Genomic DNA, 50,072 nt, shown 5'->3' with positions numbered 1-50,072 from the left:
GAGCTGTCGGCCGCCACCGCGCCCGCGCCGGCCGAGGCCCGCGACCTGTCCGAGCTGCCCGATTGGTCCGACGTCCAGCCCTGGTTCGAGGCAGGCGACTGGTCCTCCGCCGAGGCCTGGGCGGCGATCCGGCCCGGCTCCGCCGAGGGCGGCGACGCCGCGCAGGAGGTTTCGGCCGCGATGCCGGCCGAGCCTGCGCCGGCCGAGCGATTCGTTTCGGTGCCGGTGGACATCTCGCATCTACGCTCGCTGCCGCCTGCGCCGGTCTACGTCCTCGACCGCCTCGTGCGCTTCGATCGCCCGCTCCGCCCCGAGCACGGGCAGGACAACGCGAGCCAGCACGACGTCGTCCAGGACGACGCCGGCCAGGACGGCCTCGGCCACGGCGGCGACGCGGTGATCGCCGCCGCGGTGCCGGCGCTCTCGGTGCGCCCGGCGCTGTCGCTGGTGTTCGGGCCCGGAACCCCCCTCCCCTCTCCGGCCGCGATCCACGAGGTCCGCCGCGCCCCGGTGCTGTCGGCGATGGCCGCCCGCGCCGCGATCCGTCCCGCGCGGCCGACGGAGCCGGCCCTGCTGCCGGCAATCGTCGACCTCGAAGCCGTCCAGCCGGAATACGAGGCCGCGTTCCAGGCCGCCGCGCCGGCCTTCGGCGCCGAATCCTTCGCGCCGAGTTTGGCGATGCCGGCCGCCGCGCCGCCCGTGGTCCTGCCGATCGTGCCGCGCCCCGTGCTGCTGCGCGGCAAGGCCGCCCCGGCCCCGGCTCCGGCCCCGGCTCCGGTCGAGGTCGCGCCGGTGCCCGAGCCGACCTTCGAGGCGCCTTCGGAGCCGGTCTTCGAGCAAGCCTTGGAGCAAGCCTTGGAGCACGCCTCGGAGCAAGCCTTCGAGCCGGTGGTCGAGGCCCCGGCCGCGCCGGTCGCAGCGATGCCGGTCGTCGGCCGCCCACACCTGATCGCCGCCGGCCGTCACCTCGCCATCGCCTCGGTGGAGAACGCCGACTACGAGCTGCCCGCCCTCGACCTGCTCGCCATGCCCGTGCCCGGCGAAAGCCCGGAGGTCGACGCCGACGTGCTGGAGCAGAACGCGCTCAACCTGCAGCAGACGGTCCAGGATTTCGGCGTGCGCGGCGACATCCTCGCGGTGCGCCCCGGCCCGGTCGTGACCCTCTACGAGCTGGAGCCGGCCCCCGGCACCAAGTCCTCCCGCGTCATCGGCCTGTCGGACGACATCGCCCGCTCGATGTCGGCGGTCTCGGCCCGCGTCGCCGTGGTGCCCGGCCGCAACGTGATCGGCATCGAGCTGCCGAACGAGATCCGCGAGACGGTGTTCCTGCGCGAGCTGCTCTCGGCGCCGGACTTCTTCGCCAGCAAGCACAAGCTCGCGCTTTGCCTCGGCAAGAACATCGGCGGCGAGCCGATCATCGCCGACCTCGCCCGCATGCCGCACCTGCTGGTGGCCGGCACCACCGGCTCGGGCAAGTCGGTGGCGATCAACACCATGATCCTCTCGCTGCTCTACCGGATGAAGCCGGAAGAGTGCCGCCTGATCATGGTCGACCCGAAGATGCTGGAGCTGTCCGTCTACGACGGCATCCCGCACCTGCTCTCCCCCGTCGTCATCGACCCGAAGAAGGCGGTCATCGCCCTCAAGTGGGCCGTGCGCGAGATGGAGGAGCGCTACAAGAAGATGTCCAAGATCGCGGTCCGCAACATCGACGGCTACAACGCCCGGATGGCGGAGGCGCGCGCCAAGGGCGAGACCATCACGCGCACGATCCAGACCGGCTTCAACCGCGAGACCGGCGAGGCGGTGTTCGAGGACGAGGCGATGGACCTCTCGGCCCTGCCCTACATCGTGATCGTGGTCGACGAGATGGCCGACCTGATGATGGTGGCCGGCAAGGACATCGAGGGCGCGATCCAGCGCCTCGCCCAGATGGCGCGGGCGGCCGGCATCCACCTGATCATGGCGACGCAGCGTCCGTCGGTGGACGTGATCACCGGCACGATCAAGGCGAACTTCCCGACGCGGATCAGCTTCCAGGTGACGAGCAAGATCGACTCGCGCACGATCCTCGGCGAGATGGGCGCCGAGCAGCTCTTGGGCCAGGGCGACATGCTGTTCATGGCCGGCGGCGGCCGCACGACGCGCGTGCACGGGCCGTTCTGCTCGGACTCGGAAGTCGAGAGCGTGGTCGCCCACCTCAAGCGCCAGGGTCGGCCCGCCTACCTCGAGGCGGTCACCGCCGACGACGGGTCGGAGGACGCGCCCAAGGGCAAGGGCAGGGGCAAGGCCGAGGCGGTCGAGACCGAGGTCGAGGAGGCCGACCTTCCGGTGTTCGACGTCGGCGCCTTCGTGGCGGCGTCGGGCGGCGAGGCCGGCGACCTCTACGAGCAGGCGATCCAGGTGGTGCTGCGGGACCGCAAGGCCTCGACCAGCTACATCCAGCGCCGCCTGCAGATCGGCTACAACCGCGCCGCCTCGATCATGGAGCGGATGGAGATCGAGGGCATCGTCGGCCAGGCCAACCACGCGGGAAAACGCGAGATCCTGGTCGAGGGCGCCCCCCACGCCGCCAGCATGTACGACGACGAGTAGCCGGCACGCGGCGTCGGCCCGAAACCGGGCCGGCGTCGCATCTTCGCCACAGGGTGCCGCTCTAACGGCGCCCGACGACGCACCCGGATACCCGGCGCCCCGAGCGGGCGTCCCGGCGCGACGGGCGTTTCGCGCGCCACGACGCCCTCGCGCGGCGACGTTTGCACGCCGGACGCCGACCATCGCTTGCGGGACGCCGCACCCGCCCAGGAGACGCCTGTCCATGCTCGGCCGCCGCACCCGACTTGCCGGATCGCTCTTCGCGCTCGCGGCCTGGATCGCCCCGGTCGCGCCGGCCGACGCGCAGGTCAGCAGCTTCCTCGACGGCCTGTTCGGCCGCAAGGAACAGCCGGCCCCGGCGCCAGAGCCGGAGGCGGCGCCGGCTCCCTCGCCGACGCCGGCCGCGCCCGCGAAGAAGACGGTCGCCAAGCCTGCGGCCAAGGATTCGACGAAGGACGCGACGAAGGAATCATCGAAGGACGCCAAGGCCCGCTCGGCCGAGAAGCCCGGTGCCGCCAAGCCGGTCGCGGGCAAGCCCTCCGCGGCGGACGCGAAGGTCGCCGCCGTCGGCGCGCCCGCCCCTGCCCCGGCCGGCGCCTCGGACGAGTCGCCGGACGCCGCCACCGTGCTGTCCCAGGCCAACGCCTACTTCAACGGCATGGGCACGCTCACCGGCTCGTTCATCCAGATCGCCGCGGACGGGCGGCGCATCGGCGGCAAGCTCACCATCGCGAAACCCGGCCGCCTGCGCTTCGACTACGATCCGCCCTCGCCGCTGGAGGTCGTGGCCGACGGCACCTCGGTGGCGGTGCGCGACCGCAAGCTCGCGACCCAGGATCTGTACTTCATCGCCCAGACGCCGCTGAAATTCCTGGTCCGCGAGAAGATCGACCTCGCCCGCGACCTCACCGTCACCGACGTGTCGAACGATCCCGGCGGCGTCCGCATCAGCCTGGAGGACCGCGCGACGCTGGGCGGCACCTCGAAGATCCAGCTGTTCTTCGACCCCGACGTGAAGGTGCTGAGCCAGTGGCGGATCACCGATCCGCAGGGCTACCTCACCACCGTGCAGCTCTCGAACCTGCAGCGGGGCAAGGCCGTCGACGGCAACCAGTTCTTCATCAATTACGGCCGCCCCGAGGACAAGGCGATGCAGGAGCGGATCAAGCAGTCGCAGACCCCGTGAGGTTTGGCGCGGCGAGGATTCCTTAACGCTCTCCGCATCGATCCGGGGACAGGCGCCTTGAAGCGCGGCGATTGCCGCCCAGCGCCGCCGCGGTGAACCCGCCGTCAACGCGCGCCGCCCGATCGTGCCCCTCGTTCGATTCGATCGGGGGTACGACATGGAAATCGCCAGGCTTCTCCACACCTTCGCAGGGCCCGTCGCCGCGTTCCTCGCGGTGGTGCCGGGCTTGCGCCGACCGGCCGGCCCGCCGCCGCCGGTGCTGGCCGGGCCGACGGTGACGAACGTCGACTTCCCCGCCGGCCGGCCGCCGGCCGCCGGCTACTGGCCCGAGCGGTCCTGCATCCTCTCCGGCCGCCCGGAGCAGACCGCGACCTACGTCTACGAGAGCCCCGACAAGCTGTTCGCCGCCGGCATCTGGACCTGCCGCCCGGGCAAGTTCCGCATCGACTTCGGCCGGGACGAGTTCATCCACCTGCTCGAAGGCGTCGTGATCGTCACCGACGCCGAGGGCACCGCGAAGACCTACCGGGCCGGCGACGCCTTCGTCACGCCGAAAGGTTTTTCCGGCACCTGGGACGTGATCGAGCCGGTGAAGAAGCACTTCACCTATTACGGCGCCGTCGACTGAAGCGCCTTACGCGGCCCGGGGATTCCAGCCAGGGCGGTCGCTGGAAGCCGCGTTCGCGGCTTCAGGGCGCGAAGAGCGCCCCGCGGAGCGGAAGCCCAAGCCCGCGGATGCGGGCGCCGGCGATTGAGGCCGCAATGAAAAACGGGGCAAGCGCTGTCAGGCGATTGCCCTGGGACGCCAGCGATCGAGCTCGCTGTCGATCGCGCCCTCGGTGCCGCGCATGAACTCGGCCGCCGACAGGCCCGGCGCCAGGGGGGCGAGGTAGCTCACCGTCACGGTGCCGGCCCGCGTCGAGGACCCGGTCGGCCAGTACAGCCCGGAGTTGACCGCCACCGGCAGCACCGGCAGGCCGAGCCGCCCGTACAGCAGCTCGACGCCGCGCTTGAACTGCAGCTTCTCCGCGATGGTGCCGCGGGTGCCCTCGGGGAAGATCAGCACCGAACGCCCGTCGGCCACGGCGGCGCGGCTCTCGTCGATCATCGTGCGCAGGGCCTGCGTGCCGTTGGCGCGGTCGATGATGATCATCGGCGAGCGGCGCAGGAACCAGCCGACCACGGGGATGGCGACCAGCTCGCGCTTGGCGATGATCGCCACGTCGGGCACCAGGATCAGGAAGGCCAGCGTCTCCCAGGCCGACTGGTGGTTGGCGACGATCAGGCAGGGCTCGTTCGGGATGCGCTCGCGCCCCTCCTCGACGTAGCGCAGGCCGCAGATCGTGCGGAGCCCGAACAGGATGCCGCGCGCCCACAGGCGCGTCGCCGCGCGGATCGGCCGGACCGGCGAGCCGGAAGCGGCCAGCACTGCGAGCGGCGCCAGGAACAGAGCGGTCCAGGCGGCCCAGTAGGCGTTGAACAGGACGGAGCGGATGCGCGGCAAGGGCGATGTCTCTGGCGTGTCGTCTAGCGGGGGGCGAGCGGTGGTCCGTGCGCGGACATACTCCGTCGTCCTGGGCTGAGCACGCCATTTCCGCGAGGGCCCCGGTCGCGGCGTCGATCGCACGGCCGAATCGCGCTATCCAGCCGCGTCCCCCCGAGAACCGCGAGCGTTTCCGTTGCGCCTCACCGTCACGTCCTGGAACATCAATTCGGTGCGCCTGCGCATCGACCTCGTGCTGCGCTTCCTCGCCGAGGCGAAGCCCGATGTGCTCTGCCTGCAGGAGACCAAGTGCCCGGACGACGCCTTCCCGCTGAAGGCCTTGCGCGGCTCCGGCTACGAGAACGTCGTCTTCGCCGGGCAGAAGGGCTACAACGGCGTCGCGATCCTCTCGCGGTTCCCGCTGATCACCCGCGACGTGATGAGCTTCTGCGAGCGCCAGGACGCGCGCCACATCTCGGCGGTGCTCGGCCCCGAGGCGGGCGCGGCCGCGGGCATCGCGTTGCACGATTTCTACGTGCCGGCCGGCGGCGACGTGCCCGACACCGCCCTCAACCCGAAATTCGCGCACAAGCTCGACTTTCTGCGCGACCTGCGCGCCTGGGGCGGGCGCCGGACGAAGGGGCCCGCGATCCTCGTCGGCGACCTCAACGTCGCGCCGCTTGAGCACGACGTCTGGTCGCACAAGCAACTCCTCGACGTGGTGAGCCACACGCCGGTCGAGACCGAGGCGCTCGAACTCCTGCGCAACGAGGTCGGCTGGGTCGACACCGCGCGGCTGCTGGCCCCGCCGCCCGAGAAGATCTTCACGTGGTGGAGCTACCGCTCGCCCGACTGGGCGGCCGCCGACAAGGGCCGGCGCCTCGACCACGCCTGGGTCTCGCCGGACCTTGCCGACACCGTGCGCAAGGTCGAGGTCGCGCGGGGCGTCCGCGGCTGGGAGCGCCCGTCCGACCACGCGCCCGTGACGCTGACGCTGGAGCTCTGACCGGAACGCGGACGGGCTCGGCGCATTGCACCCTCACACGCTCGTGAAGAAGGTTCGCCGACCCCATGCGAAAGATCCTGCTCGCCTTCCTGCTGCCGAAGGTCGTCTCGTATCTCCGCCGCCGCTACGGCGGCGGGCAGACCCCGCACCGCCGCTCGTTCTGAGCCCCCGCACCCAGCCACGGGGGCATGCCCCCTGTGGTCCGGTTTCAGCCTGACGCCTGCGACGCGCCCGCCCTCACCCGGCGGGCGTTCCTGCGTCCGTAGCCCGCGTAGAGGGCGAGGCCGAGCGCGAGCCAGATTGCGAGGCGGATCCAGGTCTCGCCCGGCAGGCCCGCCATCAGCAGCAGGCACGACAGGATGCCGAGGCCGGCCACCAGCGTGACCGCCGGGACCCGGAACGGGCGCGGCCGGTCCGGCTCGGTCCGCCGCAGGATCAGGACCGCGGTGCAGACCAGCACGAAGGCGAACAGCGTGCCGATGCTGACGAGTTCGCCCAGCTCCTCGATCGGCACGAGGGCGGCGACCAGCGCGGTGAGCCCGCCGATCGTCGCCTGGCTCAACATCGGCGTGCGCGTCGTCGGGCTCACCCGTGCGAACAGGCGCGGCAGCAGGCCGTCGCGGGCCATGGCGTAGAACACCCGCGCCTGCCCGTAGAGCGCGGTCAGCGTCGCGGTGGTCAGCCCGACCAGCGCGCCGAGCTTGATCGCGACGCTGAAGCTGCCGAGCCCGATCGCGTCGATCGCCCTGGCGATCGGGTCGGCGACGTTCAGCGACCGGTACGGCACGAGGCCGGTGAGCACCGCGGCGACGGCCACGTAGAGCACGGTGCTCACCGCCAGCGACCCGAGCAGCCCGATCGGCGCGTCGCGCTGCGGATCACGGGTCTCGCCGGCGGCGGTCGAGACCGTCTCGAAGCCGATGAAGGCGAAGAACACCACGCCGGCCCCGCGCAGGATGCCGCTCCAGCCGAATTCCCCGAAGGTTCCGGTGTTCTCCGGGATGAACGGGTGCCACAGTTCCGGCTTCAGGTGCGCGGCGCCGACGCCGACGAAGCCGAGGATGATCGCGACCTTGAGGGCCACCATCGCAGCGTTGACCCACGAGGCCTCGCGGCTGCCCCGCATCAGCAGCGCCGTCAGCGCGAGGACGATTCCCGCCGCCGGCAGGTTGACGAGGCCGCCTCCCCCGGGCGCTGCGGCGAGGACCGCGGGCAGGCGCAGGCCCGCATCCGCCAGCAGGCTCTGCGCGTAGCCCGACCAGCCGACCGCGACGGTGGCCGCGGCGAAGGCGAATTCCAGGACGAGGTCCCAGCCGATGATCCAGGCGCAGAGCTCGCCGAGCGTCGCGTAGGTGTAGGCGTAGGTCGAGCCCGGCACCGGGATCATCGCGGCGAGTTCCGCGTAGCACAGCCCGACGAAGGCGCAGGCGATGCCGCCGGCCACGAACGACAGCGCCAGCGCCGGCCCGGCATATTGCGCGGCGGCCGTGCCCGTGAGGACGAAGATCCCCGCCCCGATCGTCGCGCCCAGGCCGATGCAGACCAGCCCGAACGCCGACAGGTCGCGGGCCAGCGCCGGGCCGTCTTCGTCGTCATGCGCGGCGACGAGCGCGGCGACGGATTTCTTCGTGGCGAAGAGGCCGGTGCTCATGGGATGGCGTGGTCCGAACCCGCGGGCGATGCGCGAGGCTGCTGCAAGAGCCGCGCCAGCGATAGCCGCGTCGGGCAATGAATCTTCGCGCGCTCCGCGATCAGGCTCCGGCCGGCTGCGGAGGCGAGCGCGGGTCCCTTCTCCCAGGGGGAGAAGGACAGGATGAGGGGCGTGCCCTGTCCTGAGAGGTCACGCCCCTCACCCCGACCCTCTCCCCATGGGAGAGGGGGTCGCGCGGTGCTTCGAACGATCCATCCGGTGCTGTCATGCCGCGATGGACGTCAGTTCGAAGGCAGCGCGACGCACGACCGCCCCCCTCAGCGCCGCTCGTACAGCAGCCGCGCGCGGATCGTGCCCGGGATCGCGCGGATCTCGGCGAGCAGGGTCTCGGCGTCGGCGTTGGTCGCGTCGGTCTCCAGCACCACGTAACCGACCTCGCCGTCGGTCTGGTAGAACTGGCCGGCGATGTTGATGCCGGCGCTGGAGAACACCGCGTTCAGGCGGTTGAGCATGCCGGGCAGGTTCTGCTGCACGTGGATGAAGCGGGCGCCGGTCGGCCGCGGCGGCAGCTGCACCTGCGGGAAGTTCACCGCGCCGATCGTCGAGCCGATGTCGGAATAGTCCACGAGCTTGCGCGCGACCTCTGCGCCGATGCGCTCCTGCGCCTCCTCGGTGGAGCCGCCGACATGCGGGGTCAGGATCACGTTCTCCAGGCCCTGGAGCGGCGAGACGAAGCGCTCCTGGTTCGAGCCGGGCTCGACCGGGAACACATCGACGGCGGCGCCCGCCAGGTGCCCGTCGCGGAGCGCGCGAGCGAGCGCGTCGAGGTCGACGACGGTGCCACGGGCGTTGTTGATCAGGTAGGCGCCCGGCTTCATCGCGCGGATCTCGGCCTCGCCGATCATGTTGGCGGTGGCGTCGGTCTCGGGCACGTGCAGCGAGACCACGTCGCTCTGGGCGAGCAGGTCGGCAAGCGAGGCGGTCGGCTCGGTGTTGCCGTGGCGAAGCTTGTCGGTGTGGTCGTAGAAGACCACCCGCATGCCCATGGCCTCGGCCAGCGTCGAGAGCTGCGTGCCGATGTTGCCGTAGCCGACGATGCCCAGCGTCTTGCCACGCACCTCGACGGAGCCCGTCGCCGACTTGTCCCACTGGCCCGCATGCGCCCCGACCGAGCGCGGCACGATTCGGCGCAGCAGCATCACGATCTCGCCGATGACGAGCTCGGCCACCGAGCGGGTGTTCGAGAACGGCGCGTTGAACACCGGCACGCCGCGGCGGCGGGCGGCGTCGAGGTCGACCTGGTTGGTGCCGACCGAGAAGCAGCCCACCGCGAGCAGCCGGTCGGCCGCGTCGAGGGCGGCCCCATCGAGCTGGGTGCGCGAGCGGATGCCGAGGATGTGGATGCCCTTCAGGGCCGCGTGCAGGGCGTCGCGGTCGAGCGCCTTCGGCAGGCGGACCAGGTTGGTGTAGCCCGCCGCCTGCATCAGGCCGACGGCGCTGTCGTTGATGCCTTCGAGCAGCAGCACCCGGATCTTGTCCTTCGGCAGGGACAGCCGTTCCGGCAGGACCAGCGTCTCGGGGGGCAGTTCGTGGTTCATGGTGCGATCGGTCATGTGGCGAGAGGCGCGTCGCGCCGCGATCCGGCAGCGTTAGGAGCCGCAATGCCGCGAAGCAACGACGCGTGGGGATGGCTGGGATGCATCCGCGCGCCGTTATATCCGGCCTGGGCCTGCGGCTCCGGGCGCGAAGAGCGCCCCGCGGAGCGAAAGCCTAGGCCCGCGGAGGCGGGCGCCGGCGACTGAGGCCGAAGGAGAACAAGGCAAGCGCTTTCGAGCGGTCGACCGCGTGCCCGCGCCGGGCTGGCGTCGGCGAGGGTTTCGTGTATGGTCCGCGCGGCCTCGGCCCGGCGACGGGCGGGGCCGAAACCGCTTGGGCCAACGACCCTGCTGGACGACATCCCGGCATCGGCCAAGATCCGAGCACGACCCGAGCCTGCCGACGCGCAGCCCTCCCGTTTCGGAGGGGCGACCGCACGGCACCTCCGAACACCTCACCTGAAAGGCACTGCGATGTCGATCTCGGCAGAGCGCAAGACCGCGCTCATCAAGGAATACGCGACCGTCGCCAAGGACACCGGCTCGCCGGAGGTCCAGGTGGCGATCCTCACCGAGCGGATCACCAACCTGACCGCCCACTTCAAGACCCACGGCAAGGACAACCATTCCCGCCGCGGCCTCCTGAAGATGGTCTCGCAGCGCCGCTCGCTGCTCGACTACGTGAAGCGCCGGGACGAGGCCCGCTACCGCGGCCTCATCGAGCGCCTCGGCATCCGCCGCTAAGCACTGCACGCGGTTCCGAGCCCGGCTCGGGACCGTTTTTTATGGAAAGCATTTTTTCGAGCGAGGTGGACACCGGCTCGCGCGAAGAAAATGCGACGACACACCGAGATGGGGTGTCTTTCGCGATCCGAGGATCGCGGAGGACGCTCCCGTACCTCGGGTGGCCGGAACGGGTCCGGCCCTCCGAGCAACGGGCGACTTCGAGGCGCGAACACCAGGGACAGGATCGCAGGGCACTCCGCCGCCGGAGTGTCCCGCCGTCTTGCCCCTGGCCGCGCCGGGTTCGCCCGCCGCACGATGGCAAGGAAAACAGAATGTTTGACGTACAACGTGAAGAGCTGATGTGGGGCGATCGCCGCCTCGTGCTGGAGACCGGCAAGGTCGCGCGTCAGGCCGACGGCTCGGTGATGGCCACCTACGGCGACACCTCGGTGCTCGCCACCGTCGTCTCCTCCAAGGAGCCGAAGGTTGGGATCGACTTCCTGCCTCTCACCGTGAACTATCAGGAGCGCGCCTACGCCGCCGGCCGCATCCCCGGCGGCTACTTCAAGCGCGAGGGCCGCCCGTCCGAGAAGGAGACCCTGGTCTCCCGTCTGATCGACCGCCCGATCCGCCCGCTCTTCATCGACGGCTGGCGCAACGACACCCAGGTCGTCGTGACCGTGCTCACCCACGACCTCGAGAACGATCCCGACATCCTGGCGATGGTCGCGGCCTCCGCGGCGCTGACCCTGTCGGGCGTGCCGTTCATGGGCCCGATCGGCGCCGCCCGCGTCGGCTACGCCAACGGCCAGTACGTGCTGAACCCGCCGGTCCCGGAGATGGACGGCGCGGTGCTCGACCTCGTCGTCGCCGGCACCACCGACGCGGTGCTGATGGTCGAGTCCGAGGCGAAGGAGCTCTCCGAGGAGATCATGCTCGGCGCCGTGATGTTCGGCCACAAGCACTTCCAGCCGGTGATCGAGGCGATCGTCCGCCTGGCCGAGAAGGCCGCCAAGGAGCCGCGCGCCTTCTCCCCGCCGGAGAACGCCGACGTCGAGGCCGCCGTGCTCGGCGTCTGCGAGTCGGAGCTGCGCGACGCCTACAAGATCACCGTCAAGCAGGAGCGCTACAAGGCCGTCGACGCCGTGAAGGCGAAGGTGGTCGCCGCGCTCTGCCCGGCTGAAGGCGAGCAGAAGTTCGCCCCCGAGAAGGTCAAGGCCGCCTTCAAGGAGGCGCAGTCGAAGGTGGTCCGCTGGAACATCCTCGACACCGGCTCGCGCATCGACGGCCGCGACGTGAAGACCGTCCGCCCGATCGAGAGCCAGGTCGGCGTGCTGCCGCGCGCCCACGGCTCGTCGCTGTTCACCCGCGGCGAGACGCAGGCGCTGGTCGTCGCGACGCTCGGCACCGGCGAGGACGAGCAGTACATCGACGCGCTGCAGGGGACCTACAAGGAGACCTTCCTGCTGCACTACAACTTCCCCCCCTACTCGGTGGGCGAGACCGGCCGCATGGGTTCGCCCGGCCGCCGCGAGATCGGCCACGGCAAGCTCGCCTGGCGCGCGATCCACCCGGTGCTGCCGCCGGCCCACGAGTTCCCGTACACGATCCGCGTCGTGTCCGAGATCACCGAGTCGAACGGCTCGTCCTCGATGGCCTCGGTCTGCGGCGGCTCGCTGTCGCTGATGGATGCGGGCGTGCCCCTGCGCCGTCCCGTCGCCGGCATCGCCATGGGCCTCATCCTCGAGGGCGAGCGCTACGCGGTGCTCTCCGACATCCTCGGCGACGAGGACCACCTCGGCGACATGGACTTCAAGGTGGCCGGCACGGACGAGGGCATCACCTCGCTTCAGATGGACATCAAGATCGCCGGCATCACCGAGGAGATCATGCGGGTCGCCCTCGACCAGGCCCGCGACGGCCGCGCCCACATCCTCGTGGAGATGGCCAAGGCGCTGACCGCCGCCCGCCCCGAGCTCGGCGAGTACGCGCCGCGCATCGAGACCATGCAGATCCCCACCGACAAGATCCGGGAAGTGATCGGCACCGGCGGCAAGGTGATCCGCGAGATCGTCGAGAAGACCGGCGCCAAGATCAACATCGACGATTCCGGCACGGTGAAGATCGCGTCGGCCGACGGCAAGGCGATCAAGGCGGCCTACAACTGGATCCGCTCGATCGTGGCGGAAGCCGAGCCGGGCATGATCTACGAGGGCACCGTCGTGAAGACGATGGAGTTCGGCGCCTTCGTGAACTTCTTCGGCGCCAAGGACGGCCTCGTCCACATCTCGGAGCTCGCCGCCCAGCGGGTCGCCAAGGTGACTGACGTCGTCTCCGAGGGCCAGAAGGTCAAGGTCAAGTTCCTCGGCCAGGACGACCGCGGCAAGATCCGCCTCTCGATGAAGGTCGTCGATCAGGAGACCGGCGAGGACCTCACCGAGAAGCTCAAGGCCGAGCGCGCCGAGCGCGGCGAGCCCGAGCGCGAGGAGCGGGCCCCGCGCGAGCGGAGCGAGCGCAGCAGCCGCGGCGAGCGTCGCAACGCCAACGACTGATCGTTCGGACCTGAGGTCCTGACGGCGAAGACGGCGCGGTCCCCTAGGGGGCCGCGCCTTTTTCGTGTGCGGTTCCGGTGGGGCGGCAAACGACACGGCGTGAGGAACGGCGGCGTTCGCACGGCGTTCGATCCGCGAACCCCAACAGGAGTGCAGTCGATTCCATGGCCAACGACATGATCCACGACATCTTCAGCGGCGAGCCGAACCTCAGCACCACGGAGCGCGCGGTCTCGGTGGCGCTCGGCCTCGGCATCGCGGCGGCCGCCGCGCAGCCGCGCCCGAACAAGTGGCTGAGCCTCGCCGCCCTCGTCGTCGGCGTCGGCCTGGCGCTGCGCGGCGCCACCGGCCATTGCGCGATGAAGGCGGTCTCCGACCGGCTCTGAGCCTCGACGAAGCGAGACGAAAAAAGGGGGCGCCTCGCGGCGCCCCCTTTTTGGTCGGTCGTCTAAATGAAATGGACCTCAGAGCGTCGTGGTGCGGCCGCGGCTGGCGACGAAGCCGTAGATCGCGAGCACGACGATCGCGCCGACGACCGCGCCGATGAAGCCTGCGCCCTGGTTCGGGCCGTACCAGCCGAGCGCCTGACCGAGGAAGGTCGCGACGAAGGCGCCGACGATGCCGAGGATGGTGGTCAGAATGAAGCCCGCGGGCTCGTTCGAACCGGGCATGATGAACTTGGCGACGACGCCGGCGAGAAAACCGATGATGATGGTCCAGAGAATACCCATGACGAACCCCTTGGCGACGTGACGCCTGACGATGTGACGCCGCTTATCCGATGACGCGACGCTAGAACGGACGTGAAACGCACGGTCGGCTTCGTGGGTTGCGACGGATTGGCCGCGATCGGACCTTTTTCCATGCCTTCTCTGGCTCGATCGCCGGCGCGGCGCCCCTTTACCTGGCTGGCGCCGGGCGGCAGAAGCGGTCCGAACCGCAGCTGAGGACAGGGCATGACGATCGAACGCTTCGAGCCGGGCGCACGGATGGCGCAGGGCGTCGCCTACGGCGACACGGTGTACCTCGCGGGCCAGGTCGCGGCCGACACGGTCGGCACCGGCGTCACCGCGCAGACGCAGCAGATTCTGGGACAGATCGACCGGTTGCTGTCGGATGCCGGCAGCGACAAGGAGCGCATCCTGATGGCGACGATCTACCTGGCCGACATCGGCACCTTCGCCGAGATGAACGCCGCCTGGGACGCCTGGGTGTCGAAGGAAAACCCGCCCGGCCGCGCGACCGTCGAGGCCAAGCTCGCCGGACCGGAATACCTCGTCGAGATCGTCGTCGTCGCCGCCCGCTCGGGCAAGTGAAGGGCGCCGCGATGCGGATGGTCCGGTGCGCCCGCGCGATCCTGCTCGCGGGACTGATGCTCGCGGGCGGGCCGGCGCTGGCGGTCGGCCCCGAGCGGGTCGTCAACATCTACAACTGGTCGGACTACGTCGACCCGAAGGTGCTCGAGGCCTTCACCCGCGAGACCGGGATCAAGGTCGTCTACGACACCTACGACAACAACGAGATCCTCGAGACGAAGCTGCTCGCCGGCAAGTCGGGCTACGACGTGGTCGTGCCCTCGGGGCCGTTCCTGCAGCGGCTGATCAAGGCCGGCGCGTTCCTGCCCCTCGACAAGGCCAAGCTCAAGAACCTCGGAAACGCCTGGCCGGAGATCGCCGGGCGGCTCGCCACCTACGATCCCGGCAACGCCTACGCCGTCGACTACATGTGGGGCACCACCGGGCTCGGGCTCAACCTCGGGCTGGTGCGCGAGCGCCTGGGCACGAACGCCGCCCTCAACAGCTGGAACCTCGTCCTCAACCCGGCCTCGGCGAACAAGCTGAAGGATTGCGGGATCATGATGCTCGACAGCCCCGAGGACCTGATCCCGAGCATGCTGCCGACCTTCGGCCTGAAGAGCGATTCGAAGCGCTGGGACGACATCACCCAGGTCACCGACGCGCTGTTCAAGGTGCGCGGCACGGTGCGGAAGTTCCACTCGTCGGAGTACATCCAGTCGCTCGCCAACGGCGACCTCTGCGTCGCGGTCGGCTATTCCGGCGACGTGCTGCAGGCGAAGAAGCGGGCCGACGAGGCCAAGAACGGCGTCGAGATCGCCTACTTCATCCCGAAGGAAGGCACGCTGATGTGGTTCGACGCCTTCGCGATTCCGAAGGACGCCGCCCACCCTGCCGAGGCGCTGAGCTTCATCGACTACATGCTGCGGCCAGAGGTGGCGGCGGCCAACACCAACTTCGTCTCCTACGCCAGCGGCAACCTGCCCGCGAAGGCGTTCGTGAAGCCCGAGATCCTGTCCAATCCCGGCATCTACCCCGACGAGGCGACGATGCAGCGCCTCTCGGTCAACACCGCCTGGGACGACCGCACCCAGCGTTTCGTCACGCGAGCCTGGACGCGGGTGCGCACGGGCAAATGATGCGTGCGCCGGGCATGAAAAAGCCCGGCGCGACGGCCGGGCTTCGCTTCTGGTCCGAGGACGCGATCAGTCCTTGAGGTCGGCCGGCACCTTGCCGCCGTTCTCTTCGAGCTTCTTGATCACCTGCTTGTGCAGCCAGACGTTCATGGTCGCCGAATCGTCCTTGTCGCCGGTGTAGTGCAGCTCGTCGGCGAGCTGCTTGCGGGCGGTCAGGCTCGAATCGAGATCGAGGAGCTTCATCAGGTCCACGATCGAAGTGCGCCAGTTCAGCGTCTGGGAGTTCTTCTCGGCCATGCCGTTGAGCACGGCTTCGACGTCGACCTGGCCGCCCGAGGTGGAGGCCGACGGCGACGCGTCGGCCGTGGTGGAGGTCGAGGCCGGGCTGCTGGAGCCGCCGGCATCCGTGGTCGAGGGCGCGGCCGAGGACGAGGCCCCCCCGAACGGATGCAGGATCTTGCTGACGATGCTGCCGAGTAGGCTCATGAGATGGATTCCCTCGATCGATGCCGCGGAAGACGTGCCGCAGTCGCGGGACAACGGGGGCGGGACCGGCCTGTTCCGGTTGTGTTGCGTCCTCAGCGAAAGAACGGCAGGCTGACACCGAGCAGCACAAGGCCGACGAGCAGGCAGATCCCGCTCCAGCGTTCCAGCATCGGTGCACGTTCGGCGTCGCGCGTCGACAATGCGGCGAGGCCGACGCCACAGGTCAGGCAGGTGAAGCACAGCATCGCGACGAGCATCGCCAAGTTGGATTTGTTACGTCGGCAAAGCAGTTAGATTACCCGAATCCGGATCGCAACGGCTTGCAGATCCATAAATATCGGCCTCACTTGATTTTGATGAGTACGCGTAGCGACTCTTGCACCTGACGGTTGAATTGACGGTTCAAGCGTCATGACGTTCCGACGTATGGTCGTGACCATGTGGTTACATCGATCATCTTGGGACGGCGGACGCCGCAAGGCCTGCGCATGAGACATGCGATTTGACCTTTCGCCGGCCTGTGGCATGGGAGCGGCGAACGCCGAACCCGTCGGTCCCCGAGCCCGGACCCTGAGAGCCCATGCGCTACCTCCCCCTCCGCCGTACGATCCTCGCCGCGGCCCTGTTCGCCCTCGGCGCGGGCGCCGCCCCGGCGCAGACCGCGCCGGTCTCCGTCCGCATCGGCGTGATCCCGGTGATCGGTGCGGCGCCGATCTTCGTCGCCAACGGCGAGGGTTGGCTCGAGGCCGCCGGGCTCAAGCCCGGCTTCACCACCTTCGAGTCCGGCCCGAACATGATCCAGGCGCTGGCGTCGGGCACCATCGACGTCTACGTCGCCGGCATCGCGCCGCTCGCCGTGGCGCGCACCAAGAACATCGACGTGCGCGTGGTCGCCGCGACCGCGGTCGAGGAGATGGTGTTCGTCGCCGGCCCCAAGCTCGCACCCTACTTCGCGGCCACCGCCGACAAGGCGGAGGCGTTCCGCCGCTACCGCGAGAAGGAGGGCCGCGCCGCCCGCCTCGCGACCCAGCCGCCGGGCTCGGTGCCGAACACGACGCTGCAGCACTGGCTCTGGCAGGTGGCCAAGACCGACAAGGCGAACGCCGACGTCGTCGCCATGGGCATCGACGCGACGCAGCAGGCGCTGCTCGCCGGCGCGGTGGACGGCGCCTCGATCCGCGAGCCGGCGCTGACGATCGTCCAACAGCGCAACCCGGCGATCACGCTGATCGCCACCGGTGCCGAGATGTTCCCCGATCAGCCCGGCACCGTCGTCGCCGTCTCCGGCGCCTTCGCCGACCGCAACCCGGCCGCCGTGCAAGGGCTTGTGGATGCGCTGGTGAAGGCGACCGACCTGCTCAAGACCGATCCGGCGCGCGCCGCGCCGCCGGTCGAGAAGGCGCTCGGCAAGGGCATCACCGACCTCGCCACCATCCGGAAGGCGCTCTCCTCGCCGGCGGCGAAGTTCACCGCCGACCCGCGCGTGATCATCGAGGCCACGAAGAAGATGCAGGCCTACCAAGTGAGCATCGGCACCCTCGACAAGGACGTGCCGATGGACGGCCTGTTCGTGCCGGGCTTCTACGAGAAGGCGGTCGCGCGCTGACCTTCCTCCGCTCGATCCTGCTGTCGGCCGCGGGGCTCGCCGCCTTCCTGCTCGTCTGGGAGGCCGCGCCGCGGCTCGGGCTGATCAATCCGGCCTTCCTGCCGCCGCCGACCACGATCCCGGCCGCGTTCCTGCGCGAGATCGAGCTCGGCGTCTGGTTCGAGGCGGTGGCGTCGAGCCTCAGCCACTACCTCGTGGGGCTCGCGGTCGGCGCCGGCGCCGGGATCGCCCTGGGGCTCGTCGGCGGCATGTCGCGGACCTTCGAGTCGGCGACCGCCTGGGTGGTGCGCCTGCTCCGGCCGATCCCCGGCCTCGCCTGGGTGCCCTTCGCCATCATTTGGTTCGGGGTCGAGCCCTCGGCCGCCGTGTTCATCATCGCCGTCGGCGTGTTCTGGATCGTGTTCTTCGCGACGCAGGGCGCCGTCCGCGGCGTCGACCGCGACCTGATCGAGGTGGCGCAGGCTTTCGGCTTCCGCTCGGCCCCCGCTCGGCTGACCAAGATCCTGCTGCCCGCGGCGACGCCGGGCATCCTCGTCGGCCTGCGCACGGCCCTGGGCCAGGCCTGGATGGCGGTGGTCGCGGCCGAGATCTTCGGCGTGCCCGGCGTCGGGCAGCGGATGATGCAGGCCTCGAGCCTGCTCTCGACCGACATCGTGGTGGTTTACATGCTGACCATGGCCGGGCTCTACGGGCTGTTCGATTCCGCCTTCGTCGCCCTGCAGGGCTGGCTCCTGCGTTGGCGGGCCTAAGCGCATGACAGCCGACACCGCCCCGCACGCCCCGATCGTCGCCTTCCGCGGCCTCGGCCTCGCCTACGAGCGCGCGGGCACGCGCAACGTCATCCTGTCGAACCTCGACCTCACGGTCGCGCGCGGCGAGTTCCTGGTGATCGTCGGCGAATCCGGCGTCGGCAAGTCGACGCTGCTGCGGGTGCTGATCGGGCTCGCCGCGCCGAGTTCCGGCACCGTCGACCTTGCGACGCGCCCCGGGTGCCGCACGCCGATGGCCCTGGTGTTCCAGGATGCGCGCCTGCTGCCGTGGCGGCGCGTCATCGACAACGTGGCGTTCGGCCTCGAGAACAGCGGCCTGTCGCGTGCCGAGCGTCGCGCCAAGGCCGGCGAGATGCTGGCCCTTGTCGGGCTCGGCGACCTCGCTCAGCGCTGGCCGCACCAGCTCTCGGGCGGGCAGCGCCAGCGCGTCGCCATCGCCCGCGCACTCGCGGTCGACCCCGACGTTCTGCTGATGGACGAGCCGTTCTCGGCGCTCGACAGCTTCACCCGCGAAGGCCTGCAGGACGAGGTGCAGCGCATCCAGGCCGCCACCGGCAAGACGGTGCTGTTCGTGACCCACGACATCGACGAGGCGGTGACCCTGGCCGACCGGGTGGTTGTGCTCGCCGGCAAGCCCGGCCGCGTGGCGGCGGAGGTGCGCATCGACCTGCCGCGTCCGCGGCGGCGGCGCGACGGCGCGCTGCTGGAGGCGGCCCGGCGCCTGCGCGGCGAGCTGTCCCGCGACTCGGCGGAACTCTGACGGAAGCGTCAGAACCAACCTCGGTGAGCCCGGCTCAGCGAGGTTCGACCCCCGCGACGGCGAGGCGGTGGTCGTCCGCCGCGCCTCATGGGTTATGAACCATGAGATTTGGTATCAGTTGTCCGAATAGGCCCGCATCATCTCGACGATGCGGGCTCGTACCTCCGGGTCCCCGACCCGCAGGAACGCCGCCAGCATCGCATCGCATTCGGCAGTATTGGGAGTCAGTGCGTCCGAGACCGGTGGCTCGTGCCGGTAGAAGTCCGAGACCGGGATCGCGAGCACGGTAGCGATCTTGCCCAGGATCTGCTGGCTGGCCGCCGAACGCGAGCCATCCTGCATCAGACGCGAGGTTGCCGGGTCCGTCATCGGTTCGTGCCGTCCAGTCTACCTGCCTGCGGTCGGCCCGGCACGTGTATGCGAGCAAACCGGTTGGTCAAATCGGTATTCACGCAAATCGTTGCATGCGCAACGACTAGTTTCAACCATGCGTAGAAAATACGATCGGTGATCCGAGGCACCTCGACGTCCCACGCGGCGCGACGCCATCACGCCAGCGTCGCCGACACCGCCAACCAGACCAAGGCGGCCGCTCCGAGGATGCGCCGCCAGGGGTTCACCCCGCGCAGAACTTCGTCGGCGGCCCACCACCCGAGCGCCGCGCCCGCCCCGATCCGCAACCAGAAGTCCGGCCGACCTTGCGGAACGAGGACCCAGCGCACAATCGAGAACCCGAAAAACAACCAGAGCGGGAGATTGGGCCATTGTCCAATCACGAACGCGCCGGTTCGCCGGTCGCGGAACGTCCAGTCCACGGCGCGGCGCAGGGCCGACACGGCCCGCTCAGACCTTGTCAGTGCCCTCGGCCTGACGGAGCGGCGCGCAGATCTGCGGGCTGACCTTGTCGAGGTGTACGCAGGCGTTGTCGCGGTACCAGGCGCGCAGGCCGGGCTGGGTCGGCGCGACGTACATCGCGACGAGAACGAAGCCGCCGGCGAGCACGATGAGGGTGAGGAGAAGGTTGCGCATTACGGGGGCTCCGATCGGACGGGCCGCCGGGCGACGGGTCGTCCAGACAAAAGGCCCGTTCGCCGGAAAGGGCGCGGGCCGGGCGGTCGCCAGGTTAGCCCGACGACGGGTCCTGTTCCGCCCGCACAACGGTCCGGGCGCGCGCGAGTTCCGATCCGCGGCTGCGCCGAGGGCATGGTTACCGCCGGCGCGGGCTTCGCGTGCGGTCTTAACGAAGCGTGAAGCGCGTTTCCGGGAAATCCGGGAGGGCCGGTTAAGAAAGCCTGAAACGATTCGCTCGAATGCGCCGGACGACGGATGGTGGGGCGACCGGGCGACGTCCGGCCCCTTCCCGAGACACCATCAGGCGACGGCCATGACCGAGACGTTCGACGACATCAAGTTCCTGATGACCCTCGCCTTCGTGGTCTTCGGCGGCTTCGGGCTCGACGCGCTCCTGCGCTGAACGCGCGGCGCGGGGTCGATCAGCGCGCCGCGGCCCCGTAGGCGCTGCGCAGGGCGAGCAGGGCGTCGGAGGGACCGATGGCGCTCATCGGTCGCGCGGTCGGACCAAGGCGGATCTCCGGCGCGGGGCGGGCCTCGGCGACGACCTTCACCTTCGGCGCATCCGGTACCTGTCCGGATCGCAGGAAGCGGGCGAGTTCGGCGGCCTTGGCGCGCTGCTCGGCGTGGAGCAGCCGCAGGGCCACCACGATCCCGATCGCCCCGGCGCCTTCGAAACAGGCGGCGATCACGTAGCCGGGCGCCATGGTCGTCACTCCTTGGAGAGTTGCCGGGGCGCATGCGGAGGGCGCCGCTCCGCGACGGGTTCTCGGCGGTCATGGTTACCGCCATGTTAACCGCCGGCGGTGTCGCTCCCGGTTCCGGATTTCGTGATGGCAGCGGGCAATGGTCGCCCTCGAGGCCGGCGAGTGGATCGCATCGATCGCCGCTGCGTCCGTCCGGTTTGAAACCAGTCGGAGCCCCCGTCACGGTGACACCTTGAGATTCGCATGACTGAGCCGACGCTCCCCTGACGCCGTCTCCGAGCGCGACCTCGGCCAAGCCGTTCATGACGCTGGTCGTCGCCTCCGTGCCGGAAGCGGGCGGATGCCGCTACACCGCCGTCGCCCGGCACTCGAGCGTGGCCGACCGCGAGGCGCACGAGGCGATGGGGTTCCACCAGGGCTGGGGCATCTGCGCCGACCAACTCGTGGTGCTCGCCGAAACCCTCTGACGGCTCGCATCGAGACCGAAAACGAAAAAGGGCCGCCCTCGCGGACGGCCCTCCTTTCGACCGGCGAACCGATCGTACGCCGATCACATGCGGTGACGGCGGTGATGCATCATGCGGTGGCGGCGCTGGTGGCGCATCATCGGCCGGCCCATCGGCCGCATGCCGGGGCGCATCGCCGGATCCATGTCGGGCGTGCCGCCCGGCGCACCCATCGCGCGCTCCATGCCGGCGCGCGGGCCGCCGGCCTGGGGGCCGGACCGGTTGTAGGGGGAGTTCCCCTGGGCGAAGGCGGTCGCGGACAGGAGGGTCAGCGACGCGGCGATCAGGAACACTTTCTTCATGGGGAAGTCCTTGGGTCGTCTGTAGGGGCGGAACACCCGCCTCGAACGCCGCCGCAGCCCGATGCGGCGTCGGCGTACGCTGGTGAACTTCAGCCGTCGCGCAGGGGTTCCCCCTCAGGCGCGGATTCCGCGCGCAACGACCCGCGTTCGTGCGGACTCCGCTCACTCCCGGTGCCCCGCCTCGGTAGTCAGCATCCGCGGCGACGGGCCCGCCGAGGTCTTCCCCCCGTCCGCGCAGCAGGCCGCCCCGGCTGCGCGCCCGCATCCACCGCACCGGCAAAATGGGCTAGGGACATGGGGCTGCGGAACGCCGGGGCGCGAGGGAGACGCTGATGGATCCGGTACTGATCACGGGGGCCGCCGGGTTCATCGGGTATCACGTCGCCGAGCGCTACCTCGCGGCCGGGCGCCCGGTCGTCGGGATCGACGACCTCAACGCCTATTACGACGTCGGCCTGAAGCAGGCGCGGCTGGCCCGGCTCGAAGGCCGTCCCGGCTTCCGCTTCCTGCGGCTCGACATCGCCGACGCCGCGGCCGTCGACGCTCTGTTCTCCGAGCACCGGTTCAAGCGCGTGGTCCACCTCGCGGCGCAGGCGGGCGTGCGCTACTCGCTGGAGAACCCGCGCGCCTACGCCCGCAGCAACGTCGACGGGTTCCTGAACATCCTCGAAGGCTGCCGCCATCACGGCTGCGAGCACCTGGTCTACGCCTCGTCGAGCTCGGTCTACGGCGCGCTCACCAAGATGCCGTTCTCGGTCCACGACAACGTCGACCATCCGGTCAGCCTGTACGCGGCGACCAAGAAGGCGAACGAGCTGTTCGCGCATTCCTACAGCCACCTCTACCGGCTGCCGACCACGGGCCTTCGCTTCTTCACGGTCTACGGGCCCTGGTACCGGCCCGACATGGCCCTGTTCCTGTTCACCCGGGCGATCCTGGCGGGCGAGCCGATCTCGGTGTTCAACAACGGGCTGATGCAGCGCGACTTCACCTACGTCGACGACGTGGTGGACGGCGTCGTGCGGGTGGCTGAGCGCATCGCTGCCCCGAACCCCGCCTGGGACGGCGTACGCCCCGATCCCGGCACGAGCCTCGCGCCCTACCGGATCTACAACGTCGGCAACAACCGGCCGGTGCAGCTTCTCCACCTGATCGACGTGCTGGAGGCGTGCCTCGGGGTGAAGGCGGTGCGCCGGATGCTGCCGATGCAGGCCGGCGACGTGCCGGCCACCTATGCCGACGTGGACGACCTCTCCGCCGCCGTCGGCTTTGCCCCCGCGACGCCGATCGAGGCCGGCGTCGAGCGGTTCGTGCGGTGGTACCGCGACTACTACCGCGCCTAACTCTCAGTCGGCTTGATCTTCAACTGGTCGATGACCCAGCGCCAGGTCCCGTCCGCCTGCTCGCGGGCGGTCTCGACCGAGAGCGTGCCGTTGGGCAGCCGCGCGAAGGTCATCGCGATCGAGCCGTTGCGTAAGGGGGGCAGGATTTCGGCGGCCGGAAACTCGGAACGGCGGGCCAGCAGGTCCGCGTAGAAGGCGCGGATCTCGGCGTGCCCGCTGGCGACGACCCGGCCGGCGGCCAGCACCGCCTCCGGCTCGTAGAGCGCGACGAGGCCTTCCACGTCGCCGGCGTTCGCACGCTGGTTGAACAGGCGGGCCAGCGCCTCCGGCGCCTCGGCGCCGTCCCTGTGCATGTCCGACATGGCGGTTCCTTTCATGATAGTCGGCGGGTTCTTCGAACCGCCGGTTACGTCAGTTGCGCCCCCGTGCCGTCACGCACCGAGACGGCGATGGGAATGCCGAGCTTCACGCTCTCGGACACGGTGCAGAACCGCTGGAACTGGTCGAGGACCCGGTCGATCCGCGGCATGTCGGCGGCGGTGGCGCCCAGGATGATCCGCACGTCGACGCCGACGATGCGCAGGCGTTCGTCGTCGTTGCGCCCGATGCGGCAGGTGGCCTCGGCCGAGACGCCGCCTCCGTCCTGGCGGAACTTGCCCAATGCGAAGACGAGGCTGGCGCACAGGCAGTTCGCAACGCCGGCGATCAGCAACTGCTCTGGGTTCGGCCCGGTCCCACCGCCGATCGGCTCCGCCTCGTCGACCCGCAGGGCCGGCAGGGCCTTACTGAAATCCACGCTGAAGACGTAGTCGCCGACCTGCGTGATCGTGATGCTCGGCGCCGCCGTCATCCCGCGTCCTCCCCACCCTGCCGAATTCCCGGCCGCGCCCCGCGTTCCGGCCCCTCCTCTGACAGACTTGCCCCTGACAGATCCGCGATTTGAAACCGAAGCGCCGCCGGGCCGGCTCCGCATGCCTTGACGCGATTTCCGCTCTGGCATACCACATACCATATAAGGAATCGAGCCGAGGCCGGATCGTTCTCAACGATCGCGAGCCCCGCCCGCCTCCGCCGCAGGGAGAGCTTCCATGCCTGGCCGAATTCCCGACCGCTGATCCCGCCTTCCGCTCGCGGCCGTCATCCCCCGCGGGTCGCGCGACCGACGACCTCGCCCACCGGCGGCGGACGACGGGTCCTGGAACGATGAGCGTCTTGCATGTCTCGGGCGATCGACTTCGAACAAATGGTCTCGAATGCCGGCGACGCGATCGTGGTCTCTGACGCCGACGGCGCGATCGTCGTGTGGAACGCCGCGGCGGAGCGCATCTTCGGGTTCACGCCGGAGGAGGCGATCGGGCGCACGCTCGACCTGATCACGCCCGACCGGCACCGCCAGCGCCACTGGGACGGCTACCACAAGACCATGCGGACGGGGGTGACGCGCTACGGCGCCGAGGTGCTGCGCGTGCCGGCCCTGCACAAGGACGGTCGTTCGCTATCGATCGCGTTCACCGTGAGCATGCTGTTCGACGCGGACGAGACCGTCACCGGCATCACCGCCGTGATCCGCGACGAGACCGAACGCTGGGCCGCGGAGCGGGCGATGCGCCGCCGCATCGCCGAGCTCGAAGCCTGAGCAATCATCAAGATCTCCCGTCGGGAACGGGCAACGAATTCAAGGTCAAGGCCGGTTTTCGCAAGCGAGAGCAGATCCGGCCGAGAGCAACGTGACCGCCGACCGAGGCTCCGAAGATGAGCCCGGCCTTCGATCACCGAGTGCGTCACCGATCCAGGGTCGGCGTCGCCATCCGTCCACGCGAAGAGAGGAAAAGCCGACGATGAGCAAGCCACTCGAGGGGATCAAGATCATCGACTTCACCCACGTCCAGGCCGGTCCGGCCTGCACGCAGCTTCTGGCCTGGTTCGGGGCCGACGTGATCAAGGTCGAGCGCCCCGGCTCCGGCGACGTCACCCGCAACCAGCTGCGCCACGTCGAGGGCGCGGATGCGCTCTACTTCACGATGTTGAACTCCAACAAGCGTTCGCTGACCCTCGACACCAAGACCCCCGAGGGCAAGCAGGTCCTGGAGAAGCTGATCGCCGAGTCCGACGTGCTCGTCGAGAACTTCGGCCCCGGCGCCTTGGACCGGATGGGCTTCTCCTGGCCGCGGATCAACGAGCTCAACCCGGGCATGATCGTCGCCTCGGTGAAGGGCTTCTCCGACGGCCACCACTACGAGGACCTGAAGGTCTACGAGAACGTGGCCCAATGCGCGGGCGGGGCCGCCTCCACCACCGGCTTCTGGGACGGGCCGCCCACCGTCAGCGCCGCGGCGCTCGGTGATTCCAACACCGGCATGCACCTGGCCATCGGCATCCTCACGGCGCTCCACCAGAAGAACAAGACCGGCAAGGGCCAGAAGGTCGCCGTGTCGATGCAGGATTCGGTGCTGAACCTCTGCCGCGTGAAGCTGCGCGACCAGCAGCGCCTCGATGCGCTCGGCTATCTGGAGGAATACCCGCAATACCCGCACGGCACGTTCACGGACGTGGTGCCGCGCGGCGGCAACGCCGGCGGCGGCGGCCAGCCCGGCTGGGTGCTGAAGTGCAAGGGTTGGGAGACCGACCCGAACGCCTACATCTACTTCACGATCCAGGGCCATGCCTGGGCCCCGATTTGCCGGGCGATCGGAAAGGAGGCGTGGATCGACGATCCGGCCTACAAGACCGCGTCCGCCCGCCAGGACAAGATCATGGACATCTTCGGCACGATCGAGGAATGGCTCGCCGACAAGACCAAGTTCGAGGCGGTCGACATCCTGCGCAAGTTCGACATCCCCTGCGCGCCGGTGATGTCGATGAAGGAGATCTCTGTCGATCCGAGCCTTCGCGCCAGCGGCACGGTCGTCGAGGTGCCCCACCCCCATCTCGGCTCGTACCTGACGGTCGGAAGCCCGATCAAGTTCTCGGACATGACCGTCGAGATCAAGTCCTCGCCGCTGCTGGGCGAGCACACCGACGAGGTGCTGGTCGACCTCGGATACACCCAGCAGCAGATCGAAGAACTGCACCAGGCCCGCGCGGTCTGACCGGTTCGACGAGCTAGCGAAGCCGCTTCCGGTCCGAGAGGACTCGGGGGCGGCTTCCGCCGTATCCATTGCTGCTGCTTCGGAGCTATCAAATTGATCGCGCGAAGCACCGACCGGCCCCCTCTCCCGGGGAGAGAGGGTTGGGGTGAGGGGCGTGACCTAACCGGACATGTCACGCCCCTCATCCTGTCCTTCCCCCTGGGAGAAGGGACCCGCGCTTGATCCTGCCGGCGGTGCGACGACGGCGGCCTTCGCGGGTGTCGGAATGGCGCGTCCCTAAAACACGCGAAGGCTCGGATCCATGCAGCCACTTTGGCGCCGGTTCGTTCCGGCGGCGACGCCGCTCAGCCTGCGGGAACGCGCCCGCTCGGCGCTCGGCGCAATGCTCGGCATCCTCGTCACCGGGGCGCTCGCGGCCTGGGCATTGGGGCCGACCACCGCCCTGCCCTTCCTGATCGCGCCGATGGGCGCCTCCGCGGTGCTGCTGTTCGCCGTGCCCGCGAGCCCGCTGGCGCAGCCCTGGTCGATCGTCGGCGGAAACCTCGTGGCGGCCCTCGTCGGCGTGAGCGTCGCGGCGCTCGTGCACGATCCGATCCTGGCGGCGGCGCTGGCCATCGCCGGAGCCGTCGGGTCGATGATGGCGCTGCGCTGCGTCCACCCGCCGAGCGGCGCGGTCGCGCTCACCGCGGTGCTGGGCGGCCCGGCGATCCACGACCTCGGCTACGGCTTCGTGCTCTGGCCGGTCGGCGTGAACTCGTTGCTGCTGCTCGCCGCGGCGCTCCTCTTCAACAACCTCACCGGCCGCCCCTACCCGCATCCCGGCATCGCGCCCGCGCCCGGCCGCACCGATCCCGTCGCCGCGCCGCTGGGCTTCAGCGGCGAGGACCTCGATGCGGCGCTGGAAGACTTCGACCAGATCCTCGATGTCGGGCGCAGCGACCTCGAGGCGATCCTGCGGCAGGCGCAGCTCCGCGCCACCCGCCGTCGCTCGGGCCAGACGGACTGCGCCGCGATCATGACCCGCGACGTGGTGGCGATCGCCCCCCACGCGCCGCTGATGGATGCGCTCGCCCTTCTGCGCCGCCACCACATCAAGGTCCTGCCGGTGACCGACGAGAGTGCCCGGGTGGTCGGCATCGTCACGCAGACCGACCTCCTCGACAAGGCGGCGTGGGACCCACGCGGGCCGCGCCTCGGGCTCCTCCGCCGCCTGCGCCTGACCGCGGCCCGCGGGCGCGCCCCGCACGGCTCGGTCGAGGACATCATGACGAGCCCTGTCGTGACGCTGCGGCCGGACAGCCCGATCGGCGAGGTCGTGCTGCAGATGTCTGGGCTCGGCCTGCACCATCTGCCGGTGGTCGGGCCGGACGACCGCCTCGTCGGGATCGTCTCGCAGGGCGACCTCGTCGCGGCCCTGCTCACCGACGCCACGCGGCACCAGGCCGAGGTGCCGACGCCGCGGATGCTGGCGCCGGCCTGATCCGAGGGCGCGTCAGGCCGGGTTCGGCACGTCGAGGAAGAAGGCGACGGCCTGCGCCACCACCGCCGGGTCGTAGGCGTGGGGGCCGTCGTACTCGACGTAGGTGGTGTCGTAGCCGGCCCGTTCGAGCTGCGCGGCATGGCTGCGGCCGCCATGCGCGACCGCGATCTGCGCGTCCCGGGTGCCGTGCGAGACGAAGACCCGCGGCGCCCCGGTCTGGACCTGCACGCTCAGGAAGCCGGCGGACGAGGCGATGACGTGGGTGACGACGTCCCCGTTGGTCAGCCCCGAGGACAGGGCGTAGCTACCGCCGTCCGAATGGCCGGCGAAGGCCAGATGCGACGGATCGAGCAGGAAGCGCGATCCGACCTCGGAGAGCGCGGCTTCGAGGCGCTCGCGGTCGGGCCCGTGGCCGGCGATGACGAGGTCCCAGGTCGGGAACAGCGATTGCGGGGCCAGCAGCAGGAACCCGCGCGCCTCCGCGTGGGCTTCCAGCATCGGCAGGATCTTCTCCGCGCCGCCCCCGCCGCCGTGGAACAGCACCGCCAAGGGCGTGGCCCTTCGCGGGTCGATCCGGGCCGGCACGTGGAGGATCGCGTCGCGCTCCGGAAACAGCCCAAGCGGGTGACGCCCCGGCGGTAGCGGCGGCTTCACGGGGAGCCGGTGCGCGAAGGCGATGCGGCCGACGAGGCGCGGATCGATCATCGCGTCGGCTCCCATGGTCGCGGGAGGGCGGCGACCGCCCTCCCGCTCTTCGCCCGGCTGCACTTACTTCCGCTTCACGGTGCTCTGCGGGTTGAGGCTGCCGATGTTGCCGCTCTCGGTGCCCGCAGAGGGGTCGATCACCGCGTTGATCAGGGTCGGACGGCCCGAATCCATCGCCGCGTTGACCGCCTCGCGGAGCGCATCCGGCGTCGTGACGTTGACGCCGACGCCGCCGAAGGCCTCCATCATCTTGTCGTAGCGCGCGTCCTTCACGAACACGGTCGGCGCCACGTCGGCCGCGCCCGACGGGTTCACGTCGGTGCCGCGATAGATGCCGTTGTTGTTGAACACCACGATGCAGACCGGCAGGTCGTACCGGCAGATCGTCTCGACCTCCATGCCGGAGAAGCCGAAGGCTGAGTCGCCCTCGACCGCGAGCACCGGCTTGCCGGTCTCGACGGCCGCCGCCACGGCGAAGCCCATGCCGATGCCCATGATCCCCCAGGTGCCGACGTCGAGGCGCTTGCGCGGCTGGTACATGTCGATGACGCCGCGGGCGAGATCGAGGGTGTTGGCGCCCTCGTTGACGAGGATCGCGTCCGGCCGCTCCTTGATGATCGTGCGCAGCACGCCGAGCGCGCCGTGGAAGTCCATCGGGGTCGAGTTCTTCAGGAGGCGCTGGCCCATCTTGGCGATGTTGGCGTCCTTCTTCGCCTTGATCGTCTCGGTCCAGGCCGCGGGCGGCGCCGGCCAGCCGCCCTTCATCCCGTCGAGCAGCGCCGCGACGCAGGAGCCGATGTCGCCGACGACCGGCGCGACGATCTCGACGTTCGAATCCATCTCGCGCGGCTCGATGTCGATCTGGATGAACTTCTTGGAGCCCGGGGCGCCCCAGGTCTTGCCCTTGCCGTGCGAGAGCAGCCAGTTCAGCCGGGCGCCGACCAGGAGCACGACGTCGGCCTCCTTCAGCACCGTCGAGCGCGCGGCGCCGGCCGAGAGCGGGTGGGTGTCGGGCAGGAGGCCCTTGGCCATGCTCATCGGCACGTAGGGGATGCCGCTGGTCTCGACCAGCGCGCGGACCGCCTCGTCGGCCTGCGCGTAGGCGGCGCCCTTGCCGAGGATGATCAGGGGGCGTTCGGCGGTCTTCAGCACGGCCAGCGCCCGCGCGATCGCCTCCGGCGCCGGGATCTGGGCGGGCGCCGGGTCGATCACCTTGACCAGCGACTTCGCGCCGGCCTCGGCGTCCATCACCTGCGCGAAGAGCTTGGCCGGCAGGTCGAGGTAGACGCCGCCGGGACGGCCGGAGCAGGCGGCGCGGATCGCGCGGGCTACGCCGATGCCGATGTCGGCGGCGTGCAGCACGCGGAAGGCCGCCTTGCACAGGGGCTTGGCGATGGCGAGCTGGTCCATCTCCTCGTAGTCGCCCTGCTGCAGGTCGACGATCTCGCGCTCGGACGAGCCCGAGATCAGGATCATCGGGAAGCAGTTGGTGGTGGCGTTGGCCAAAGCCGTCAGGCCGTTGAGGAAGCCCGGCGCCGAGACCGTGAGGCAGATGCCCGGCTTCTTCGTGAGGAAGCCGGCGATCGCCGCCGCGTTGCCGGCATGCTGCTCGTGCCGGAACGAGATCACCCGGATGCCCTCGGCCTGGGCGAGGCGCCCGAGATCGGTGATCGGGATGCCCGGCACGCCGTAGATCGTGTTGATGTCGTTGAGCTTCAGCGCGTCGATGACGAGGTGGAACCCGTCGGTCAGCGCAGGCTGGGTGTCGGCCTCGGCCATGTTCACGTCGGCGGTATGCATGTCGATGACTTGAGCGTGCGCGGGCATCTCGGCCTCCCGAATGGATGGTTGTTGGGCCTCTCCGAGGTCTCGGCCTCGGAGGGCTGGTCGCAGGACCCGCGCCACGGGGATGTCGATAGGGGGTGTCGATGGGGCGGGTCGACGAGGCGGGCGTCGGAGGCGGGGCCGGCGCGAGGCGCCGGCCCGCCGGTGTCAGGCGATCCGGATCGGCTCGGCCTTCGGCACGGACACGGTCGCGTCGAGGGCGAGGTAGCGCGCCCGCATCGGCTTGAGCACGAAGATCGCCAAAGCCGCCGCGGTGAGGTTCAGGGCGACGATGATGCCGAACACCGCGTACCAGCCGTAGGCCGCCGCCACGAGGCTGCCGAAGGGGACCAGGAACGAGGCGGTGCCCTTGGCGGTGTAGAGCAGGCCGGCGTTGCTGGTGGCGAACTTCGAGCCGAAGGTGTCGCCGCAGGTGGCGGGGAACAGCGAGTAGATCTCGCCGAACACGCCGAAGTACAGGGCCGTCGCCAGCACGAACACGATCGGGATGGTGCCGTAGCTGAGCAGCAGCAGCACCGCGACCGCCGCGGTCGAGAACGCGATGAACATCGTGTTCTCGCGCCCGATCTGGTCGGAGACCCAGCCGAAGAACGGGCGCCCGAACCCGTCGAAGATCCGGTCGAGCGAGATCGCCAGGGTCAGCGTCGCCATCGTCAGGCCGAGCATGCTCACCGGCACGTCGGCGACGTGGAAGTCGTGGGCGATCGGCGCGATCTGCGCCGCCGCCATCAGGCCGCCGGCGGCGACCATCACGAACATCGCGTACATCACCCAGAAGACCGGGGTGCGCACGGTCTCGCTCGGGGTGCGGTCGACCTTGCTCTGTGGCAGGTTGTGGCGCTTGCGCTGCACCGGGGCCGCGCTCCTCGGCTTGCGCAGGAACACCGAGAGGAACACCACCACCGCGCCCTGGATCAGGCCGAAGGTGAGGAACGCGCTCTGGTAGCCGCTCGACGCGATCATCTTCGCGATCGGCACCACCGTGATCGCGGCGCCCGCGCCGAACCCGGCGGCGGTGGCGCCGGCGGCGAGGCCCCGGCGATCCGGGAACCACTTCAGCGCGTTGCCGACGCAGGTGCCGTAGACCGACCCGGCGCCGATGCCGCCGACCACCGCGCCGAGGTAGAGCATCGGCAGCGAGCCGGCATAGGCGTTGATTACCCAGGCCAGCGCGATCATCACGCCGCCGAAGGCGACGACGATCTTGGGTCCGTAATTGTCGACGAACCAGGCCTCGACCGGGACGAGCCAGGTCTCGGTGGCGACGAAGACGGTGAAGGCGAGCTGGATCGAGGCCCGGCCCCAATGATGCTGGGCATCGATCGGGTCGACGAACAGCGTCCAGCCGTATTGGAGGTTGGCGATCATCGCCATGCAGAGCACGCCGAAGGCGAGCTGCCACCATTTCGCCGCAGGGGCGTCCTGACGTTCCATCCCGGTTTCCTCCGCCTGCGACTCTCGGTTCGCGTGGATGCATCATGCATCGATTGCTCAGGTATGCAATATACCAGAGGGGGGACGGCGGCTGAAACGTATTATCTTGCCGCTTTCTGTCATGCGGCCTCTTCCGGTCGCTGCGCAAGATCGCCGATGCGCCCCTTTGTAACGCGGCGGCGCGGGGCCCGTGCCCTGCCCTTCCAGGGCCATCGACGACCACATCGTGACCGGAGGCCCGTGATGCGCGCTGGATCACTTGGCGCGCGGCATGCGACAGGGTGCGAACCCGCCCGACGAGAGTCTGATGCCCTGCGCCCCCGACCGACTGCCCGCGTGACCGATCCCGCTCCCGCGTCGCGCAAGCGCGACCCGCGCATCGACGTGCTGCGCGGCCTGGCCCTGCTGATCATCTTCGTCGACCATATCCCCAACAACGCGCCGGCGCTGATCACGCCGCACAATCTCGGCTTCTCGGACGCCGCGGAGCTCTTCGTGCTGTTTGCCGGATACTCGGCGATGGCCGCCTATGGCGGCCTGTTCCGCCGCGCCGGCACGATCGAAACCCTGAAGCGCGTCGCACGGCGGTGCCTGCGCATCTACCTCTTCCAGGCGGCTCTCCTGCTGGCCACCCTGCTGATCGTGCGGGCCTGGATGGACGCGACCGGCCTCGTCCCCCGCTTCGGAGTCGCGCCGCTGCTGCAGATGGGGCTGTGGTCCGGCCTGTGGCGCGGGCTGCTGCTCAACGCCTTGCCGAACTACCTCGACATCCTGCCCCTCTACATCGTGCTGCTGGCCGCCTTCCCGCTCTACTATGCCGGCATGCGCCGGAGCGTCTGGGGCGTGCTCGGCGTCTCGGCCCTGATCTGGCTGCTCGCCAACCTCGACCCGGCCTTCAACCTGCCCAACGCCGCGGCCGACGACGGCTGGTACTTCAACCCGTTCGCCTGGCAGTTCCTGTTCGCGATCGGGATGGCGCTGTCCGCCGCCATTCGGGGCGGCGACGGCCTGCTGCCGCGCCGTGCCTGGCTGAGGGCCGCGTGCTGGCTGATGCTCGCCGTCTCGCTGCTGCAGGCCGCGCCCTGGAGCGCCTGGAACCTGCCGGACCTGAGTCTCGTCGCCATGGCGCCGCCGGACAAGGGCCACGTCGCCCCGCTGCGGCTGCTCCACATCCTGGCGGTGATCTATCTGCTGTTCGGGTCTCCCCGCGTCTACGCCCTCACCACGAGCCCGCGCCTGCGCTGGCTCGAGCTGTGCGGGCGCCACTCCCTGGAGGTGTTCGCGCTCGGGTGCCTCGCGGCGCTGATCGGCCGGATCAGCTACCGCACCTTCGGGCCGACTTGGCCGCTGCAGGTCGGCGTCAACGTCGCCGGCCTCGCGGCGATGATCGCGCTGGCGTGGTTCCTCGACCGGCGGGCGCGCCTCAGCGCCGCCCCATGACCACCCGCAGCTTGTCGGCCAAGTCCTCGCGGCCGTAGGGCTTGTTGAGCAGCGGCAGGTCGGCGGGCAGGCCGTCCTCGCCGAAGGCGGAGGCGGTGTAGCCGGAGGCGAGCAGCACCCGGAGGCCGGGCCGGAGCCGGCGCGCCTCGACCGAGAGCTGCACCCCGTTCATCCCGCCCGGCATCACCACGTCTGAGAACAGGATGTCGACCCGCTCCGGCCCTTTCAGCCGGGCGAGCGCTTCGGCGGCATGGGTCGCGGTCAGGGTGCGGTAGCCGAGCTCGCTCAGGCTCTCGACCGCCATGTCGAGCACCGCCGGCTCGTCCTCGACGACGAGGATCACCTCGCCGTCGGTGGCGCGGCGCAGCGGCATCGGCCCCTCGGGCCGGGCTGGCGCGGCGACCTCCTTCGAGTGCGGCAGGTAGATCGACACGGTGGTGCCCGCGCCGACCTCGCTTCGCAGCAGCACCTGCCCGCCGCCCTGGCGCGCGAACCCGTAGACCTGGCTGAGGCCGAGGCCGGTGCCCTTGCCGACCTCCTTGGTGGTGAAGAACGGCTCGAAGGCGCGGGCGGCGGTGCCGGCATCCATGCCCTGGCCGGAATCGCCGACCGCGACGTGGACGTACTGCCCCGGCGCGAGGTCCGGCAGCGCCGCGCCGTCCTCATCCGTCACCGTCAGGTTCTCGGTGCGGATCGTCAGGCGGCCGCCGGACGGCATCGCGTCGCGGGCGTTGACCGCGAGGTTGAGGATCGCGCTCTCGAACTGGCCGGGGTCGAGCCGCACCGGATCGAGGGCGGCGTCGAGGTCGAACGTCACGGCGATGGTCTCGCCGACGGCGCGCTCCAGCAGGGTGCGAAAATCCTTGAGCAAACGGTTCGGGTTGACCGTCTCGGGGCGCAGCACCTGCCGGCGCGAGAACGACAGCAGCTTCTCGGTGACCTCGGCGCCGCGCCGGGCCGCAGTCATCGCCGAGCCGGCGAGGCGCTCCACCCGCTGCGCGTCGGCGGGGCGGCGGACGATCATGTCGAGGTTGCCGATGACGATGGTCAGCAGGTTGTTGAAGTCGTGGGCGACGCCGCCGGTGAGCTGGCCGATCGCCTCCATCTTCTGCGCCTGGTTCAGGCGGTCGTCGGCGTCCTGGCGCGCGGTGGTGTCGACGACGATCCCGGCGAGCGCGGTCGCGCGGCCGGCCTCGTCGCGCATCGCCCGGCCCTTCAGCTCGATCCAGCGCGTCGCCCCGTCGCCCGCGCGCCGGATGCGGCATTGCAGGTCCAGGGATCCCACGGTCGCGATGGTGGTGAAGGCGGCCTCGGCGACCGCGCGATCCTCGGGGAGGACGTGCGCGAGGGTCGTCGCCACGTCCCAGCGCGGCTGCAGGGCGTCGTAACCGAAGATGGCGTCGTGGCGCAGGCTCCGCCGCGACACGCCGGAGCCGAGGTCGAACTCCCAGTCGCCCATGTCGGCGGCTTCGAGCGCGATGGCGAGGTGGTCGCGGGCGACCTGGAGGTCGGCGCGCTGGCGCTCGCGCGCCTCGGCGATGCGCTCGGCATGTCCGTAGAGCAGGTCCACCTTGTGCAGGTACGCGCACAGCACGACGATGCCTGAGATCAGCGCCTCGATCCGCCCAGAGAACCAGCCGACGCTGCCGCGGGACGCGCCCGTCAGCGTCACGAGGTTGTCGAGGAGGAGCAGGAACAGCGAGACCGCGAGCCAGAGCTGGAGCAGGCTGCGCAGGCGCGTCGTCCAGCACAGGATCGCGAGCGAGAGCATTGTGAGCAGGGCGACCCCCGGCCCGACGCCGGAGGTGGTGAGCGACCAGTAGTCGTCGCCGACCACGGTGGTCGGCAGCCGGTCGACCTGGGCGACCACGAGGTAGGTCAAACCGGCGACCGCCACCGCTACCGCGACGGCCGCGGCGATCCCGACGGATGCGGATCGTTCGGGGGCGATCGACCGGTGTCGGCCGTCGCCTTCCATGATCGCGTAGGGCAGTGCGAACAGCGGCGGCCCGAGGTGCCACAGGGTCCAGAGCCACGTCGTCGTGGCCGGCGACGACCCGAGGATGCGACCCGTGCCGAAGACGTTCGGGAAGCTCAGGAGCTGGATCGCGACGATCAGCGTGACGTACAGGCCGCCCGACGAGAGCAGCAGCAGCGGCACCGAGCGGGTGCGCCGGTACTGCGCGAAGAACAGCGCCGTGGTGACCGCGTAGACCACCGTGAGCGCCGATTGATGGCTCGCGACGAATCCCGGCATCGGCGCCATCGGCTGCCCGACGAACGGGAGCAGCGCGAGCGACAGCGCGGCGAAGGCGAGGCAGACCAGGCCGGCGAACTGTCGCTGTCTCGGGCCCGGAGCCGCGTTGGCGAAGGTGGTGAGGTCGGCGGGGCGCGGGGCGTCGTTCACGATGGTCTCCGACCTTGCGACACCACGGGTGAAGCCGAAACGACAGGATTGCGTCGGCCTACCACAACCCAATGCTTGTAACTATCGCAGATGTGCAACTGAGAGGCACAATTCGTGACGGCGAGATCAGTCCGTCGCGCGGCGGAGTCCGAGGAGGGTCTTCCGGGTTGCGCGACGCTCGGCCTGGATCTGCGCCACCAGGGTCTCGGCGCTCGGCACGCCCATCGCGGTGGCCATCCGGGCCAGGGCGCCGCGCGACGGCGCCGTCCCGTCCGCGCCGACGAGGCGCTGCCAGTGATGCACGGCATCGAACAGGCGATAGGCGTCGGCGAGCCGCCCGGCGGCGTCGACGGGAAGCACTCCGCTCGCGCCGGCCTGCTCCAGCACCGCGTCGGCGGTGGCGCCGACGAGCGCTGGCTGCTCGTGCGCATGGCCGAGCACCAGGGCCTGGGCGAGGAACTCGAGGTCGAGCAGGGCGCCCGGCGCCATCTTGAGGTCGAGCGGCCCGCGATGGCCCTTCTCGCGCGCGACCAGCCCGCGCATGTCCCGCGCCGCCCGGCACACCGCACCGGCGTCGCGGACCTGCGCCACCGTCTCGCGGATACCGGCTTCGATCTCGGCGCCGAGGCCCGGGTCGCCCGCGATCACCCGCGCCCGGGTCAGCACCATGTGCTCCCAGACCTCGGCCTCGCTCCGGTGGTAGGCAAGGAAGCCGCGGACCTGCACCGCCGTCGGGCTGTGCTCGCCGCCGGGCCGCAGGCGGAGGTCCACGGCGTAGAGACCACCGCGGCGGGTCTGGACCGTCAGCGCCGCGTAGAGCCGTTGTGCGAGGCGGTTGTAGGCCACCACCGCGTCGATCGCCCGCCGTCCCGTCGTGGTCCGGTCCTCGGGGTCGAAGTCGTAGACGATCACGAGGTCGAGGTCGGACTCCGCCGTGAGCTGGCGCGAGCCGAGGCGGCCGATGGCGAGGATCGCGCAGCGCCCCTTCGGAACGGCGCCGTATTCCGCGGCGAAGACGCGCTCGACCGCTGCGAGGCTCGCAGTGACCGCAGCTTCGGCGATCGTCGAATAGGCCTCGCCGGCCTGGGCCGCCGACAGGATGCCCGAGAGCAGGCGCGCGCCGGTGACGAAGCGCAGTTGCCGGGCGGCGTCGCGGCTGCGGTCGAGGAAGGTCTCGTGGTCGGCCGGGCTGCCGACCAGCGCCGCGTACTGCGCGGCGACCGCGGCTGGATCGGTCGTCGGCGCGACGAAGTCCGGGTCGAGCACCGCGTCGAGCACGTGCGGGCCGGTCCCGACGGTAGCGGCCAGCCGCGGCGCGGTGCCGAGGATGTCGGAGAACAGCAGGCGCAGGCGTTCGTGCGCCAGCAGGATCGTCAGGAGCTCGGACGCGTCCGGCATCCGGGCGAAGGCGTGGTCGAGGGTGTTGAGCGCCGCATCCGGCTCCGCGGTGCCGCCGAGCGCCTGGAGCAGGCTCGGCAGAAGCTCGGTCAGCACGGCGCGGGCGCGGGCGGTCCGCACCGCGGGCCGGCGCCCGAAATGCCAGCCGCGCACGGTCTCGAGGGTACGGGCCGGATCGGTGAAGCCGAGGGCCGCCAAGGTCGCCAGCGTGGCGGGATCGTCCTCGCTGCCGCTGAAGACGAGGTCGCCGACCTCTGCCGACAGGCTCGGCGCGGTCTCGAACAGCAGGACGTAATGCGCCTGCACCCGGCCGGCATGGCGCAGGAGCGCCGCCTCGAACGCGGCGCGGGTCTCGAAGCCGCAGAACCGCGCGAAGGCTGCGAGGTCGTCGCCGTCGAGCGGCAGGCGCTGGGTCTGCTCGTCGCGCCGCATCTGCAGGCGATGCTCGATCGTGCGCAGGAACGCGTAGGCCGCGGCGAGCTCGTCGTGGGCGGCGGCGTCGATCCAGCCGGCCTGCGTCAGCGCGCCGAGCATCGGCACCGTGCGGCTGCCGCGCAATTCGGGCCGCCTGCCGCCGAAGACCAGTTGCTGGGTCTGCACGAAGAACTCGATCTCGCGGATGCCGCCGCGGCCGAGCTTGATGTCGTGGCCGCCCACCGCCAGCGCCTCGTGGCCGCGCACCATGTGGATCTGGCGCTTCATCGCGTGGATGTCGGCGATGGCGGCGAAATCGAAGTACTTGCGCCAGATGAAGGGCGTCAGCTCGGCGAGGAACCGTGCCCCGGCGGCGCGGTCTCCGGCGATCGGCCGCGCCTTGATGAAGGCCGCCCGCTCCCAGTTCTGGCCGAGCGACTGGTAGTAGTCGAAGGCGAAGTCGGTGGAGAGCGCGACCGCTGTCGAGCCGGGATCGGGCCGCAGCCGGTAGTCGACGCGGTGGACGTAGCCCTCGGACGTGCGCTCTTCCAGGAGCTTCGCGATGCCCTGCGCGAGCTTGGCGAAGAACGGTTTCGCCTCGACGTTCTCGCCGAGCGGCGCGACGGCGGCGTCGAAGAACATGATCAGGTCGACGTCGCTGGAATAGTTGAGCTCGCCCCCGCCGAGCTTGCCGAGGCCCAGGACCACGAGGCCCGAGCCGGCTTGGGGGGCCTCGGGGTCGGCCGGGCGAAACTTCCCCGTGCCCGCGGCCTGGAGCAGGAGCGCGTCGGCGGCGGCGCCGACCGACGCGTCGGCGAAGTCCGACAGGGCCTTCGTCACGGTGGCCAAGTCCCACAGGCCGCCGAGGTCGGCGAGCGCCACGAGCAGGGCGTGCTCCGCGCGGTTGCGCCGAAGGACCTGCCCGATCGCGGCGAGGTCCGGCCTGGTTCCGCCCGCACGCCCGGCGACCCGCTGCCGTGTCGTGATCGCCGCGTCCGCCGCCTCCGGGGCCTGCCCCGCCAACGCCACGAACCGGTCCGGCGCCTGTGCGATCAGCCGCCACAGGAAGGGGGCGTGGTCGGCGATCCCGAGGAGGAGCGCGCGCATCGGCGGCGTGACGAACCGCGGCGGAAAGGCGGGCTCGACGTCGCCGAGGCGCGCGGCGGCGGTGCCCGGATCATGGAGGCCGGGTGCCGCCCGCAGGCGATCGTGCAACGAATCGAGGGCTGGCATCGGCGACCCGTCCGTGGCTGGAATTTCGAGGCCCGCGTGCCGGTCCTCCGATCGGCCGTCACGCTAGCCGATCGCGGTCGGCTTGGGGATGCGCGCGCCTCCCACAAGTGCCGTCGGGGGCCCTATTCCAGCATCTCGAGCGTGCGCAGCACCGCCATGCCGACACGTTCGGCATCGATCTCGCCGGCCTCCGTCCGGGGCAGGACCGCGACGGCCTCGACGCGGTCGCCGACGAGCGGCCCGACGACGACTTTCAACACTTCTCCCGCCGGCGAGCCGGGATCGGCTACCAGGGCGACGACGTGGCCGGCCGCCTCGCCGTAGATCCGCAGCGGTTCGAGCGCGATCTCCTCGGGCACCTCGGCGTCGGGCTGCGGCGGGCGACCGAAAGTCGGGCGAATCACGTTGGTCATGCGCCGGGTCCTTTCGAATCGTCGTGGCCGTGTCTGTTGAGCGAGGCTCGGGCGCTGGGTCATCGAACGGGCGGCCATCCCTCGCGGCTCGATGCCCTCCGCTCGCCGAGATGTCATCGCGGCGGCCCTCGCAGGACGCCCCATCGTGCTTGTGAGCGGATGCCGTCGCCGCTAAGAGGCGGACCCCGGGCAGAAAAAAGGCCGCCCCCAAAGGAGCGGCCCGAAGTCTAGGGAGGAAACGCCCAAGATGGGCAGCGGGACGGCGACGCCATCGCTATCCCGCAATGCACAAATAGCCCTTCGCGCCGCACCATGCAAGCCTCGGTTGGTCCGCTCGGACTACTAAGCGCGGCGGCCGGGTTTCTCTCGTCACGCGGTCGGACGAAGCCTCACGACCCGAGCTGCCGGTCGTGGTCGAGCTGCCGCATGAGTTCGGCCAAGCGCGGATCGAGCGCTTCGTCGATCACCGGCTCGTAGAGCGCCTGGAGGTGGCGCCCGAGGCGCTGGCGGGTCAACGCGTCGAGGGTCGGCGTCGCATCCGGCTTGGCGACGACGGGCTGGGCTTGGCGGTTCGTGTCGAGCATCGACATTACATTGGCGCCGGCGCCGACTTGGCAACCATCTCCGGTCGAACCCCGTGTGCCAAATCGGCGACGGGTTGTGCCGGAAAACGGAACGGCGCGAACCGTAAGGTCCGCGCCGCGCCTTTCGTTGAATACGCTGATGCGTGTTCGACCGTTTAGCGGTCGCCGACGCCCGACAGGAGCTTCTCGATCTGCCCCAGGCCGCTCTCGCGGGCCTTCGCCTCGCTGGGCAGGCTCCGGTCGGAGCGCTGGGTCAGCTTGCCGTTCTTACGGATGGCCCACTGGTAGGAACCGCCGTCGGCCTTCGGGGGAATGATCTCCAGGGAGTACGGATGGATGTTCGTTGATGTCTCGCTCATGAGCCTATTATGCCACGGACGCGGTTCCAGTCCAAGTCCGGACTGAAACCGCGGATGCAGATGCCGCATCGGGCGCTCCGCGAAGCGAGTCCTCGGGCTGCGCGATCCTGGCGGCACGCGTGAAAATCTTGAGCTTGGATCGGCCTGCCGACCTACGGTGGCGCGCGGCGCGAACGCAGCATCGGCGGACGCCGATCTTGTCGAATGCCCGACCGATCGATGTTCGGCCGCACGGACTACCGGGCCTTCTCGTGCTCGCCGAGGCCGACGGCCTTGAAGTCGTAGGTCGGGAAGAATTCAGTGCGGTAGGCACCCCACGCGGTGTCCTCCAGCACGCGATTGATCTCGCGAAGACGGGTCGCAGGCAGGCGCAGCACCACGATCTGGCCGACGCCCATCACGACGTTCCAGGAGACCACCTCGATGCCGGGCGGCGGGAAGGCCTTGTAGAAGCCTTGCCGCGCCAGCTGCGCGTTCAGCTCGGCGAGCGGCCGCGACTGGTCGTGCTTCAGGAAGACCGTCAGCAGGATCGCGTCCTCCGGCGTCGCCGTCGCGGTGCCCGACGGGGGGGCCGAGACGGCCTGGGCGAACGCGCTCGGAGCACCCGCGAGCACCATCGCCAGGGCCGCGAGCGGCCAGGCCGCACGAAGTGAACGCCGCATCGCAGTCTCCTCCACCAGCCCGGTTCGTCCTTCGAGACGCCGCACGGGCGAAACACCGTCTCGAAGCCTCGAACGCGGGACCGCGCTCGCGGGTCCGCACCCTGCCCGGATGAACCTCCGGCGTCTCCGCCCGTTGCCGTGCGCTTGCGCCGAATCGGTGCGACCGCCCCCGGACCTGGACAGACCGATGACCCGCACGACGCTCGCCCTCGCCTCCGCGCTCGGATTGATCCTGGCCGGTCCCGCCTCGGCGCAGATCGTGACGGGGGGCGCCGGCAACACCGGCGTCGCGCCCCCGCCCGGCACCGGGGGCGTCGGCGGCGGCGCGCGCGACCTCGGGCCGAGCCCGATCACCCGCGGCAACGAGGCCAACCCGAGCAACATGTCGGTTCCCGGCACGACCCCGAACGTGAACATCGGCGGGACGCCGACCAGCGGCCCGCCCGGCACCGGCGGCGCCGCCGGCGGTCCTTCGCTCGGCCGTTAGCTTCTCGGCGCCCTGCACGATTCGCATGGCTTCGTTGCGGGCGCCGCAAGCTCCAGGCGTCGCAATTGTGTTGCGGCGCACACGCGGTAGGGCGACCATAACCGGTGTCCGCCGCCATTCCGGCCGGCGGACACCGCGTGACGCGGCCCCGGCGAGACTCCGGAGCGCCCTCCGCCCACGGTGACGGCCCAAGGCCATCTGGGGCGTTTTACGTCTCGCTGCAGACCCACTCCCATGAACATCTCCGTTCGGATCGCGCTGACGGCGCTCGTCGTCGGCGTGGACTTCCTCGTCCTGCGCGGCGGCACGGGCGACCGGCTCGGCGCCGCGCAGGCGCGCCGCATTGCCGCCCGGCAATTCCAGGATTCCGACTGGCCGGCGGCGGAGACCGCCTGGGCCGCCACCGCCCTGGACGGCGCCGGCCCGCTCGCCGCGATCCTGTCCGTGGCGGCGCTCGCGGCGATCTGGCTCGTCGGCCGGCGCGGCGCCGGATATGCCGGGCTCGCGGTCGCGGGCCTCCTGATCGAGGGGCAACCCGAGCCGGCGCAGGCCTATTACGACACGCGCGACTATCCCGAATTCGTCGAGGTCCTGCCGAACCAGACCGCGTTCCTCATCCCCGAGGTCGGCGAGACGAAGTCCGGCCAGGCGGCCTTCATGTCCGAGCAGTTCCTCAACGAGCGCAAGGTCGCGATGAAGCGGATCCAGATCCCGCATACGCTGATCCGCAACCCGGGCTGGGCCTACGACTACTTCGTCCCCGCCGCGCGGCTGATGCTCGTCGACCGGTCGCCGGTCTCGCGCGAATGGGTGAGTGCGACCCAGCGCGGCACCTCCGTCCGCGACCAGGGCATCCGCTTCGAGACCGCCGGTTCGGTGACCCTGCGCACGGGGATCGTGGTCTCGGCCTTCGTGAAGGAGGAGGATGCGAGCAAGTTCGTCTACTGGTTCGGCGCGCGGGCCGCGGGCGGCAATTCCAGCGATCCGCAGGTGAACTTCGCCCGCGTGATCCAGGGCAAGTCGCTGGCCGAGGTCGTCGACTAGAACGTGCACCGGACGGTCCAGGCGGCGATGGCCAAGGAGTTCGGCCGACGCACCACCGACAAGGCGATCCACGGCAAGGTCGCGATCATCGAGGCTGTCGAGAAGGAGGTCCGCCGGGTCTACGAGCCGATGGGGATCACGGTGACCACCTTGGGCTATGCCGAAGGCCTGACCTTCGACAACCCCGAGATCCAGAAGGCGATCGACATGAGCTTCATGGCGATGAAGCACGCGCAGTCGGCGCAGGTGCAGATGCAGACGCTGCCGATCCAGGAGAAGATCCTAGACCTCAAGATCCGCGAGATGGACGCCCAAGGCCGCCAGACCCTGGCCGGCCGCTGGAACGGCTCGGCCGCCAACGTCCTGCCGGCGCTGCCGAACTGGGTGGTGCTGCCCGCCGGCTGGCTCGACGCGCTCAAGGCCTGGCTTCAGCCGAGCGCACCGGCGCCCGCCGCGCCCTGATCGACGCGCCTCGCACATGTGCGCGGCGAGGCGCCGCCCTCCTTCCGGACTGCGACCGACCCGGAGACGATTCGGGCCGGTCGCTCAGAGGTCCGCGGTCTGCGCGTCCCGGATCATCCGGTCGACCAGCGCCTCGCGCCTGGCCTGGCGGATGAGGATGCGGGCGGCGGCGCGGGCGTTGGCCGCGCGCGCTTCGCTACTCGGCGCGCCGTCGCGGAGCGCCCGCCAAGCGAGCCGGCGGAACCAGCGCACGTTGGCGATGACCGTCGTCCGGCGGCTCAAGGGGCCGCCGACCTCGAGGATCTGTTCCGTCGTGCGTGTGGTCATCGTCTGGCAGTCCGGATCGCGGACCCATGCTCGTCCGTGAATGAACGAGAGATGGCCGCCGCACCAAGATTCGGCAAGAGCAATGCCATTCGATTTGTGCCGAATTCAGACAGCGATGCTTCTCTCACCTGATCTACCGCACCGATCTCCGATTTCGGCCGCTGTACGAGATCGTGTTTGGAGCAACGCGACCGCTCGCCGGCCGACCGCACGATCGGTGACGCACCGCGTGGACGACCTGCGTGACGTAGACGAGGCTGTTGCCCGATGGGGAGACGTGTCGTCGCGACACGGGGCGTGCCACGGTGGGACACGGAACGAAGCGGTGCTCCCGCGCTTCTCCGATCGACTTCCTCCCGCGGCAGGAGAACACCATGGACGACGATCGGGTCTGGTCTTTCGAGAAGAGCCTCTGGGACGGGACTCCCGAGCACTACCGCGAGCTGGTCGACGAGACCTGCCTGATGGTGCTGCCGCACCCGCCCTTCGTGCTCAGCGGCACGCAGGCGATCGAGGCCGTCGCCGACACCCCCCGCTGGACCGAGGTCGCGTTCTCGAAGGGTCAGATCGCCCGGCCGCAGGAGGGCCTGATCGTGGTCGCCTATCACGTCGAGGCTTCGCGCGGCGACGAGACCTACCAAGCGAACTGCACCTCGACCTATCGCTGGCTGTCGCACGAGGTCTGGCGCGTGATCCAGCACCAGCAGACGCCGCCGCTGGTGCTGCCGGGTGCGGTCGAGAAGACCGGCTGACCGGTCGATGCCGGGCTTCGCCCCGCGCCTCTCTTGCCGGGCAGCGCTACGGCGCGCCCGGCACCTTTGCTTCCACACTCGAATGCTATTGCGACCGAGACAACCGATCGCCGTTCGACTGAGACGCTTCTGACGCGGCGGCTTGCGTCGCGCGCGCCGAGCGACGTTACGGCTTATCCTGACGGGCCGCGTCTTCGGCTTCCGTGCCAGGTCGGTCCATTGGACCGTCGACCGGCTTTGTCTTGCCATCGACGGTGTCCTGAGGGGTGATCGCCGCGCCGTCCGGCGTCGGCTTTCCCTGCGGCATGCGTTGGGCCTGCGTGTCGATGTCGTCGGTCATCGGGACAGACTTTCAGATTTCAGTTTCGCGGCGGACGATCGCAGCCTCACCCGTGCCCCTCTGCGCCAGACCCACGTCGGTTTCTTCTTCCGCGACCGCGAACGGCGGCAGGCTGATGTCATCCGTGAAGGCTCGGCCAAGGCGATCGTCGATCCGTTCGATGCCCGGTCGATCTGCAACCATACCGCTTCCGCTGTTCGTCAGAGGGTCGGCAGCGGCGTTCCGAGCGGACATGCGAACCTCACCGTATAAGAGGGCAAACGTCCCGAAGGTGTCGCGGTTCTCCGGTCCGGATGGCACTGCGACGAACGGCGTAATCTCATGGCACGAACCGGCCCCTGCGGGATCGCTCGCGAGCACAGGTGGATACGGGCGACCCATGCCGACCGGATTGGCCGATCGCAACGAAATTCCAAACCACTCCACCGCGAACATGATGGCGGCGGGACATGCACCCCGCCGCCGTTGCCTCGACGCGAAGCGAGGTTGTGATCAGAAGGTCCCGATGGCGCTCGCCGTACCGACGATGGTGGCGACGAGGCCGAAGGCGAAGGCCCCGATCATTGCGTAGCTGAATGGCTTCAGTTCCATGGTCGGTATCCTCTTTCGGTTGTGGTGACGCGGTCCGAAAACTGCCCGGCCGCGTGGCGATCAGCGTCCGATCAAACGTGGTGATGCCACCTCGGCCGTGACGTGCGAGTACGCACGCTGCACCGCAGCATGGCGCAAAGCACGGTCGCAAAGCCGATGCCACGCCGGATCGGCAGCCGTTGCGAAGCCTGCGTCGCGCCGCGTACTCGGCCGCGCCGAGCCGGCGCAAATCACCCGCATTGCGCTCAAGCTTCGAACAGGATCAAAGTACGGGGCGGACATCCGCAGACCATCGCCCGCGTGGAAGAGTACGCACACACGGCACGGTTGCATGTTTATCGATGTTAACAACCTGTGATTAAGGTTCGTGGATTGGGAGACGGGCATGCAACCGTCGGAATGCTGCATCTTTCGGATCGTGATCGCGTCCGGTCTCGGGCTGCTGATCACGGCCGCGCTGCTCTGGCGCTACTCGCCGGTCCTGGCCGTGCTGTCCGCGCCGCTCGGCGGATCGGTGGCGGCGCTCCTGGCGATGGTCGTTTTCCAGGCGGCCCGGCCCTTCGTGTCGCCCGAGCCGATAGGCGTCGACCCGAACAGCGACTACTTCGCCCGGAAGATCGGCTTTTTGTGATGTCGGGTTCGGACTGCCGCCGGTCGATCGGCGGCGATCGCGCCGTCAGCGATCGGCCTGCCGTGTCGCGCGACGGCTCGAGCTGCGAACCGTTGCAGTCCGTCCGACCCGGTGGCGGGAGCGGACGACACGCCGAGACGGTCTCGCGTAATCCTCGCCGGACCTGACAGCGATCGGGCGTGCGCCGCTTGTGTTTTGCAGGTTGTCGTAAGACCCGCGACCCGTGCGCGCCCGGTAGGCGGCACCGGCGAAATCCCCGGGCGTGGGCGGCGTGCCGGGTTGCGAGAAGCTCGTCTCCGGCCGGTAGGCCGGCCCCCAGCTGATCTCGTCGTCGCCCGCCGGGTCCTTGCCCGGAAAGCCTGTGACGTAACCGGTGCTCTGCGCAGCCGCCGTGCCGATCGGCGCCAACAGGCAGAGCAGGACGCCGAGCACGAGGATAGCTTTTTGCGCTGCATGGGGTATGGTGTGGGTCCTTCCCTTCGCGCACCGAATGCGCGTGCGTGGAGTGCTGGACCAACCCGACGCCGGACCACCGGTTCTGAGCCTGTGGTCCGCTGCCGCGGATGGCTTCGACGGACGCCTTGTCCCACGCGGTACGCCTGCTTTTGCGCGAAAGGCTCGGCATGTCCGAAGCCGCTTCGTCGATAATCAGGCCGCCATCGCCTGCTCGACGGCGTCGCAGGTCGCGTTGAGCCCGTCCTCTTGCGCCAAAAGTTGCGCAGCCTCGCGGCAGGCCTGCGCCACCTGCGGCGACCCGAGGAGCCGCTCCAGCACGCGTGCAGCACGCGGCGGTGTGAACCGGCGCCGGCTGAGCTCGGCGCCGACGCCGAGGCGCCGGAGGCGGACGGCCTCGTCGAAATGATCGAATGCCACCGGCACGAGCAGTTGTGGGATGCCGGCGGCGAGCGCCTGCGCCACGGTGCCGATGCCGCCGTGATGAACCAGGGCGGCGCAGCGCGGCAGCAGCGCGCTGAACGGCGCGTAGGCGACCCGCAGGATTTCCGGCGGCAGCGCCCCGGGCATCTGGTCGGCCTGCGGCGCCAGCAGGATGCCGCGCCGGCCCATGCGCCGGCACAGGGCGACCGCAGTCTCGAAGAACGCGCGCCCCTGCCGCATCCCTGATCCATAGGTGAAGGCGATGGGGGGCGTGCCCGCATCGAGGAAGCGCGCGACCTCGGGATCGAGCGCGGCCCGGTCGCCGTAACGGTCCGCGAGGGGAAAGCCGACCTGCACGGCCTGTTCCGGCCAATCCGCCTGCGGGCGGGCGAACCAGTTCGGGAACGTCAGCACCATCCGGGTCGGGCTGTTCCACCAATGGCGCAGGCGGCGGACCGGCGGCAGGCCGAGGCTGTCGCGGAAGGCGTTGAGGCCGGGCAGCACCGCCGGGTCGATCACGTAGCGGTCGCCGCCGCGGCCGAGCCAATGCCGGATGCGCGACGGCAGGCGTCGCGCCGCGGCCAGGCCCGGCAGCACCGGCGCCTCGCGACGGCTCTCGATCAGGAACGGGGCGACGTGGACCGTGACCAAGGGCAGGCCGAGCTTGTCCTGCGCGATGCGGGCTCCAAGGCTGTTGGGCGAGGCGACGACGATCCCGCCCCCCGCCGACCAGCGGGCCTGCACCCAAGCGAAGACCGGCTCGGTCGCCGTGGACAGCGTCTGCAGCAGCGGCTCGACCCCCCGGGTCGGGTGCCAGAGGTTCGGGTGCCGGAGGGTCCGCTCGTAATCCGCCCGCGTGCCGAGCGCGTGGAAGTCGATCCCCGCCCGCACCGCGAGGTCGCCGAACGGCGCCGGAGCGGCCAGCGCAACCCTATGGCCGCGATCTTTGAGTGCGGCGGCAAGCGCAAGAAACGGCAGCACGTCGCCATGCGAACCGAGCGTAACAAGGGAAACCTGCATCGCCTTGTATTACAAGATTTCTGACAGATGGGCTCCTACATACTGTAAGAATTATTTACTAACATGTGTTATGACCTGAGTGCGGAGGCGCACGGCTTATATACTGGTAGGACGCGGCGGATCGTCTCGGTACGTGGTTGGCGACACCCCCGCTTCACGACTGTGCGGTGGGCGCTCGTGGCGCAGCCACCTCCCGGAACTGCCCCGCCTGCCCCCGGTTCGCCTTTGGGACCGTTCCAAGACGAGGCACGAACATGGCCGACCTTCGCGGGAAGACCGTCGTCATCACAGGCGCATCGAGCGGCATCGGACGCGCGGCTTCGGAGGCGTTCGCCGCCCGGGGCAGCCGCGTCGTCCTGGCCGCCCGCAGGGCCGACGTGCTCGACGCGTTGGCGCGCGATATTCGCGGCCGCGGCGGCGAGGCCGTGGCGATCCCCACCGACGTCGCCGATCCCGAGGCCGTGTCGGCGCTGGCCGACGGGGCGGTGGGCGCGTTCGGCCGGATCGACGTCTGGATCAACAACGCCGGCGCGGGCGTGTTCGGCCCGCTCCTCGACGCGCCGCTCGATCTGCACAGGCAGACGATCGCGATCAACCTGTTGGGCGCCATCCACGGCGCCTACGCCGTGCTGCCGCACTTCCTACGTCAGGGGAGCGGCACGCTGATCAACACGGTCTCGATGGGCGGCTGGGCGCCGACGCCGTTCGCCGCGGCCTACACCGCCAGCAAGTTCGGGTTGCGCGGCTTCTCTGCCAGCCTGCGCCAGGAGCTCGCGCCTCACCGGCACATCCACGTCTGCGGCGTGTTTCCGGCGATCGTCGACACGCCCGGCCTCGAGCACGGCGCCAACGTGACCGGTAAGACGCTCAACCCCGGCCACCTGTACTATGCACCGGAAGACGTGGCCGAGACCTACTTGCGGCTTGCGCTGCACCCACGCCACGAGGTGGCGGTGGGCTGGCCTGCGCGTCTGGCCCAGGTCGGCTACGCCCTCGCACCGTCCGTGACCGAACGGATGATGGGGGCGGGTTTCCGCCGCGCGCTCGACAGGGCCGACCCCGGCCCACGCACGCATGGTGCCTTGCGTCAGCCGAAGCCCGAAGGCACCCGGGCCGACGGTGGCTGGCGCGACCGCAAGGGCGTTCCCTCGGCAGGTCGCCTCAGTCTCGGGCTCGTGCTTGCGGCGGCCTGGGGGACGGTGCTTCTCGGCAGCGCGTTGTCCGCGCGCCGATCCTAATCGGCGAACGAAGCGCCATCCTGCCGGCAGGCCTCTACCGCTCGGCGTGAAGGCTCTTGATGAAGCGCCGCGCGATCTCGCGCACCGCCTCGTCGTCGCGAGCCTCGCCATGGGCCTTGTCCCAGAGATGGTCGAGGCTGCCGTCGAGCTCGTCGAGGAGTTCCGGGTGGCGCTGCGCCACGAAGCGGATCGTGCCGAAGAGAAGGTGCTCGACGGCCATCTCCCGGCGGCGCGCGTCGATGAGGGCGTCGGAGGCTTGGGCGGGGGGCTGATCGGTCATGGCGGATCAACGAACGCCATCCGCGTTCGGTTCGCGCGAGGGCGACGTCGCGAGTGCCGCAGCGTGGACGTGTCAGGTCAACCAGCGCTCGTCGATGTCGGTCGCGTTCCACGCGGCCATCGGTTGCCGCTCGTCGCCTTCTGCGAACACCACCAGGTCGTCGGGGCCGACGTCGTGCACTGCGAACCAGTCCCAGCGCCGGTGGATCACCCGAGGGCCGCCGAAGATGCGGACGGCGTTCCAGTAGCGGTCGTCCTTGAAGCCGACGTAGTGGACGCAGCGCGGCGGCCCGGCCGGCTCAGACATTCGCATCGAAGATCGTCTCGCGGCCGCCCGGCGGCCCGTCGGCGGCGGGCGCGATGCGAGGACGAGCGGTGGCGGGTCGATGCATCGATCCAGGATAGCCCCAGCGTTCGGCGTGTCGAGGAAGCGCGTCGTCGCGCCGGGTGCCGTCTCACCGCGCCGCGGTGCAGGCGTGATCCATCAGGTCCTCGGCGCTCGCCCGCGGTGCGCGGTAGGCGAGCACGTAGAAGCCTGGCTCGGAGTCGCCGGCCGTGGTGGCCACGGCGGCGAAGCTCGTCTCGCGCAGGTCCCGCCGGCCGGGCAGCCGGGCCAGCGCCGCGAAGGGGTTGAAGCGCGCCGCCTCGGCCGCCGGCAACCGCATCGCGAGGTAACGGTCGCCGGCGAGCGCGACCGGGAACGGCGCCCAGCTGCCGCGGATCGCCTGCGCGTGCGCCTTTAGGGATGCCAGAACCCGCGGCTTCATGCAGTCGAGATGGATGTGAAGCTGATCCTGGCTGCGGCCGCGCGCCGAGTTCACCGCGAGGCCGACCTCGGCCACCGGCACGCGGCCCTTCAGCGGATCCGACACCAAGCGCCGCGCCGCCAGGGCTGCGCGCCAGTAGGCGGCGCCGCGCGCCCCGCGCAACACCGTCGCCTCGAGCCCGGCCACCGACTGGGTCGGCATCACCACGACGTGGGTCGGTTCGCCCGGCGCGCGCAAAACCGCAGTGCCGGGGCGGTCCGCGTCGCCGAGATCCACGTCGAGGCACGGAAAGGTCCGGTTGGCGACCGTCTTAGCGAGCACGCAGGTCTTCAGCGCGGCCCAAAGCACGTCCCGGCTCGGATCGCCTGCGGAGCGTGCGGGTACCGGCAAGACGGCCAAGAGGATCAGGAGCGGCACGATCCGACGCATCACGATCCCCAGCTCACAACGAGCGAACGCGACACGGCTTCAGACGATCGTCAGGCATGAAAAAACCCGCCACGTCGGAGGCCGGGCGGGTTCGATGAATGGTAGCGGGAGAGGGACTCGAACCCCCGACACGAGGATTATGATCTGAGCTTGAGCAGAAGCAAGTCATTGATCCAATGAACTTTTTCAGTATGTGTGCTAGGAACGCGCTAGGCATGGTATTCCGGCAGGTCGTGGTGCGCTTGCTACTAAAGGTTGCCCATTGGCGCGAGCTTTGACGCCGTTGTTGTTAGCTTTTGACCGCAAGCGGTTGGCAAGTGAACCTCTGATTATCCACTGGACTGCGGTAGCGTTAAACTCGAAGGCACGCGCGCCGCTCATCCAATGGTCGCCGCCGCAAGGACAAACGCCCTGCTGGGCGCTTGTCCTTATTGTCCGCTCCGCCGACCGACAAGGTCAGTTTGCCCGGGCGACCTCGACGAGGTTGTCCGAGAAGGACGGCGCGTGGCCCATGTCGGTGAAGGCGCCCGACGAGATGCTGTTGACCGTGCCCTCGTTGAGCTGGCGCCAGTAGCCCAGCGTCGCGACCA

At 70.1% G+C, this 50,072-nt stretch carries 52 protein-coding genes and 1 pseudogene; 24 read left to right on the top strand and 29 right to left on the bottom strand.

The genetic code is table 11. The features are described from left to right. The 3 genes from FV229_RS05360 to FV229_RS05350 form a co-directional block, all read left to right on the top strand. The coding region (locus FV229_RS05360) for a DNA translocase FtsK (protein ID WP_246688057.1) at positions 1–2,595 on the top strand (2,595 nt) is incomplete at its 5' end. A 223-nt stretch (positions 2,596–2,818) separates the two neighbouring features. Beyond that, on the top strand, positions 2,819–3,781 hold the full coding sequence (locus FV229_RS05355; RefSeq protein WP_147750964.1) for an outer-membrane lipoprotein carrier protein LolA: 963 nt from the start codon (positions 2,819–2,821) through the stop codon (positions 3,779–3,781). A 157-nt stretch (positions 3,782–3,938) separates the two neighbouring features. Continuing rightward, positions 3,939–4,409: a cupin domain-containing protein gene (locus tag FV229_RS05350; protein ID WP_147750963.1), complete on the top strand. Its 471-nt coding sequence runs from the start codon at positions 3,939–3,941 to the stop codon at positions 4,407–4,409. 156 nt (positions 4,410–4,565) lie between these two features. Here FV229_RS05350 and FV229_RS05345 read toward each other — a convergent pair whose 3' ends face one another. After that, complete coding sequence (locus FV229_RS05345) at positions 4,566–5,285, bottom strand: lysophospholipid acyltransferase family protein (protein ID WP_147750962.1); 720 nt, start codon at positions 5,283–5,285, stop codon at positions 4,566–4,568. A gap of 175 nt (positions 5,286–5,460) precedes the next feature. On the opposite strand from FV229_RS05345, the gene FV229_RS05340 reads away from it, so the two are divergent. Then, complete coding sequence (locus FV229_RS05340; protein WP_147750961.1) at positions 5,461–6,270, top strand: exodeoxyribonuclease III; 810 nt, start codon at positions 5,461–5,463, stop codon at positions 6,268–6,270. A gap of 208 nt (positions 6,271–6,478) precedes the next feature. Here FV229_RS05340 and FV229_RS05335 read toward each other — a convergent pair whose 3' ends face one another. Both FV229_RS05335 and serA read right to left on the bottom strand, forming a co-directional pair. Then, the gene (locus FV229_RS05335) at positions 6,479–7,921 is read right to left on the bottom strand and encodes an amino acid permease (RefSeq protein ID WP_147750960.1); all 1,443 of its coding nucleotides are present in this window, start codon (positions 7,919–7,921) and stop codon (positions 6,479–6,481) included. A 317-nt stretch (positions 7,922–8,238) separates the two neighbouring features. Then, complete coding sequence (gene serA / locus FV229_RS05330) at positions 8,239–9,486, bottom strand: phosphoglycerate dehydrogenase (protein WP_147750970.1); 1,248 nt, start codon at positions 9,484–9,486, stop codon at positions 8,239–8,241. 504 nt (positions 9,487–9,990) lie between these two features. On the opposite strand from serA, the gene rpsO reads away from it, so the two are divergent. The 3 genes from rpsO (at position 9,991) to FV229_RS05315 (ending at position 13,180) form a co-directional block, all read left to right on the top strand. After that, positions 9,991–10,260: a 30S ribosomal protein S15 gene (gene rpsO / locus FV229_RS05325; RefSeq protein WP_147750959.1), complete on the top strand. Its 270-nt coding sequence runs from the start codon at positions 9,991–9,993 to the stop codon at positions 10,258–10,260. Positions 10,261–10,574: 314 nt separating this feature from the next. Next, positions 10,575–12,794 carry a polyribonucleotide nucleotidyltransferase gene (gene pnp / locus FV229_RS05320; RefSeq protein WP_147750958.1) on the top strand — a complete coding sequence of 740 codons (2,220 nt, stop codon included), beginning with the start codon at positions 10,575–10,577 and terminating at the stop codon, positions 12,792–12,794. A gap of 164 nt (positions 12,795–12,958) precedes the next feature. Further along, complete coding sequence (locus FV229_RS05315) at positions 12,959–13,180, top strand: YgaP-like transmembrane domain (RefSeq protein ID WP_147750957.1); 222 nt, start codon at positions 12,959–12,961, stop codon at positions 13,178–13,180. A 78-nt stretch (positions 13,181–13,258) separates the two neighbouring features. Here FV229_RS05315 and FV229_RS05310 read toward each other — a convergent pair whose 3' ends face one another. After that, positions 13,259–13,525, bottom strand: coding sequence for a GlsB/YeaQ/YmgE family stress response membrane protein (locus FV229_RS05310; RefSeq protein WP_147750956.1), 267 nt, complete (start codon positions 13,523–13,525; stop codon positions 13,259–13,261). A gap of 225 nt (positions 13,526–13,750) precedes the next feature. Here FV229_RS05310 and FV229_RS05305 point away from each other — a divergent pair, with 225 nt between their 5' ends. Continuing rightward, positions 13,751–14,110, top strand: coding sequence for a RidA family protein (locus FV229_RS05305; RefSeq protein ID WP_147750955.1), 360 nt, complete (start codon positions 13,751–13,753; stop codon positions 14,108–14,110). Positions 14,111–14,166: 56 nt separating this feature from the next. Further along, the gene (locus FV229_RS05300; protein ID WP_246688060.1) at positions 14,167–15,228 is read left to right on the top strand and encodes a polyamine ABC transporter substrate-binding protein; all 1,062 of its coding nucleotides are present in this window, start codon (positions 14,167–14,169) and stop codon (positions 15,226–15,228) included. Between the two features lie 66 nt (positions 15,229–15,294). On the opposite strand, the gene FV229_RS05295 is transcribed toward FV229_RS05300, so the two are convergent. Together FV229_RS05295 and FV229_RS27270 are read right to left on the bottom strand one after the other, a co-directional pair. After that, complete coding sequence (locus FV229_RS05295) at positions 15,295–15,711, bottom strand: DUF3597 domain-containing protein (RefSeq protein WP_147750954.1); 417 nt, start codon at positions 15,709–15,711, stop codon at positions 15,295–15,297. 92 nt (positions 15,712–15,803) lie between these two features. Next, positions 15,804–15,974 carry a hypothetical protein gene (locus tag FV229_RS27270; RefSeq protein ID WP_187275068.1) on the bottom strand — a complete coding sequence of 57 codons (171 nt, stop codon included), beginning with the start codon at positions 15,972–15,974 and terminating at the stop codon, positions 15,804–15,806. A gap of 317 nt (positions 15,975–16,291) precedes the next feature. On the opposite strand from FV229_RS27270, the gene FV229_RS05290 reads away from it, so the two are divergent. Genes FV229_RS05290 through FV229_RS05280 form a run of 3 tightly spaced genes read left to right on the top strand, consistent with a single transcriptional unit; the run spans position 16,292 to position 18,847 of the window. After that, a complete protein-coding gene (locus FV229_RS05290; protein WP_147750953.1) occupies positions 16,292–17,317 on the top strand; it encodes an ABC transporter substrate-binding protein in 1,026 nt (341 codons plus the stop codon). Then, positions 17,314–18,066 (top strand): ABC transporter permease, encoded by a 753-nt coding sequence (locus tag FV229_RS05285; protein WP_147750968.1) that lies wholly within the window; start codon positions 17,314–17,316, stop codon positions 18,064–18,066. The genes FV229_RS05290 and FV229_RS05285 overlap by 4 nt, the downstream gene beginning before the upstream one ends. 4 nt (positions 18,067–18,070) lie before the next feature. Then, a complete protein-coding gene (locus FV229_RS05280; protein ID WP_147750952.1) occupies positions 18,071–18,847 on the top strand; it encodes an ABC transporter ATP-binding protein in 777 nt (258 codons plus the stop codon). Positions 18,848–18,961: 114 nt separating this feature from the next. Here FV229_RS05280 and FV229_RS05275 read toward each other — a convergent pair whose 3' ends face one another. The 4 genes from FV229_RS05275 to FV229_RS05260 form a co-directional block, all read right to left on the bottom strand. After that, positions 18,962–19,216 (bottom strand): hypothetical protein, encoded by a 255-nt coding sequence (locus FV229_RS05275; RefSeq protein ID WP_147750951.1) that lies wholly within the window; start codon positions 19,214–19,216, stop codon positions 18,962–18,964. 179 nt (positions 19,217–19,395) lie between these two features. After that, positions 19,396–19,674 (bottom strand): hypothetical protein, encoded by a 279-nt coding sequence (locus FV229_RS05270; protein ID WP_147750967.1) that lies wholly within the window; start codon positions 19,672–19,674, stop codon positions 19,396–19,398. A gap of 16 nt (positions 19,675–19,690) precedes the next feature. Continuing rightward, a complete protein-coding gene (locus FV229_RS05265) occupies positions 19,691–19,876 on the bottom strand; it encodes a hypothetical protein (protein WP_147750950.1) in 186 nt (61 codons plus the stop codon). A 464-nt stretch (positions 19,877–20,340) separates the two neighbouring features. After that, a complete protein-coding gene (locus tag FV229_RS05260) occupies positions 20,341–20,625 on the bottom strand; it encodes a hypothetical protein (RefSeq protein ID WP_147750949.1) in 285 nt (94 codons plus the stop codon). 287 nt (positions 20,626–20,912) lie between these two features. Between FV229_RS05260 and FV229_RS05255 the strand changes: the two are divergent. After that, positions 20,913–21,092, top strand: a pseudogene (locus FV229_RS05255) (SRPBCC domain-containing protein); the annotation flags it as partial. A gap of 83 nt (positions 21,093–21,175) precedes the next feature. Here the strand turns inward: FV229_RS05255 and FV229_RS05250 are convergent. Continuing rightward, positions 21,176–21,433, bottom strand: a complete 258-nt coding sequence (locus tag FV229_RS05250) for a hypothetical protein (protein WP_147750947.1) — start codon at positions 21,431–21,433, stop codon at positions 21,176–21,178. A 332-nt stretch (positions 21,434–21,765) separates the two neighbouring features. Here FV229_RS05250 and FV229_RS05245 point away from each other — a divergent pair, with 332 nt between their 5' ends. Then, positions 21,766–22,776, top strand: a complete 1,011-nt coding sequence (locus tag FV229_RS05245; RefSeq protein WP_147750946.1) for an NAD-dependent epimerase/dehydratase family protein — start codon at positions 21,766–21,768, stop codon at positions 22,774–22,776. On the opposite strand, the gene FV229_RS05240 is transcribed toward FV229_RS05245, so the two are convergent. Next, complete coding sequence (locus FV229_RS05240) at positions 22,773–23,138, bottom strand: nuclear transport factor 2 family protein (RefSeq protein ID WP_147750945.1); 366 nt, start codon at positions 23,136–23,138, stop codon at positions 22,773–22,775. The two genes, FV229_RS05245 and FV229_RS05240, sit on opposite strands and share 4 nt — an antisense overlap. Before the next feature lie 44 nt (positions 23,139–23,182). Beyond that, complete coding sequence (locus tag FV229_RS05235) at positions 23,183–23,626, bottom strand: OsmC family protein (protein ID WP_147750944.1); 444 nt, start codon at positions 23,624–23,626, stop codon at positions 23,183–23,185. Between the two features lie 366 nt (positions 23,627–23,992). On the opposite strand from FV229_RS05235, the gene FV229_RS05230 reads away from it, so the two are divergent. From FV229_RS05230 to FV229_RS05220, 3 genes are all read left to right on the top strand, one after another. Next, positions 23,993–24,412: a PAS domain S-box protein gene (locus FV229_RS05230; protein WP_147750943.1), complete on the top strand. Its 420-nt coding sequence runs from the start codon at positions 23,993–23,995 to the stop codon at positions 24,410–24,412. 202 nt (positions 24,413–24,614) lie between these two features. Next, positions 24,615–25,865, top strand: a complete 1,251-nt coding sequence (gene frc, locus FV229_RS05225) for a formyl-CoA transferase (protein WP_147750942.1) — start codon at positions 24,615–24,617, stop codon at positions 25,863–25,865. Between the two features lie 301 nt (positions 25,866–26,166). Continuing rightward, positions 26,167–27,345: an HPP family protein gene (locus FV229_RS05220; RefSeq protein WP_147750941.1), complete on the top strand. Its 1,179-nt coding sequence runs from the start codon at positions 26,167–26,169 to the stop codon at positions 27,343–27,345. 12 nt (positions 27,346–27,357) lie between these two features. On the opposite strand, the gene FV229_RS05215 is transcribed toward FV229_RS05220, so the two are convergent. The 3 genes from FV229_RS05215 to oxlT all read right to left on the bottom strand — a co-directional run bounded on the left by FV229_RS05215 (position 27,358) and on the right by oxlT (position 31,329). Continuing rightward, on the bottom strand, positions 27,358–28,050 hold the full coding sequence (locus FV229_RS05215) for an esterase (protein ID WP_147750940.1): 693 nt from the start codon (positions 28,048–28,050) through the stop codon (positions 27,358–27,360). A 63-nt stretch (positions 28,051–28,113) separates the two neighbouring features. Further along, on the bottom strand, positions 28,114–29,850 hold the full coding sequence (gene oxc, locus FV229_RS05210) for an oxalyl-CoA decarboxylase (RefSeq protein WP_246688059.1): 1,737 nt from the start codon (positions 29,848–29,850) through the stop codon (positions 28,114–28,116). Between the two features lie 192 nt (positions 29,851–30,042). Continuing rightward, positions 30,043–31,329: an oxalate/formate MFS antiporter gene (oxlT, locus tag FV229_RS05205; RefSeq protein ID WP_147750938.1), complete on the bottom strand. Its 1,287-nt coding sequence runs from the start codon at positions 31,327–31,329 to the stop codon at positions 30,043–30,045. A 336-nt stretch (positions 31,330–31,665) separates the two neighbouring features. On the opposite strand from oxlT, the gene FV229_RS05200 reads away from it, so the two are divergent. Further along, on the top strand, positions 31,666–32,769 hold the full coding sequence (locus FV229_RS05200; RefSeq protein ID WP_246688056.1) for an OpgC domain-containing protein: 1,104 nt from the start codon (positions 31,666–31,668) through the stop codon (positions 32,767–32,769). Here FV229_RS05200 and FV229_RS05195 read toward each other — a convergent pair. From FV229_RS05195 to FV229_RS05170, 6 genes are all read right to left on the bottom strand, one after another. After that, on the bottom strand, positions 32,753–35,176 hold the full coding sequence (locus tag FV229_RS05195) for an MASE4 domain-containing protein (RefSeq protein ID WP_246688055.1): 2,424 nt from the start codon (positions 35,174–35,176) through the stop codon (positions 32,753–32,755). The genes FV229_RS05200 and FV229_RS05195 overlap by 17 nt on opposite strands. Positions 35,177–35,302: 126 nt before the next feature. After that, entirely contained in the window at positions 35,303–38,221 is a 2,919-nt protein-coding gene (locus FV229_RS05190; protein WP_147750936.1) for a bifunctional [glutamine synthetase] adenylyltransferase/[glutamine synthetase]-adenylyl-L-tyrosine phosphorylase, read from the bottom strand. A gap of 122 nt (positions 38,222–38,343) precedes the next feature. Further along, positions 38,344–38,634, bottom strand: a complete 291-nt coding sequence (locus FV229_RS05185; protein ID WP_147750935.1) for a hypothetical protein — start codon at positions 38,632–38,634, stop codon at positions 38,344–38,346. A 389-nt stretch (positions 38,635–39,023) separates the two neighbouring features. Then, positions 39,024–39,218: a hypothetical protein gene (locus tag FV229_RS05180; RefSeq protein ID WP_147750934.1), complete on the bottom strand. Its 195-nt coding sequence runs from the start codon at positions 39,216–39,218 to the stop codon at positions 39,024–39,026. 155 nt (positions 39,219–39,373) lie between these two features. Next, complete coding sequence (locus FV229_RS05175) at positions 39,374–39,577, bottom strand: hypothetical protein (protein WP_147750933.1); 204 nt, start codon at positions 39,575–39,577, stop codon at positions 39,374–39,376. Between the two features lie 236 nt (positions 39,578–39,813). After that, entirely contained in the window at positions 39,814–40,194 is a 381-nt protein-coding gene (locus FV229_RS05170; protein ID WP_246688058.1) for a hypothetical protein, read from the bottom strand. A 232-nt stretch (positions 40,195–40,426) separates the two neighbouring features. Between FV229_RS05170 and FV229_RS05165 the strand changes: the two genes are divergently transcribed. From FV229_RS05165 to FV229_RS05155, 3 genes are all read left to right on the top strand, one after another. Next, positions 40,427–40,726 carry a hypothetical protein gene (locus FV229_RS05165; protein ID WP_147750931.1) on the top strand — a complete coding sequence of 100 codons (300 nt, stop codon included), beginning with the start codon at positions 40,427–40,429 and terminating at the stop codon, positions 40,724–40,726. Positions 40,727–40,960: 234 nt separating this feature from the next. Next, complete coding sequence (locus tag FV229_RS05160; RefSeq protein WP_147750930.1) at positions 40,961–41,770, top strand: hypothetical protein; 810 nt, start codon at positions 40,961–40,963, stop codon at positions 41,768–41,770. A gap of 3 nt (positions 41,771–41,773) precedes the next feature. Next, positions 41,774–42,232 (top strand): hypothetical protein, encoded by a 459-nt coding sequence (locus tag FV229_RS05155; RefSeq protein ID WP_147750929.1) that lies wholly within the window; start codon positions 41,774–41,776, stop codon positions 42,230–42,232. 84 nt (positions 42,233–42,316) lie between these two features. Here the strand turns inward: FV229_RS05155 and FV229_RS05150 are convergent, their stop codons facing one another. After that, entirely contained in the window at positions 42,317–42,559 is a 243-nt protein-coding gene (locus tag FV229_RS05150; RefSeq protein WP_147750928.1) for a hypothetical protein, read from the bottom strand. A 374-nt stretch (positions 42,560–42,933) separates the two neighbouring features. Between FV229_RS05150 and FV229_RS05145 the strand changes: the two genes are divergently transcribed. Beyond that, positions 42,934–43,311, top strand: a complete 378-nt coding sequence (locus tag FV229_RS05145) for a DUF4440 domain-containing protein (protein WP_147750927.1) — start codon at positions 42,934–42,936, stop codon at positions 43,309–43,311. A gap of 166 nt (positions 43,312–43,477) precedes the next feature. On the opposite strand, the gene FV229_RS27265 is transcribed toward FV229_RS05145, so the two are convergent. Both FV229_RS27265 and FV229_RS05140 read right to left on the bottom strand, forming a co-directional pair. After that, positions 43,478–43,651: a hypothetical protein gene (locus FV229_RS27265; protein ID WP_187275067.1), complete on the bottom strand. Its 174-nt coding sequence runs from the start codon at positions 43,649–43,651 to the stop codon at positions 43,478–43,480. A 12-nt stretch (positions 43,652–43,663) separates the two neighbouring features. Further along, on the bottom strand, positions 43,664–44,086 hold the full coding sequence (locus tag FV229_RS05140; protein ID WP_147750926.1) for a hypothetical protein: 423 nt from the start codon (positions 44,084–44,086) through the stop codon (positions 43,664–43,666). Positions 44,087–44,627: 541 nt separating this feature from the next. Between FV229_RS05140 and FV229_RS05135 the strand changes: the two genes are divergently transcribed. Then, the gene (locus tag FV229_RS05135) at positions 44,628–44,873 is read left to right on the top strand and encodes a hypothetical protein (protein WP_147750925.1); all 246 of its coding nucleotides are present in this window, start codon (positions 44,628–44,630) and stop codon (positions 44,871–44,873) included. Between the two features lie 648 nt (positions 44,874–45,521). On the opposite strand, the gene FV229_RS05125 is transcribed toward FV229_RS05135, so the two are convergent. After that, positions 45,522–46,769: a nucleotide disphospho-sugar-binding domain-containing protein gene (locus tag FV229_RS05125; RefSeq protein ID WP_147750924.1), complete on the bottom strand. Its 1,248-nt coding sequence runs from the start codon at positions 46,767–46,769 to the stop codon at positions 45,522–45,524. Between the two features lie 254 nt (positions 46,770–47,023). On the opposite strand from FV229_RS05125, the gene FV229_RS05120 reads away from it, so the two are divergent. After that, positions 47,024–48,007 (top strand): SDR family oxidoreductase, encoded by a 984-nt coding sequence (locus tag FV229_RS05120; protein WP_147750923.1) that lies wholly within the window; start codon positions 47,024–47,026, stop codon positions 48,005–48,007. 34 nt (positions 48,008–48,041) lie between these two features. On the opposite strand, the gene FV229_RS05115 is transcribed toward FV229_RS05120, so the two are convergent. The 3 genes from FV229_RS05115 to FV229_RS05105 form a co-directional block, all read right to left on the bottom strand. Continuing rightward, entirely contained in the window at positions 48,042–48,287 is a 246-nt protein-coding gene (locus tag FV229_RS05115; RefSeq protein ID WP_246685653.1) for a hypothetical protein, read from the bottom strand. A gap of 72 nt (positions 48,288–48,359) precedes the next feature. Next, a complete protein-coding gene (locus FV229_RS05110; protein WP_147750922.1) occupies positions 48,360–48,593 on the bottom strand; it encodes a hypothetical protein in 234 nt (77 codons plus the stop codon). Positions 48,594–48,741: 148 nt separating this feature from the next. After that, complete coding sequence (locus tag FV229_RS05105; protein ID WP_147750921.1) at positions 48,742–49,482, bottom strand: CDP-diacylglycerol diphosphatase; 741 nt, start codon at positions 49,480–49,482, stop codon at positions 48,742–48,744. Between the last annotated feature and the right edge of the window lie 590 nt (positions 49,483–50,072).

Source organism: Methylobacterium sp. WL120, from assembly GCF_008039465.1.
In the GTDB taxonomy this organism is placed as follows: Bacteria; Pseudomonadota; Alphaproteobacteria; order Rhizobiales; family Beijerinckiaceae; genus Methylobacterium; species Methylobacterium cerastii.
This window is presented reverse-complemented; position numbering and strand designations above follow the sequence as displayed.

Excerpts from the sequence above, each read along its gene's own strand:
- FV229_RS05355 (WP_147750964.1), top strand. The coding sequence starts at position 2,819 with ATGCTCGGCCGCCGCACCCGACTTGCCGGATCGCTCTTCGCGCTCGCG.
- FV229_RS05350 (WP_147750963.1), top strand. The coding sequence starts at position 3,939 with ATGGAAATCGCCAGGCTTCTCCACACCTTCGCAGGGCCCGTCGCCGCG.
- FV229_RS05335 (WP_147750960.1), bottom strand. The coding sequence starts at position 7,921 with ATGAGCACCGGCCTCTTCGCCACGAAGAAATCCGTCGCCGCGCTCGTC.
- rpsO (WP_147750959.1), top strand. The coding sequence starts at position 9,991 with ATGTCGATCTCGGCAGAGCGCAAGACCGCGCTCATCAAGGAATACGCG.
- pnp (WP_147750958.1), top strand. The coding sequence starts at position 10,575 with ATGTTTGACGTACAACGTGAAGAGCTGATGTGGGGCGATCGCCGCCTC.
- FV229_RS05315 (WP_147750957.1), top strand. The coding sequence starts at position 12,959 with ATGGCCAACGACATGATCCACGACATCTTCAGCGGCGAGCCGAACCTC.
- FV229_RS05310 (WP_147750956.1), bottom strand. The coding sequence starts at position 13,525 with ATGGGTATTCTCTGGACCATCATCATCGGTTTTCTCGCCGGCGTCGTC.
- FV229_RS05305 (WP_147750955.1), top strand. The coding sequence starts at position 13,751 with ATGACGATCGAACGCTTCGAGCCGGGCGCACGGATGGCGCAGGGCGTC.
- FV229_RS05300 (WP_246688060.1), top strand. The coding sequence starts at position 14,167 with ATGCTCGCGGGCGGGCCGGCGCTGGCGGTCGGCCCCGAGCGGGTCGTC.
- FV229_RS05295 (WP_147750954.1), bottom strand. The coding sequence starts at position 15,711 with ATGAGCCTACTCGGCAGCATCGTCAGCAAGATCCTGCATCCGTTCGGG.
- FV229_RS05290 (WP_147750953.1), top strand. The coding sequence starts at position 16,292 with ATGCGCTACCTCCCCCTCCGCCGTACGATCCTCGCCGCGGCCCTGTTC.
- FV229_RS05280 (WP_147750952.1), top strand. The coding sequence starts at position 18,071 with ATGACAGCCGACACCGCCCCGCACGCCCCGATCGTCGCCTTCCGCGGC.
- FV229_RS05275 (WP_147750951.1), bottom strand. The coding sequence starts at position 19,216 with ATGACGGACCCGGCAACCTCGCGTCTGATGCAGGATGGCTCGCGTTCG.
- FV229_RS05265 (WP_147750950.1), bottom strand. The coding sequence starts at position 19,876 with ATGCGCAACCTTCTCCTCACCCTCATCGTGCTCGCCGGCGGCTTCGTT.
- FV229_RS05260 (WP_147750949.1), bottom strand. The coding sequence starts at position 20,625 with ATGGCGCCCGGCTACGTGATCGCCGCCTGTTTCGAAGGCGCCGGGGCG.
- FV229_RS05250 (WP_147750947.1), bottom strand. The coding sequence starts at position 21,433 with ATGAAGAAAGTGTTCCTGATCGCCGCGTCGCTGACCCTCCTGTCCGCG.
- FV229_RS05245 (WP_147750946.1), top strand. The coding sequence starts at position 21,766 with ATGGATCCGGTACTGATCACGGGGGCCGCCGGGTTCATCGGGTATCAC.
- FV229_RS05240 (WP_147750945.1), bottom strand. The coding sequence starts at position 23,138 with ATGTCGGACATGCACAGGGACGGCGCCGAGGCGCCGGAGGCGCTGGCC.
- FV229_RS05235 (WP_147750944.1), bottom strand. The coding sequence starts at position 23,626 with ATGACGGCGGCGCCGAGCATCACGATCACGCAGGTCGGCGACTACGTC.
- FV229_RS05230 (WP_147750943.1), top strand. The coding sequence starts at position 23,993 with ATGTCTCGGGCGATCGACTTCGAACAAATGGTCTCGAATGCCGGCGAC.
- frc (WP_147750942.1), top strand. The coding sequence starts at position 24,615 with ATGAGCAAGCCACTCGAGGGGATCAAGATCATCGACTTCACCCACGTC.
- FV229_RS05220 (WP_147750941.1), top strand. The coding sequence starts at position 26,167 with ATGCAGCCACTTTGGCGCCGGTTCGTTCCGGCGGCGACGCCGCTCAGC.
- FV229_RS05215 (WP_147750940.1), bottom strand. The coding sequence starts at position 28,050 with ATGATCGATCCGCGCCTCGTCGGCCGCATCGCCTTCGCGCACCGGCTC.
- oxc (WP_246688059.1), bottom strand. The coding sequence starts at position 29,850 with ATGCATACCGCCGACGTGAACATGGCCGAGGCCGACACCCAGCCTGCG.
- oxlT (WP_147750938.1), bottom strand. The coding sequence starts at position 31,329 with ATGGAACGTCAGGACGCCCCTGCGGCGAAATGGTGGCAGCTCGCCTTC.
- FV229_RS05190 (WP_147750936.1), bottom strand. The coding sequence starts at position 38,221 with ATGCCAGCCCTCGATTCGTTGCACGATCGCCTGCGGGCGGCACCCGGC.
- FV229_RS05185 (WP_147750935.1), bottom strand. The coding sequence starts at position 38,634 with ATGACCAACGTGATTCGCCCGACTTTCGGTCGCCCGCCGCAGCCCGAC.
- FV229_RS05180 (WP_147750934.1), bottom strand. The coding sequence starts at position 39,218 with ATGCTCGACACGAACCGCCAAGCCCAGCCCGTCGTCGCCAAGCCGGAT.
- FV229_RS05175 (WP_147750933.1), bottom strand. The coding sequence starts at position 39,577 with ATGAGCGAGACATCAACGAACATCCATCCGTACTCCCTGGAGATCATT.
- FV229_RS05170 (WP_246688058.1), bottom strand. The coding sequence starts at position 40,194 with ATGGTGCTCGCGGGTGCTCCGAGCGCGTTCGCCCAGGCCGTCTCGGCC.
- FV229_RS05165 (WP_147750931.1), top strand. The coding sequence starts at position 40,427 with ATGACCCGCACGACGCTCGCCCTCGCCTCCGCGCTCGGATTGATCCTG.
- FV229_RS05160 (WP_147750930.1), top strand. The coding sequence starts at position 40,961 with ATGAACATCTCCGTTCGGATCGCGCTGACGGCGCTCGTCGTCGGCGTG.
- FV229_RS05150 (WP_147750928.1), bottom strand. The coding sequence starts at position 42,559 with ATGACCACACGCACGACGGAACAGATCCTCGAGGTCGGCGGCCCCTTG.
- FV229_RS05145 (WP_147750927.1), top strand. The coding sequence starts at position 42,934 with ATGGACGACGATCGGGTCTGGTCTTTCGAGAAGAGCCTCTGGGACGGG.
- FV229_RS27265 (WP_187275067.1), bottom strand. The coding sequence starts at position 43,651 with ATGACCGACGACATCGACACGCAGGCCCAACGCATGCCGCAGGGAAAG.
- FV229_RS05140 (WP_147750926.1), bottom strand. The coding sequence starts at position 44,086 with ATGTTCGCGGTGGAGTGGTTTGGAATTTCGTTGCGATCGGCCAATCCG.
- FV229_RS05135 (WP_147750925.1), top strand. The coding sequence starts at position 44,628 with ATGCAACCGTCGGAATGCTGCATCTTTCGGATCGTGATCGCGTCCGGT.
- FV229_RS05125 (WP_147750924.1), bottom strand. The coding sequence starts at position 46,769 with ATGCAGGTTTCCCTTGTTACGCTCGGTTCGCATGGCGACGTGCTGCCG.
- FV229_RS05120 (WP_147750923.1), top strand. The coding sequence starts at position 47,024 with ATGGCCGACCTTCGCGGGAAGACCGTCGTCATCACAGGCGCATCGAGC.
- FV229_RS05115 (WP_246685653.1), bottom strand. The coding sequence starts at position 48,287 with ATGACCGATCAGCCCCCCGCCCAAGCCTCCGACGCCCTCATCGACGCG.
- FV229_RS05110 (WP_147750922.1), bottom strand. The coding sequence starts at position 48,593 with ATGTCTGAGCCGGCCGGGCCGCCGCGCTGCGTCCACTACGTCGGCTTC.
- FV229_RS05105 (WP_147750921.1), bottom strand. The coding sequence starts at position 49,482 with ATGCGTCGGATCGTGCCGCTCCTGATCCTCTTGGCCGTCTTGCCGGTA.